Below are 57,671 nucleotides of genomic sequence, written 5' to 3'. Positions count from 1 at the left end.
TTCAACAATCCAGGAGGATTCCGGCGGGTAAATTACCACGATTCTGATATTGACAAATGCGATGACCTGTCAAACTCACCCTGTACGAAGCGTATTGAAAAAGAGTGATATTTCGGGAGGTCCTATGGCTGACTTTACATTGTCGAAACCGATTTTTGGCGGCAAACCAAAAACCTCCACGGCGGGTAATATCGCTTATGCCCTGTTTGTCCTGTTCTGCTTCTGGGCCGGCTCGCAGTTGCTCAATATGCTGGTCCATGCGCCGGGCGTTTATGAACACCTGATGCAGGTCCAGGACAACGGACGCCCGCGGGTTGAGATTGGCTTTGGTGTCAGCACCCTGTTCGGCCTGATTCCCTTCCTCACGGGATGCATGATTCTGGGCGTTGTCGCGTTAGTTCTGCGCTTTCGCCGTCGCCGTTAAAGCCCCATACAGCGAGCCCGGCGATCGTCCACGCGTTTAGCAAACCAGGCTGTGGTCAGGTTACGCGTGATTTTCGGGCTTTCCAGCTGGATCCCCGGCAGGATAGCCCTCGGTAACGTTTTCCCGCTTTTCTGCTCTGCGAGCGCAAACACCTTCCTGTACAGATCCGTTTTCTCGAATGCCAGGCTGTCGCCTTTCTCAAGCTGACGTCGAATGTCGCTGTTGCTCAGGCCAAGCGTTGTCGATAATTTCCGTACTGCCAGCTCGGTGCTTCCCGCCTCGCTGCTGCCGTAAGCGATAAGATCGCCGTCCAGCGCCAGCTTGACGCCGCTTGCGCGGCTGACCGCACTCTGAAATGCCGCGTTACGGCTGGCATACCAGCCCGCGTTAAAGTCGGCAAAGCGGTAGAGCGGCTCACTGTAGTTCGCCGGATAATTCAGCAGATGATACGTGCCGAACCACAGCCCACCGCGCAGGGAGAAGACCTCCTGGCGCACCGTACCGTCGATTTTCCACGGGTAGCCGTCGGTATGTTTCTCCGCGAACGCAATGCTCACCTGCATCGGCCCACCGGTGTGTACCGGGTTAAGCGAGCCAAATAGCTTCTGCCCCATCGGGACCATGCTGATGAAATCATCAAAAATGGCGCTGAGCTGCTTTTCGGTTTTCACCGAATCCAGCCGTTCGCTGTAGCTTTTACCGTTTGGCGAGTTGATTTTAAGCGCGGTGTGCACGAGGAACACCGGAATGTGCATGGATTCCGCCCGGCGGTCGATCTCTTTCCAGGCAATTTTGTTCAGGCCCGGCACGGCCGGATCTGACTGGTACATCGACTCCTGCTGCGCCACCGCCAGCACCGAGCAGATGTTCTCCTCGGTCGGCGCGATCTTTTGGCTTTCAAAGGTTTTTGCCAGCGCATCTGCCCACGCATTGCGATCCTTCACGCTGGCGGGCATTTTCTGCCGCACAACGCTTGCCACATCAACGGGCTTCTCGCCCTTTTTGAGCGGAGCGGCCCCCTTTTCGGCACAGCCCGCCAGCGCAAGAGCGGCCAGTAAGGACAACGGTAACGCGCGCGGTACGGCAAAAGTCATAGCAACTTCCTGTATTAGCTAAATGTATTGGTAACTTCCTGCAGGTCACGATCGTCCAGCTCGCGTTCAAAGCTGCGCAGACGTTTGTAGATGGACATCAGTTCTACCAGCGTAGTCCATGAGCTGATCAGGTACTGGAACGAGCCTCGAACCTGACCGAAAACGTTGGTGATCTGCGTCATCAGACCGAGCGTAATCGTACCCGCAACAATCGACGGAAACAGCAGGAACAAACCGAAAACGTTGTCCACCTGCAGATACAAAATACGCGCGATGTTGAAATACATATAGTGGAAGTAGAGACGGAAATAGTTACGACGCACGGCGCCAAACAGCTCGCGGACGGTCGGCGGCGAGGCGCGGTTGGCATCATCTTCGCCGTAAACCAGCTCTTTACGGTATGCGGCTTCGACGCGTTGATTTTTAAACTCCAGGCCCGGTAGTTTGATCCCCACCACCGCCAGCAGGCCCGTCCCCATCAGCGACCAGACGATTGCGGCAATCACCAGACCATACGGCAGGTGACCCACAATCGGCAGATCCGGCACATGCGCCGAGAGCGTCACCAGCACGGGCAGGAAGGCAATCAGCGTCATGATGGCGTTGATAAAGCTGACGCCCATGTCTTCAAGGGTTGAGGCGAAACGCATGGTGTCTTCCTGCACACGCTGCGCGGCACCTTCGATATGGCGCAGGTGCTGCCAGTGCGCCATGTAATGTTCGTTCATTGCGGTACGCCAGCGAAAAACGTAATGGCTGACGAAGAAGTTATTCATCACGCCGATGATCACCGCAATAAGGGCAATACCGAGGAAGATCCCAACTTCATGGTAGAACTGGTTAATGGTCACCTTGTGCGGCGAACTCAGCGCGGTCTGGATAAGATCGTAAAACGGCGCATACCAGGCGTTAACCGCCACGCCCACCTCCACGAGGAACCAGGTCACAAAGATAATCAGGGATGTGCCGAGAATAGACCAGTACTGCCAGCGGTGCGGAGAATAAACAAACCAGAACAGCGCAAACAGCCCCACGCATACCGTGTAGTAAGCATAAAACAGCAGATAGCTCAGCGACCAGAAGCGCGCGGCGCTAATCGGTACATCGCCCGTTGCCCCCGTGATGCGCGTCAGCCATGCGCCGCCGCCCGCCTGCCAGAAAATGACAGCGATGAGTGCCCAAATAAATGCCGACAGGAAAAAAGGCCCCGGCTTTGGGAAAAAAGACTTAAACATAATGCTTCCTTCTTGTTGTTATGGCTGTTGCTGTGCACAACACATCACCACACGAAAATCTGCCTGAGTCAGCCACCCGACGCAGGCAAAAAGGTCAGACCCGAGGGTTGATTATTAGTTCGCTTTCCAGTTTTCGAGAATTGTTTCGGTGCGTTTCACCGCGAGAGGATTCGCGGGTGCGATGAAGTCGCGCCAGACGTCGTTGTAGTGGTTAATCAGAACCTGAGCATCAGCCGCCGGGCGATTGGCGGTGGTATGGGCATCTTCCGCCACGATGATGTGGTAGCCGCGGCTGACGCCGTTCTTAATCGTCGCGTCGACGCAGTAATCGGTGGCGCAGCCGCAGATGACAAACTCGCAAATGCCCTGCTCGCGCAGCAGCGCTTCAAGCGAGGTGTTATAGAAGGCATCACAGGCGGTTTTGGTCACGTAAAGTGCGCCAGCCGGCTGATTGAGTTCAGGCAGTAGCGCAAACCCTTCACTTCCCTCTTCCAGCCCCCCGGTCTCGGTATGCTGAATAAAAATCACCTTGTCGGCTGCCTGCGTAAGCTGGTTGATCAGAGAGACGCACTTTTCGCGCTGATGACGCGGGGTTTCAAATACCCCGTTCTGCATATCGACAACCATAACCACACGCTTTTCAGACATACCGTTCTCCGTAAGATTGAGTGACACTGGTGCCTATCATAAGCCCGATGTCACAAAATGGGAGATGGCTCGCAAGTAAATTGTTCATATTTACCCATGGTTACGTTTTTCTCGCTATCGTTATGCAATTCCGGGCATTGCACGGTACCGATTAGTAGTATAAATACCCATTACTTTCCTCATTCACTTCATGGATGCTTTTCGTTGAAACGTTGTCTGCTCTCTTTTGCCGCGCTGTGTGCGGTGAGCTTTTCTACCGCCCAGGCAGCCCAACCGCTGACGGCGCCCGTTTTAGCTTCAGACATTGCCGATCGCTACGCGAACCTTATCTATTACGGCAGCGGCGCGACCGGGATGGCGATGGTTGTCATCGACGGCAACCAGCGCGTGTTCCGCAGCTTTGGCGAAACGCGCCCAGGAAGTAACGTTCACCCGCAGCTGGATTCCGTTATCCGTATAGCGTCCTTAACCAAGCTAATGACCAGCGAAATGCTGGTAAAACTGCTCGACCAGGGCGTGGTGAAACTCGACGACCCGCTCAGCAAATACGCGCCGCCAGGTGCCCGGGTTCCGACATATCAGGGCACGCCGATCCGGCTTGTGAACCTTGCCACCCACACCAGCGCTCTGCCGCGTGAACAGCCTGGCGGGGCTGCGCATCGTGACGTATTTGTCTGGCCAACGCGCGACCAGCGCTGGAGCTACCTGAGTACCGCCACGCTGAAGGCGGCCCCGGGTTCGCAGGCCTCTTATTCAAACCTGGCGTTTGACCTGCTGGCGGATGCCCTCTCGACGGCAGCGGGTAAACCCTACACGCAGCTGTTTGAAGAGCAGATAACCCGTCCGCTGGGCATGAAAGACACCACCTTTACCCCGTCCCCGGATCAGTGCCGTCGCCTGATGGTGGCGGAGAAAGGCGCAAGCCCCTGTAATAACACGCTGGCGGCCGTGGGCAGCGGTGGGGTGTATTCCACCCCTGGCGACATGATGCGCTGGATGCAGCAGTTCCTCTCATCGGATTTCTACGCTCGCAGCAGCCAGGCCGATCGTATGCAGACCCTGATTTATCAGCGTACTCAGCTGCACCGCGTTATCGGAATGGACGTGCCGGGTAAAGCCGATGCGCTCGGCATGGGCTGGGTTTATATGGCGCCGAAAAATGGCCGTCCGGGTATTATTCAGAAAACTGGGGGCGGCGGCGGGTTCATTACCTATATGGCAATGATCCCGCAGTCAAACGTGGGCGCGTTTGTGGTGGTTACCCGCTCTCCGCACACGCGCTTCGTTAATATGAGCGACGGTATTAACAATTTAGTGGCTGAACTGAGCGCCAACAAAGCGCAGGTTCTCACAGCGTCTAACTAAATCTAATATTCCGTGGGCAAGCGGTTAATGCTGACCAGCTTGCCCCGGCTCATACTGATGTAATTTCCCTGCCGCAGGGCCGCGAGCACCTCTGCCACCACTGAACGTGAAATACGCGTGCTTTGTTGAATATGATTCATCACACCAATTTTTGAGCGCAGCGCTTCATCCCACTCCGCCATATTCAGCAGCATGGCGCGGATCTGGTGATAGGAATTATTTCCCACCAGCTGCATATCGCGTTTTTCAAGAATGTGATTTATCCAGGATAACCAACAGAATGCCTCTTTCCACAGAGCGTGTTGTTGTATAAGTTGACGGGTGGCTTCATTGGACACATAAAAACCCGTGCAGGGTGTTTTGGCTATCACTCTGTATTCCTGACAGTGGTTAATCATCACCGTGGACAGTCCCAGAATAAAAGGTGCTTTCGCGATGCCCACAAGCAGCTCATCTGTAAGACGATAGATTTCAATGATACCGGTTTGTAATACGATAGTGCGGGGCTCATTACACTCGCCGGATGTTATTATTTGTTGTGGAGCAGATTGAAACGGGGTACTGGCTGCTATCAGACACTGTTCGAGCCGGCTTAATTCAGAAAGTGGTTTCGCATTAACGTTCATGCAGACCTCAAAGCATCCGTATTTGTCGGTTCACTATTATTTTATCGAAAAAAAAACGGGGGATATCCTCCCCCGCTTTTTTACATTACCAGGTGTATTTCACACCCAGATTTGCGCCCCAGTTCTGGTCAACGTCACCGCCGCCCAGATAAGTCGCATCAGTATAAGCACTGAAATTCTTTGTGAAGCTGAACTGGGTGCCCAGGCCCACGCGAACAGCGGAACCTTTCACCCCGTTGTCGATGCTGTCACCGTTAATATCAGCATTGTTATCGGCGTCGTCATAGACGTAGGCCAGTTTGAAGTAAGGCGTCAGAGCCTGATCGCCGCCGTAGTTGAAGGTATAACCCGTATCAACTCCGAGCTCATAGCGCAGGCTATCGTAAGATTGCCCGTCCATGCGCATGTCATTACTCAGACGATAATCATCACCAGACTGGAACAGGCCAGACACGGCTGCGTATGGCGTAACATAGCCAGAGAGGTTTGGTTTCCAGTCATAGCCCAGTTTCAGACCAAAACCAACAGCGTCGCTGGTGGTATCGCCGTCAACATATTGACCGTTGCTCATGTTAGCGGAGAGATCGCTGTTGAAGCGGGTGTAGCTCAGTGAGCTGTCGAGGAATACATCGTTCGCAAACTTCGCCGACGCATAGATCATCGCCGTCTGGCTGTCCTGATCGACCTGACCGGTACGATCGCTGATATCACCCTTCGCAAACCCTGCCGCACCACCGACGATCCACTTCGCGTTATTACCGTCAATCTGGGTATCCAGACCCACCATAATACCGCTTACGTCCTGATCGTAACTGATAACGCCATTGTCTCCGTCGAAATTGCCGCCGAAATAGCTTACCCACGCCCCGCCGTTATCCGCCAGGCCGTGACGGCTGTTGGTTAAACGCGTGCCTACGGTATCCTGCTGCAGGTTCCAGATATTGGTATTGGCAGAAGGAATGCTCAGCGCCATATTTGCGTAGTCGGTCAGCGCTTTCTGCTGGAGAACAACGGTGTCACCCTGCTGCTGCGCCTGGTAGGTATAAGCACCTAAATCGGCTTTGTTTGCGGCAGTAAAGCTGGCTGCAGTATCCGCGTTATTGTCATAGATGCGGACGATCTCTTTATTTTTGTAATCTGCAACGGAACCGGCCCCCGTCGCGTCGTCGATACGGACTTTGTAATTGCCTGCGACGTCACCGTTCACCGCCAGATGGCCGTCAGAGTTAATCGCCACAACGCCGTGGTCGTAATCAGCCTGGTGAATATCGTTGGTGATATAGCGTGCGTTGTTCAGATCGCTGTTCAGCACGTAATCACGGCTGGCAACGTTCAGCACACCACCATCGGTCAGTACCATATTGTGCGTATCAACCTGACCCAGCCCCAGCGCCAGCTCTGCACCGTTATCCACGGTGATGGTGTTGGCATACAGTTCGGCCGTTTCTTCCGTCAGTGCCGCGCGGCTATAGCTGTCCAGGTACAGATGGTCGGTCGCCACGCCGCCGCTGTCACCAATGTTCAGTGATGAGGCATTGGTCAGAGTGATGGTATCCGCCAGCAGACCAGAGTTTTCAACATTGACCTGAGAGCGGTTGTTTACCGCCAGCGTGTCGATATTAGAAACCTTACGGGTATCCCACTCAGAGCCGTTATCCAGCGTGATGTTAAACAGACCGCTCTGGTACACCGCTTCACCTGCAACGTGTCCGTTGCTGTCATAGGTGGAATCCGGCCAAATGCTGTTAGGGGACAGGCTACTCCAGTCAACGTTGCTGTAGCCCAGGCCATACATTTGCGCCGTGCCGATAGCCTCGACGCTGGACTGCGCGGCACCCACCCACTTGCTGCCGTTGGTCAGGGTGACATCCAGCTTATCGGTACCGTCCCAGCCGTTGGTGGTTGGATTATAGATACCGTCTTCAGTCGTATCGGTTGCAGGATCGCCGTTCGGGTAGAAGTTGTTGTCGAAGGTGCTGGAGAAAAGAATGTCGCCAGTCACGGTGGAGTGATCAAACGTCGCGGACGTTTGCATCGCGTTATCAGACGCGCCAGCGGCCACGATCAGCGCCGCATCATCTGCCGCTGTTGCGTTGGTTTCACCCTAATCGCTCGGTTTCGCGGTTTGGCCGTAGAAGCCGCTGGTGCCTAAATCACTGTAGGCGCCAGAGGTCAGTACAGAATCTTTCACCAACAACGTGTCGGTAAAGACGTTGCTGCTGTTGGCTACGCCTTCAACACCGTCGTAGGGGGTATTATCCACTTCCTGATAACCCTGCGTCAGGGTTATACCGGCGACGTGTGAATTATTCTGGATAACAATATCTGATTCCACATCCAGGGTAATCGCATTACCCAGACCATATGTGTCCAGATAGTGTTTTTCCGTGTTTTCCCCCTTCACGACATCATACGCATAATGCTCGTACGTATCGTTAATGGTGGAATTATCGACGGTCAGGCTAAAGCGATCGTACTGAGAATGATTGGTGCCGTCAGTATCCAGGCCGTCAGCACATGTTGTGGTCATGCACTCTGAGGTAATCATGCCATTAATGGTGCTATTGGAAATGCTCAATGCATTCGCCCGACCATTGATACCATCATCCAGATAATACGTTGAAATAACACCATTCACGGTGGATTTATTAATCACCGGATAAATATCACCGTCATGACTGGCACCGGAGTAATTCCAGTCAGCATAACCATAATACCAGGGCGTAGACGCGGCATTATCATATCCAAAAGTATTATATGTCGTACCAGAAATATCTTTCGCATTGGCCTGAGAAGCGATAGCCAGGGTGCAGGCTAATGCAAGTTGAGATACAACCAGTTTCTTTTTCCATGTTTGCATTGGGTCATCCCTCCTCAGGGACGTAAGCAAGTTTGTCCGTCAAATCATTTGGCAATATTTAATTGCGGAGCGAATTATGCATTTTCATTTCGAAAAGGTTCAATGAATGTTTCCATTAAGTCCGTATCCAGACAAATAACACCCTGAAATCACGAAACGATAAACCACTACAAACAAACATCATCAAAACAGAAGCTTAAAATACGAAAGAAGCCATGCGGAATATATTACAATAGATAATGGATCATTTTTAATTATATATTCACCCCAATATAGAAGCAGCGCGAATATCTCATCGCTCTTTCAGAGTGATACTTCCCTGAATTACATATTGATGAGATAAAGCCTGACCTGCCGCATTTTGCAAAAACAAAAAGCCCACTTTCGTAAAACCACAGCCTCCACTTTGAGGTACACTAGCCTTCTTTGTTCCACAAACATCAGGCATACCATGACCGATTTAATTGCACGCCCCCGCCGCCTGCGCAAGTCACCTGCACTGCGCGCCATGTTTGAAGAGACAACCCTGACCTTAAACGATCTGGTGTTGCCGATTTTTGTCGAAGAAGAGATTGATGACTATAAGGCCATCGAAGCCATGCCGGGCGTAATGCGCATTCCGGAGAAGCATCTGGCACGCGAGATCGAACGTATCGCCAACGCGGGGATCCGCTCGGTGATGACCTTCGGCATTTCTCACCATACCGACGCCACCGGCAGCGATGCGTGGAAAGAAAATGGCCTCGTCGCCCGCATGTCGCGTATCTGCAAAGAGACCGTGCCGGAAATGGTGGTGATGTCAGACACCTGCTTCTGTGAATATACCTCACACGGCCACTGCGGCGTGCTGTGCGATCATGGCGTGGATAACGATGCTACCCTGCTTAACCTTGGCAAGCAGGCCGTCGTTGCGGCCGCTGCCGGTGCGGATTTCATTGCGCCTTCTGCCGCGATGGACGGACAGGTTCAGGCGATTCGTCAGGCGCTTGATGCGGCGGGCTTTACCGATACCGCCATCATGTCCTACTCCACCAAATTCGCCTCCTCCTTCTACGGCCCGTTCCGCGAAGCTGCCGGTACGGCACTGAAGGGCGATCGTAAAACCTATCAGATGAACCCGCTGAACCGTCGGGAAGCGATCCGCGAATCCCTGCTTGATGAAGCCCAGGGCGCAGACTGCCTGATGGTGAAACCAGCAGGCGCGTATCTCGATATCCTGCGCGACATCCGCGAGCGCACCGAGCTGCCATTAGGCGCTTATCAGGTCAGCGGCGAGTACGCGATGATCAAATTCGCTGCTCTGGCCGGTGCGATTGACGAAGAGAAAGTGATCCTGGAAAGCCTGGGCGCGATCAAGCGCGCCGGCGCGGATCTGATCTTCAGCTACTTCGCGCTGGATCTGGCCGAGAAGAAAATCCTCCGCTAATCTTCACCAAACTGCAATACAACCGACATCTCCTCCTTCTACTGTCTGGGCAAGACGGCAGGAGGAGTAACCATGTTTAGCCTCGATAGCGTTCTCGACGATCTTTGGCCTCAGGCGAGGCCTGCACCCTGGCAAAAAAGTCTGTTAAAAAGACTGTTTTACGAAGACGAATTTCAGCAATTTGCCGCAGCACACCGACACCTGAAAGGGCTGGATATGGTGGAGCAAGTTCTGGAACACCTTGATATTCTCTGCACCGTTTCCACTCGCGATCTCGAACAAATCCCCGAACATGGCCCGCTGGTCATTATTGCTAACCACCCGACGGGTACGCTGGACGGGCTGGCGCTGATGTACGCCGTCTCCCGCGTGCGGCGCGATGTTAAAGTCGTGACTAACCGGATGCTGACCCACCTTGAGCCCCTCAGCTCGCTGTTTATTCCCGTGGACAATATGGGCGGCAGGACGGCGAAATCGTCCCTGGTCCATATGGAACAGCATCTGCAAAACGCGGGCGTGCTGATCTTCTTCCCGGCAGGCGAAGTTTCCCGCCCCTCGCGCAAGGGTATTCGCGATAAGAAATGGCACTCCGGCTTTATCAAACTCGCCGGCAAGCTGCGCGCGCCGCTGCTGCCGGTGCATATTCAGGCGCATAACAGCCTGCTCTTTTATGCCAGCACGCTGGTATCCCCGACGCTGTCGATGCTGCTATTGATGCAGCAAATGTTCCGACGCCGCCACAGCCAGCTTCCGATTAAAATCGGCCAGCAGATTGCGTGGCATCACTGGCATAGCGCCACCCTTTCGTCGCGTGAGATGGCCGAGCAGTGCCGTCAGCACGTGATGCGTCTTGGCAAGGGAGTGCCTGGCGTCTTTAAAACCCAGTGCGCCATTGCCCGCCCGGAAGACCGCGCCACGCTGAAACGCGCGCTGGCGCAGGCCGAGTGCCTGGGGAAAACCAGCGACGGTAAAACCATCTATCTTTGGCAGCGCAACGGTCAGGAAGATGCCCCGCTGCTGCGCGAGCTGGGCCGCCTGCGCGAGATTGCCTTTCGCGCGGTGGAGGAAGGGAGCGGCAAACGCCGGGACACCGACCGTTACGATGACGATTATCTGCACCTGATCCTCTGGGATGATGAAGATCTGGAGATCGTCGGCGCGTATCGCTTTATGCCCACCGCCAGCCAGGTTGAGCGTCGGGGTCTGGAAGGGTTGTACAGCTATAGCCTGTTCCACTACGACGATAAAATGCAGGACGTGCTGGAACACGGTATTGAACTGGGGCGCAGCTTCATTCAGCCGCGCTACTGGGGACGCCGCGGCCTGGACTATTTATGGTCCGGGATTGGGGCTTATCTGGCGCGCTATCCGCACTACCGCTACCTGTTTGGCCCGGTCTCCATTTCCGGTGGCTTACCGCCTGCCGCGCGGGATCTGCTGGTGGCATTTTACCGCCTGTGGTTCCCGGCAAGCCATCCGCTCGCCGCCTCGCGCCAGCCGTATCCGGCATCGCTGCCGGATGTTCTCGCGCAGTTTGGCGGGGTGGATTACGTGGACGACCTGACGAAGCTGAAATCCCTGCTCGGCAATCTGGGCTGCGGCATTCCGCCGCTCTACAAGCAATATTCGGAGCTTTGTGAACCCGGCGGCGTTCAGTTTATTGATTTTGGCAGCGACCCGGCCTTCAACGACTGCGTCGACGGGCTGGTGCTGGTGGATTTATGTTACCTGAAGGCGAACCGCTATCAGCGGTATATTGAGGCGCACCTTTAAATGTGCGGTTTTTTGTAGGCCGGGTGGCGCTACGCCTTACCCGGCCTACGGGTGCGACGGTTCAAGGACGGTAAAACGGCTTATCCCCCAAAATCGTCGCCCGCTGCATAATCCGGCGCTGCGGAAGATAGTCCGCATTGGCATAGTGCTGCGTTACGCGGTTATCCCAGATCGCCAGGTCGTTCTCCTGCCAGCGCCAGCGCACCTGAAACTCCGGCTTGGTGATATGCGCGAAGAGGAACCCCAGCAGCGCCTCACTCTCTTTCTCGGACACGTCCACAATGCGCGTCGTGAACCCTTCGTTCACGAACAGCGCCTGCTTGCCCGTCACCGGATGGGTGCGCACGACCGGGTGCAGCAGCGGAGGATGTTTAGCAACCGCCTCCTGCCAGCGCTGATGCTCCTCTTCGCTCTTGCGATACTTATATTCCTGGAACGATTTTTTGAAGTCATGTTCTGCGCGCAGCCCGCTCAGCAGCGTCCGGAACGGCGCGGAGAGCGCCTCATACGCCGCAATCCCGCTGGTCCACAGCGTATCGCCGCCGGTTTCCGGCAGCAGCTTCGCCGCGAGAATCGCCCCGGCCGGCGGCGTTTCGATAAAGGTCACGTCGGTGTGCCAGTTGTCGTTATCCGGCGGGTTATCATTGTGGGTGTCCAGAACGATAATCTCCTCCACGCCTTCCGCATGCGGATAGACCGGGTGGATATGCAGGTCGCCAAAGCGCAGGGCCAGCGCGCGCTGCTGCTGCGGGGTGATCGCCTGTTCGCGCAGGAACACCACCTGATGGCGCAGCACCGCGTGGTACAGCTGCTCGAACTGGTTATCGCTCAGCGGACGGGTCACATCCAGGCCCGACACCTGCGCGCCAATGTACGGCCCCAGCGGGGTAATGGTCAGACGTTCACTCATTGTATTTCTCCATGCCAGGGCGTCAGGCGGCGCTGTAACGCGCGCAGCCCCAGTTCTAATCCAAAGGCGATCGCGGCAATGACCGCAATTCCTGCCAGCACCACGTCAGTCGCCAGGAACTCTCCCGCCGACTGCACCATAAACCCAAGGCCGCGCGTGGCTGCAATCAGCTCTGCCGCCACCAGCGTGGACCAGCCCACGCCGAGGCCAATGCGCAGCCCGGTTAAAATTTCCGGCAGTGCGCCCGGTAAAATCACGAACAGCAGCACCTGCGTGCGGCTGGCTCCCAGCGACTGCGCCGCGCGGATCCGCACCTGCTGGGCGCTCTTCACGCCCGCCAGCGCCGACATGGCGACCGGGGCGAAAATCGCCAGATAAATCAGCAGGATTTTTGACGTTTCACCGATGCCGAACCAGATCACCATCAGCGGCAGATAGGCCAGCGGCGGCACCGGACGGTAAAGCTCAATCAGCGGGTCGAGTATGCCGCGCACCGTCGGACTCAGCCCCATCGCAATGCCCACAGGAATGCCGATGATGACGGCTGCCAGCAGCGCCACCAGAATACGCGCCAGACTTGCACCCAGGTGCTGCCAGAGCGTGGCATCCATAAAGCCCTGCGGCCCGGCGATGGTAATGAGTTTGGCCAGCACCTGTCCCGGCGGCGGCAGAAACAGCGGGCTGACCCACTGCTGGGCAGCAACCGCCCACCACACCGCCAGTAAGACCAGCAGCGTACCGACGCTCAAGGTGATTTGGCGCGAGAAAGGCCAGCGCAGCGCCAGACGCGTGCGGCGCGTTTTTTCACTGAAGACGATGCTCATGAGAAAGCCTCCCGTTGTTCAAACACGCGGCTTAAGACGTATTCACGCTGTTCAATAAACAGCGGATCGGATTTGATGCTGCGCACGGGTTCTCCCGCGACGTAGCGGCGGGCGAAATCCAGCGGCAGGCGCTCCAGCACGCGGCCCGGCCCCGGCGAGAGCAGCACCAGCTCGGTTGCCATAAACACCGCCTCTTCGATATCGTGGGTGATCAACAGCACCTGCTTGCCCGTCTCATGCCACAGGCGCAGCAGCAGGGTTTGCATCTGCTCGCGGGTGAAGGCATCCAGCGCCCCGAACGGCTCGTCCAACAGCAACAGCTGCGGATTTGCGGCCAGCGCGCGGGCAATACCTACACGCTGCCGTTGGCCGCCGGAAAGCTGCCAGATAAAGCGTTTTTCCGCCCCTTCCAGCCCCACTTTTTTCAGCATCGCCCGCGCCGTTTCCAGCCGCTGTTCACGATTAACACCCGCCAGCTGCAGCCCAAACGCCACGTTTTCCTGCACGTTGCGCCAGGGAAGTAGCCCTTCGTTCTGGAAGACCACGCCGCGCTCGGCGCCCGGGCCTTCCACCTTTTTGCCTTCCAGTTGAATGGTGCCATGCTGATAAGGGACAAACCCGGCGATCAGATTCAGCAGCGTGGTTTTCCCACACCCGGACGGGCCCAGCACCACCAGCAGCTCACCGCTGTCCAGCGTCAGGTTGATGTCCTCCAGCGCGGGTTTCCCGGCGTAATCGGCGTACAGATTTGTAATATTCAGCATGGCGAACTCCTTATTTCACAAAGCGGTCGGTCACGTACTGGCTGTAATCCGCCGCCACCGCGGGCACTTTGCCCTGCTCTTTCAGGAAGGTGGCGGTATCCACAATCGCTTTGTTCACCGGCCCGGTCAGCTGCTGCACCTGCTGCGCAGGCGTCAGATAGGTATTGCCCTTCACCAGCCCCGGCACGTCCGCTTCCGGCACGCCGCTCAGGCGGGAGAGTTTTTCCAGGTTGGCGGGCTGCTTCAGCCATTCATCCGGATTGCTGATGTACGGCTGCTGGGCGTCAATCGCGCTTTTGGCAAAGGCCTTCACCACCTCAGGATGCTTCTCAGCGAAGTCTTTGCGCACGACCCACACGTCGAGGGTTGGCGCGCCCCACTGGCCCACTTTTTCGGAGTCGGTCAGCACAGTGCCGTCTTTTTCCAGCTCGTTCACGGCAGGTGCCCACACATAGGCCCCGTCAATATCCCCGCGCTGCCAGGCGGCGATAATCGCCGGCGGCTGCAGGTTGAGAATTTGTACCTGACCCGGCTTGATGCCCCAGTGTTTCAGCGCCGCCAGCAGGCTGTAGTGCGTAGTTGAAATGAACGGCACGGCGATGCGTTTGCCGATCAGATCTTCCGGTTTGGTGATGTTTTTCTTCACCACCAGCGCTTCAGAGTTCCCGAGCTGTGAGGCGAGCAGGAACACTTCAATCGGCACCTGCTGGCTGGCCGCCACCGCCAGCGGGCTGGATCCGATATTGCCGATCTGCACGTCGCCGGACGCTAGCGCACGCACCACGGACGCCCCGCTGTCGAATTTACGCCAGTCGACTTTCGCGCCGCTCTCTTTCGCAAAGGTGTTATCCGCCTGCGCGACTTTCGCCGGTTCCGCAGAGGTTTGATACGCGACGGTGACGTCCACCGCCTGCGCCTGAAAAGCCCACAGCGCCAGTGCGCCAAGTAATGTGATTCGCGATGAAATTGCCATAGTGCCTGCTCCCCTTGTTGTTATGAGGGCAGTATTTCCGGCGAGGGAATTTTGATAAAGGAATAAAAAGGTATCGCTCATTCCGAATCGTTTTTAGAAAAAAACCGGCAAAGGATAGTTAAAAAGTGGGCTGTGGCTTTATTGCAATTTTGTTACATCGGTTACATAACCGCAGCCGCAGGATTGCCAGCCTGCCGGCAACGGGCATCATAGGTCAACGAATGAGCAAAAGGTGTCGAGATGATTAAAGTGGTGCTGGTGGACGATCACGTGGTGGTGCGTTCCGGTTTCGCCCAGCTGTTAAACCTGGAAGAGGATGTGATCGTTGAGGGCCAGTTTAGCAGCGCTGCGGAGGCGTGGCCCGCCCTGTCGCGCAACGATATCGACGTGGCGGTGATGGACGTCGCAATGCCGGACGAAAACGGCCTTAGCCTGCTCAAGCGCCTGCGCCAGCAGCGGCCGACGTTTCGCGCCATCATCCTGAGCATCTACGACACACCGGCCTTTGTGCAAAGCGCCCTCGACGCGGGTGCAAGCGGCTATCTGACCAAGCGCTGCGGCCCGGAGGAGCTGGTGCAGGCCGTGCGCGCCGTCGGCATGGGCGGGCATTACCTGTGCGCCGATGCGATAAAAGCGCTGCGCGGCGGCGAGCCGATGCCAAAAGCGCTTGAGGCGCTCACTCCGCGCGAGCGCGAAGTGTTTGAGCTGCTGGTGAAAGGCGAAAGCGTGAAGGAGATTGCCTATACGCTTTCGCTGAGCCATAAAACCGTTCACGTCCATCGTGCCAACGTGCTGGGCAAGCTTCAGTGCAGCAGTACCATCGACCTGGTGCACTTCGCGCTGGATAACCAACTGCTCACGGGCCACTGATGCGGCGCGCTGTCCGGCATCTGATCCTGTCCCTGTTCATTATGCTGGCATGGGGAACCGGCTGGCTGATGCTGTGGACGCTGAGCTTCTACCTTACCCACAACGGCCAGCAGGCGGTGCTGTTTCTGCCGCAGGGCGTGTGGCTGGCGCTGATGATTTTACTTTCACGCCGCTATTGGCCTGCATTAATTCTTCCCCCCCTTGCCGCCATTCTGTGGCTGCACGGTGAGCAGCTCCTCACGCGTTATCTGATGCTGGCCGTGCCGCTTATCGGCATCGTCAGCACCTGGCTGGCGCAGCGGTACTGGCATCGCTTCCCCCTCTACTGGCAGCGGCTGTCGACCCTGATTGCGGCGGTGACGGTGAATGCCCTGCTGCAAACCTTGCTCCTGTCGCCCTTTCTGGACAGCCCGGCCACGCTGCTTTTGCTCGGCTCCTTTACCGGCGGCGTACTGCTTACGCCGTTCGTCTATCTGGTCTTCGAATTTTTACGCCAGCAGCATCGTTACCATCTGCTGGGGCTGGACACCAGCAATCCGCCGCTGCGCACCTCGCTGATTATCTGGTGCAGCCTGTTTTTCATTATCGGCATCGGCACGCAGATGGTGCTTTCCCCGGCGCTGGAGCGGCTGCTGCTGATTGTCGTGTTCCTGCCCAACGTGGTGATGGCGTGGAAATTCGGCTGGCAGGGCGGTGTCCTTTCCGGGCTGCTCGGCAGCATGATGATCACCATTGCCCGCCAGGTGGGCGTCGGGTTTAGCGACCTTCTCGAACTGGAAATTTTTCTCTCTACCCAGTCGCTGCTGGGGATTGGCCTGGGGATCGCCATCAGCCGCCAGCAGCATCTGGCGATGAACCTCGAACGCTATCGCCACCGGCTTGAGAGTGAACTTCAGGCCAGACGGGCGCTGGCGGAAAAGCTGATCCATTCCGAAGAGGACACCCGCAAGCAGCTGGCGCGCGAGCTTCACGACGAAATCGGCCAGAACATCACCGCTATCCAGATCCAGTCTCAGCTGGTGAAGCGGGCGAGCGATACGCCGCTCGCCATTGAGGCCGCCGGACAGATCAACGACCTCGCGCGGCGTATTCACCACTCCACGCGCCAGCTGTTGCGCCAGCTCCGCCCACCCGTGCTCGACGAGCTGTCGCTCCAGGAGGCCCTGCACCATCTGGTCAACGAGTTCGCCTTTGCTGAACGCGGGATCCGCTGCCGTTTTGATTACCGGCTTCCCACGCCGCCGGAAAGCGAAACGCTGGTCTTTACCCTGTATCGCCTGCTCCAGGAGCTGCTCAACAACGTCTGCAAACACGCCAACGCCAGCGAAGTCACGATTCTGCTCTGCCAGCGTCACGCGCGGCTCTACCTTGAGGTGCACGATAACGGCAGCGGCATCAGCCCGCAGCAGCAGCCCGGCTTCGGCATTCAGGGCATGCGCGAACGCGTCTCGGCGCTCGGCGGCGAACTGACGCTGGAATCCCGTCTCGGGACGCGCGTAATTGTTAACCTGCCCACAAATTTGCAACAAACGCCGCGCTGACCAGGAAAAAGTCTTAGTCACTCCAGACTTTGTCTCATCCCATTTATGCCGCACTTCCCTACAGTCATCTCAAACGGAGAACGCCATGCACGCACTGTCTGCTGAAGAGGTTTCACAACGTTACCGGGCGCTGCGCCCCAGGCTGCTCCTTTGTATGGTGATTGGCTACGCCGCGTTTTACCTGACGCGAAAAAGCCTGAACACCGTTTTACCCGCGCTGCAGCTGGATTTGGGGCTCAGCAAGGGCGATATCGGGCTTATCGGCTCGCTGTTTTATCTCAGCTACGGGCTGTCCAAATTCGCCGCCGGGCTCTGGCACGACAGCCACGGACAGCGCGCCTTTATGGGCATCGGGCTGCTGGCAACGGGCGTGCTGAACGTGCTGTTCAGCTTTAGCGATGCGTTCCCGCTGCTGCTGTTTATCTGGACGCTGAACGGCTTCTTTCAGGGCTGGGGCTGGCCGCCCTGCGCCAGGCTGCTGACCCACTGGTATTCGCGCAACGAGCGCGGCTTCTGGTGGGGCTGCTGGAATACCTCCATCAATATCGGTGGCGCGATTATTCCGTTGATTTGCGCCGTTGCCGCCCACCGATGGGGCTGGCAGGCGGCGATGCTGACACCGGGGATCATCAGCATCGTGCTCGGCCTGTGGCTGACCACACAGCTGCGGGGCACACCGCAGGAAGAGGGTCTGCCCACGGTCGGGGAGTGGCGGAGCGATCCGCTGGAGCTGCGCCAGCAGCAGCAAAGCCCGCCGATGGGGCTATGGCAGATGTTGCGCACCACCATGCTGCAAAACCCGATGATCTGGCTGCTCGGGGCGTCGTATGTGCTGGTGTATCTCATCCGCATCGCCCTGAACGACTGGGGCAACATCTGGCTGGCAGAAAGCCACGGCGTGAACCTGCTCAGCGCCAACGCCACGGTGATGCTCTTCGAAGTGGGCGGCTTACTGGGCGCATTGTTTGCAGGATGGGGGTCAGACCTGCTGTTCAGCGGCCAGCGTGCGCCGATGATTTTGCTGTTCACGCTGGGGCTGATGGTGTCTGTCGCCGCGCTGTGGCTGGCACCGGTTCACCACTACGCCCTGCTGGCGATGTGCTTTTTTACGGTCGGATTTTTCGTCTTCGGTCCGCAGATGCTCATTGGCCTTGCCGCCGTTGAGTGTGGACACAAACAGGCGGCAGGCTCGATTACCGGCTTTCTGGGCGTATTTGCCTATCTGGGCGCATCCCTGGCCGGGTGGCCGCTGTCGCAGGTGATTGAACGCTACGGCTGGTCGGGGATGTTCAGTTTGCTCTCGATTGCCGCCGTCCTGATGGGTTTATTACTGATGCCCTTGCTGATGGCGGGCATCACCGCTTCTCGCAGTCACATAACGTCATAAAAAGGGCTGAATAATGAAAACAACGCTTCTCTCTACCCTCATTGCTTCCGGGATCGCGCTGGCTACCTTAACCGGTGCCGCACAGGCCAAAGGCCGTCTGGTGGTGTACTGCAGCGCCACCAACGAAATGTGCGAAGTCGAAACCAAAGCGTTCGGTGAAAAGTACGATGTTAAAACCTCGTTTATCCGCAACGGCTCCGGCAGCACGCTGGCGAAGGTGGATGCCGAGAAGAAAAACCCGCAGGCCGATGTCTGGTACGGCGGCACGCTGGATCCGCAGTCCCAGGCCGGTGAGATGGGGCTACTCCAGCCCTATAAATCGAAAAACCTGGAACAGATCATGGAGAAATTCCGCGATCCGGCCAAGGTGAAGGGCAACCTCTCCTCGGCGGTCTACGTCGGGATCTTAGGTTTTGGCGTCAACACCCAGCGCCTGAAAGAGAAAAACCTGCCGGTCCCCAAATGCTGGAAGGATCTGACCAAACCGGAATACAAGGGTGAGATCCAGATCGCCGATCCGCAAAGCTCCGGCACCGCCTATACCGCGCTGGCAACCTTCGTCCAGCTGTGGGGGGAAGACCAGGCCTTCGACTACCTGAAACAGCTGAACGGCAACGTGTCTCAGTACACCAAATCCGGCATTGCCCCGGCACGTAACGCCGCGCGCGGTGAAACCGCCATCGGCATCGGCTTCCTGCACGACTACTCCCTGGAAAAAGAGCAGGGTGCGCCGCTGGAGCTGATCTCTCCGTGCGAAGGCACCGGGTATGAAATTGGCGGCGTGAGCATTCTGAAGGGCGCGCGCAACGAAGAGAACGCGAAGCTGTTCGTGGACTGGGTGCTCTCGAAAGAAGCGCAGGAGCTGGCGTGGAAGAAGGGCAAGTCCTACCAAATCCTGACCAACACCACAGCGGAAACCTCGCCGAACTCGCTCAAGCTCGATGACCTCAAGCTCATCAGCTATGACATGGACAAGTACGGCTCCACGGACGTGCGTAAAGCGCTGATCAATAAATGGGTCAGCGACGTGAAGATGGGTAAATAAGCCCGCGAACAGTGGTCATCGCCCGGCTGCATTCCTTTGCCGGGCATCCAACACCCGGAAAACTTATGTCACAAACACTTGCTCTTCATCCCGCGAAAAAACGGGATGCGGTATTCCTGTGGGTTTTACTCGGCTGGCTGGCCTTTGCCCTGCTGCCGAGCTGGAGCCTTGATTACGGCCTGCTGGAATCTACCGGGGATGAGATCCTCGACGCCTACGGCTGGTCCCATTTCAACGTCAGCTGGCTGTGGTACCTGCTGCCGAGCCTGCTGCTGGTGCGCCCGTTTAACGAAGCAAAGCGCGAGCAGCGCAGCCGCCACTACCTTGACGCGGGCTGGGCGCTGCTGTGCATGGCGTTCGTGGTCATCAGCGCCACGGTGGAAGGACGCGGCTTAGGCTATGCCACCATCATGTTGTTTGTTGCCCTGGGCGCCATCATGACGCTGGCCCTTACCCGCCTGGAGTGGCTGGGCGGCGATCGCTTTGTCATCGGCTCGCTGATTACCATCGTGGCGCTGATCGGCATTTTTATCGTCTGGCCGAGCATCGCCATTTTCATTCCGATGTTCACCAACGACGCAGGTGAATTCGCCCCGCTGGCCTTTATGAACGTGCTGTCGCAGGCGCATATTATCCAGGTCATCATCAACTCGATTCTGCTGTCGATAGCCGTCGGGGTCGGCTGCACCTTCTTTGGCCTGGTGCTGGCGATTTACACCACGCGCATCGCTAAACGCAGCGCCATCATTGGACGTATCTTCTCGATTCTCCCCATCGTGACCCCGCCGTTTGTGGTGGGGTTGGGCGTTACGCTGATGATGGGGCGCTCTGGCTATATGACGGAGCTGATGGTGGACTGGTTTGGGTTAACCAATACCAACTGGCTGTACGGCTTCACCGGCATCTGGCTGGCGCAGGTGCTGGCCTTCACGCCGATGGCCTTTATGATCCTCGACGGCGCGATCAAAACCATCCACCCGTCGCTGGAAGAGGCCTCGTACACCCTGCGCGCCAGCCGCTGGCAGACCTTTAACGGCGTCTTCGTGCCGCTGCTGAAACCGGCGCTGGCGAATGCGTTCTTAATCGTGATTGTGCAGTCGCTGGCCGACTTCAGTAACCCGCTGGTGCTGGGCGGAAACTTCGACGTGCTGGCCACGCAAATCTACTTTTACATTACCGGCTCGCAGCTGGATTATCAGGCAGCGAGTACCCTCGGGGCTTTCCTGCTGCTGTTCTCGCTGCTGGTGTTCTGCATCCAGTACGTGTGGATCGGCAAGCGCTCCTACGTCACCGTGTCCGGTAAATCGTACCGCGGCGACGTGCAGCCGCTGCCCGTGACGCTGGTGTGGAGCGTGATCGCCCTGCTGACGGTGTGGATCGCCTTTAACGCCCTGCTCTACGGCAGCATTTTCTACGGGAGCTTTACCGTCAACTGGGGGGTGGATTACACCCTGACGCTGGATAACTTTATCAAGCTGTTCGGCCAGGGGATGAGCGACGGCGCGTGGCCTTCGCTGCTCGATACCCTGCTCTACGCCGGGATTGCCGCGCCGATCACCGCCGCCTTCGGCCTGCTGATTGCCTGGGTTGTGGTCCGCCAGCAGTTCCGGGGTAAAAAGACCATCGAGTTCACTACCATGCTGTGCTTTGCCGTGCCGGGTACCGTGGCGGGCGTGTCGTACATTCTGGCCTTTAACAGCGCGCCGGTGTACCTCACGGGCACCGCCGCCATCGTGATTATCTCCATGGTGATGCGTAACGTGCCGGTGGGGATTCGCGCCGGGATCGCGGGCTTAGGGCAGATCGACAAGTCGCTGGACGAGGCCTCGCTGAGCCTGCGTGCCGGAAGCCTGCGCACCATCACCCACATCCTGCTGCCGCTGCTGCGTCCGGCCATTTTATCGGCGCTGATTTACAGTTTTGTGCGCGCCATTACCACCGTCAGCGCCATTGTGTTCCTCGTCACGCCGGACACCCGCGTGGCAACGGCCTACATTCTGAACCGCGTGGAAGACGGCGAATACGGCGTGGCGATTGCCTACGGCTCGATCCTGATTGTGGTCATGCTGGCGATCATTTTCCTCTTTGACTGGCTGATCGGCGAGGCGCGTATCTCCCGTTCAAAAGCCAAAAACCAGGCGTAACACTATGACTGAGAAACATTTTGTTGAACTGCGCAACGTGACCAAACGCTTTGGCGCAAACACGGTAATTGAAAACATCAACCTGGCGATCCCGCAGGGACAAATGGTGACGCTGCTCGGCCCGTCCGGCTGCGGTAAAACCACCGTGCTGCGCCTGGTCGCCGGGCTGGAAAAACCGACCGAGGGACAGATTTATATCGATGGAGAGGATGTGACCCACCGCTCCATTCAGCAGCGCGATATCTGTATGGTGTTCCAGTCCTACGCGCTCTTCCCGCATATGTCGCTGGGCGAGAACGTGGGCTACGGTCTGAAGATGCTGGGCGTTTCGCGCGCAGAGATAAAAACGCGGGTCAAAGAAGCCCTGGCGATGGTTGATCTGGAGGGGTTTGAAGATCGCTATGTGGATCAGATTTCCGGCGGCCAGCAGCAGCGCGTGGCGCTGGCCCGCGCTCTGATCCTCAAACCCAAAGTGTTGCTGTTCGATGAACCGCTGAGCAACCTCGATGCGAACCTCAGGCGCAGCATGCGGGACAAAATCCGCGAGCTGCAAAAGCAGTTCAACATCACCTCGCTGTACGTGACGCACGATCAAAGCGAGGCGTTTGCGGTTTCCGACACCGTGCTGGTGATGAACAAGGGCAACATTATGCAGATTGGCTCGCCTCAGGATTTGTATCGGCAGCCGGCGTCTCGCTTTATGGCGAGTTTTATGGGGGATGCCAACCTCTTCCCGGCCCGCTTCAGCGAGGATGTCGTGGAAATCCACGGCTACCGTCTGCCGCGTCCGCTGCACTTTGCTAAGCAGGGCGAAGGCACCGTCGGCGTGCGGCCGGAGGCGATTACCCTCAGCCAGCACGGCGAGGCGAGCCAGCGCTGTACTATCCGCCACGTCGCCTATATGGGTCCGCAGTATGAGGTGATTGTCGACTGGCACGGACAGGAGATTTTACTGCAGGTTAACGCCACGCGCCTGCAGCCGGACGTGGGCGATGCGTACTATCTTGAGATCCACCCGTACGGGATGTTTGTACTGGCGGAAGCGGCATGATGTTTGCCGGGTGAGGCGCAGCCGCCACCCGGCAAAAGACTCAGCGCTGCGCGTTCAGCTCAGCAATATCTTTCGGCGTGGTGCGACAGCATCCGCCAATCAGCTTCGCTCCGGCCTCCAGCCACTGCGGCAGATATCCCGCCAGCGTCTCGCACGCTTCGCCGTGGTGGTGCCAGGTTTTGGTTACCGCGTCATAGTGCTCGCCCGAATTCGGATAGACCACCAGCGGCAGCGCGGTCAGGCTTTGCAGGTGTTTCAGCGCAGCGGTGGTGTTTTCCAGCGCAATGCAGTTAATGCCCAGCGCCACGATCTGCGGATAGTGTGCCAGCGCGTCGACCACTTCTTTCAGCGGCGTACCGTCGCTAAGGTGCTGACCGTCTCGTAAGGTAAACGAGAACCACGCCCGGGCGCGGGGATATTCAGACAGCAACGCCGCCAGCGCCTTAATCTCCTCAAAGGACGGTAGGGTTTCGCAGGCCAGCAGGTCAGCGCCCGCATCCAGCAGCGCTTCCACTCGAGGACGATGGAAGGTGGTGAATTCTTGCGCACTGCGCACGTAGTCGCCGCGATACTCTGAGCCATCCGCCAGATACGCGCCGTACGGCCCCACGGAGCCGGCAACCAGCAGCGTGCCCGCATGCGGATTTTCGGCCAGATACGCTTCGCGCGCCTTACGCGCCAGCTCCACGCTTTTACCAATCAGCACGCGGGACTGCGCCTCGTCCAGACCGCGCGCGGAAAAGCCCGCAGGCGTCGCCTGATAGCTGGCGGTGATGGCCACCTGCGCGCCAGCCCGGTAGTAGTCCAGATGCACTTCGCGGATAAGATCCGGGTTTTCAACCAGCACTTTGGCAGACCAGAGGCTGTCTGCCAGGTTACAGCCGCGCGCTTCCAGCTCCGTTGCCATCGCGCCATCCAGCACTACGAACGGCTGTTTTTCGAGGATGGCGGTAAGTGGATTATTCTGCGACATGTTCAGGCTCCTGCGATGTCATATTTCGGGTCAGGTAGTAGGCACCATAGCACAGGGCAACAAACGGAAGCCCGCAATAAAGGGCAATGCGCTGGCTCGGGTCAAACCACAGGCCAACACAGGCCACCACGCAGAGGATAAAACCGAGCACGGGCACCAGCGGATACCACGGCGCACGATACTGCAGCGCAGAGAGCGGCTGGCCGGACTGCAGATGACGACGACGGAAAACAAAGTGCGACGCGCAGATGCTGATCCACACCGCCACCACGGCAAAGCCAGAAATTGCCGAGAGCGCAACGAACACGGTGTCCGGAGCCACGACGCTTGAGAACAGCGCCAGCACGCCACCGAGCATGGAAACCGAAAGCGCCGTCAGCGGCACGCCGTTTTTGTTCACCCGGGCAAAGCAGCGCGGCAGCGTTTTCTCATTCGAGAGCGACCACAGCATGCGTCCAGACGCGTACAGACCGGAGTTCGCCGCCGAGAGGATCGCCGTCAGGATCACAAAGTTAAAGATATCTGCCGCGTAAGGAATACCGACCTTTTCGAACACCAGCACGAACGGGCTTTTTTCTACCCCGGCCTGCTGCATCGGGATCAGCGCCGCCAGTACAAACACGGTGCCGATAAAGAAGATAATCAGCCGCGCAATGGTGGTACGGATAGCGACCGGAATCACCTTATGCGGGTTTTCGGTTTCACCCGCCGCGATACCGATGAGCTCGGTCCCGGAGAAGGCAAAGTTCACCGCCACCATGGTCATCAGGATCGGCAGGCCGCCGTGCGGGAACCAGCCTTCGGCGGTGATATTACTTAATCCCGGCGCGGGTGCACCGTCCTGCATCGGGATAAAGCCAAAGATCGCCGCCCCGCCGAGAATAATAAAGGCGATGATGGTGACAACTTTCACCAGCGAGAACCAGAACTCACCTTCAGCAAAGAAGCGCGTGGAGATGACGTTAAGGCCAAAAATCACCGCGCAGAAGACCACGCACCAGGCCCAGACGGGCACCTGCGGGAACCAGTACTGCATGCAGAACCCGGCGGCGGTAAAGCTCGACCCAAGCGCCACCGTCCAGGTGAGCCAGTAGAGCCACGCCACGGTGTAGCCCGTGGCCGGGCCAAGATAGCGGGCGGCGTAGACGTGGAACGCGCCGGTTTCCGGCATCGCCACGGAAAGCTCGCCCAGACACTGCATCACCAGCCAGACCACCAGCGCGCCAATCAGGTACGCCAGCAGCGTGCCCGCAGCCCCGGTCGTCGAAATGATATAACCCGTATTGAAAAATAACCCTGTCCCAATCACGCCGCCCAGCGAGAGCATAATCAGGTGGCGTGTTTTCATGGTGCGCTTAAGCTGTCCATTTTCTTGTTGTGTTTGCATATTACCTTCTATACGTATGGACATCTAAACATCCAAAGAAGGTGTGTTATACCGCGATTGTTAATAAAAAGCTAGATGACCAGACGCAAACGGGCGCGCCGCGCGCTGAGTCTGGGGTGGGTTGTGAGGATCACATACAGAATAGGACGCCAGGCCATAAGCACCTCCGCAAGCAGATACTTACAGCATGGTGCGGCCGACGTCGATCCTGAGTCAGACAAAAGTCGTATCTTTTCCCTACCAGCTAAACCCTCTGCATGCCTCGCGCAGGCGAATTAAAAACTGGCGCGCGTTAGTGGTCATCGCCGATTTCTGCGACCACACCGCGCAATACTGAGCCGACGGCAGCTGGGCGATGGGCAGCGCGACCAGCTTGTCATCAAGCTGCAGCGGCTGACACATTGCCCGAGCGACCACCGTCAGATAGTCCGCGTTGAGCACCATACTCAGGCCGGTGATAACAGAATCCGTACGCAGCGGCGTCACGTCGACCTGTCGGTAAAAATGGCTGAGCTCGTTTTGCAGCTGCTGGTAGTAACCCATTGATGACTCCGGCAGCAGCCATTTAGCCTGACGTAGCGCCATCAGATCGCGTGCGTCAGCCAGCGGATGTCCTTTGCGCGCGACGATACAAAACGGCGAGGTGAACAGAGGTTCGATCATCACCCCTTCTGGCGGCGCCATCGGATCGACAGAACCGATGGCGATGTCAATTTCACCGTTGCGCACGCCGGGTAACAGCGAGGATAGCTGTCCTTCTTTTACCGTCAGCAGCACCTGCGGCAGCGTCTCTTTAAACGCTTCGGCCACATCGGGAAACACCGTCAGCGCAATCAGTGACGAGAACCCCACGGTCAGCCGTCCGTGGGTGTAATGGTTAATCTGTTCCACTTCATCTGCCGCACGGCGCAACTCTTCCAGCACCCACTCCGCGCGTTGGGAAAAGGCCATTCCCGCCTCGGTCAGGGCGATGCCCTCTTTGCTGCGCAATAAAAGTTGCGTGCCTAAAGTTTGCTCAAGCTCACGCAATGTTCGGCTCAACCCGGGCTGAGAAACGCCCAGCTCGCGCGCGGCTGAACGAATACTGCCGCTGCGTGCCACCTGACGAAAGGCCTGAAGATGCCCAAGCTTTGGCAAATATCTCATCACTCACCCTATAACAAAAAAGCATCACCTATAGAAAAATTATATCTTCCCGAGCCTCAGGTAAACCCCTAGATTCGGAGAGCACACCACACTCCTCATCACACTCTGACGTCAGGCGGAAAATAAAATGAAAAGCCAGTCACAGATGATTTTTTTGCTTTTTGTCGGCTATGTCGTGGTCTATATCGATAAAACCGTCATGGGGTTCGCCCTGCTGCCTATCGAAAAAGAGTTCGGCCTCACCAGCGCGGAGCTGGGCTACATCACCGGCATTTTCTTCCTGGCCTACTCTCTCTTTCAGGTGCCTGCGGGCTGGCTGAACGACAGGCTCGGCTATAAAACCATGCTGATCCTCTCCCTGTGCGCGCTCGGGATCTTCGCCCTGTGCTTCGGTGCGCTGGGCATGAGCTTTGGCCTGCTGCTGCTGTTTCGCTTTCTCTCCGGGGTGGGGCATTCCGGCTACCCGTGCTCTTGCGCGAAAGCGGTGGTCAGCAATTTCTCGCTGGAAAAACGCACCTTTGCGCAATCGGTTTTGCTTTCCTCCGCCGGGCTGGCAATGACCGTGGGGCCCATTGTGGCCGTCTCTGCGCTGGAGCACCTGGGCTGGCACGCGTCGTTTGTGGCGCTGGGGATAGTAGCCTGTGCCATCGCCGTGCTGATCGCCGTGCGCGTGCCCTATCAGAAACCTGCGCCGCGCCAGCAGTCAGGTGAGCAAAACGGCGCCCTGTGGCGTAACCCGACGGTGGTGCTACTCTTTGTCTCTGTGTTCTGTATCAATATTCCCAGCTACGGCCTGATGGCCTGGCTGCCAAAATTCTTCGTCCAGAGCAGGGGGATGCCGCTGGAAATTTCCGGCTATATCGTCGCCGTCGGCGGCGCGGGGATTTGGCTCTCGTCCTTGTGCACCGGCTGGATCGTCGGGAAATATTTCCACAACCGCGAGCCGCAGGTGATTTTGATCTGCGCGCTGATCGGTGCTGCCGCCATTTTCGGCATCTTCCATACCGCCACGGCACTGACGGCCAGCATCCTGCTGTTCGTGGGGGAGATCTTCCTGATGGCAACCTTTGTAACCGCCTTTACCCTGCCGATGAAACGCCTTCCGGAGAACATTATGGGTTCGGCTATCGGCCTGATAAACACCGGCGGAACGCTGGGAGGCTTCGTTTCGCCTGTCGTAATTGGCTATCTTGTCGGGAAAAGCCACAGCTACGAAAGCGCGTTTATTTTCCTGTCACTGGCAATGGTCTGCGCGGGTGCGGCGATAGTACCGCTGATAAAAAAACCTGTGGCCACGCTGCCGGTGACTGACTGAAGGAGACCGTCATGAAAAGTACCACTGAAAACCTTATCCGCGACGTTAATGAAGAGGTGATCCGCTGGCGCAGGCATATTCACGCCAACCCGGACCTCTCGTTTCAGGAAAAACCCACCGCTGATTTTATTGCCCGCGAGCTGGGGAATCTGCCGGAGCTGGCGATAAGCCGCCCGCTGGAGAACAGCGTAGTAGCCGTACTGCAGGGCGAAAAGCCCGGCCCAACGTGGGCGCTGCGGGCCGATATCGACGCGCTACCGCTTCAGGAAGAGAGTGGAGAGTCATTTAGCTCTACCCGGCCCGGCGTGATGCACGCCTGCGGTCACGATGCCCACACCGCCATGTTGATGGGGGCAGCGAAAGTGCTCTGCCATCTGCGCAGCCAGCTTTGCGGCAGCATTAAGTTTATCTTCCAGCCTGCCGAAGAGGTGCCGCCGGGCGGCGCACGCGAGCTGGTGGAGAAAGGCGTCGTTGACGACGTCGAAAAGATTTTCGGCCTGCACGTCTTCCCGAACAGCCCTACTGGACAAATCACGCTGAAAGAGGGCGTTTACGTCGCCTCCAGCGATAACTTTGACATCACTATTTTTGGGCAGGGCGGCCACGGCTCAATGCCGCAGTTCTGTATCGATCCGGTGGTAATCGGCGCTGAAGTGGTTACCGCACTGCAAAACGTGGTCGCACGTAATCTTGACCCGATCAACGCCCCGGTGCTGACCATTGCCACCTTCCAGGCCGGTGATAGCTATAACGTCATTCCGGACAGCGCCCGTCTGGCAGGAACGGTGCGAACCCATAATCAGCAGGTTCGTGAACAGGTTCCCCGGCTGATGCAGCGTATTGTTGAAGGCGTAGTGAGCGCCCACGGGGCGCGCTGTGAGATCCGCTGGCAGCAGGGTTATGCCGTCGGAAATAACCATGCCGACACCAACGCCATCGCCAAAAAAGCCATTGCGGAGCACTTTGGTGACGGGACGCTGCAGCTGGCCGATCGCGCGCTATTCGGCAGCGAAGATTTCTCATCCTATCAGGAGAAAATTCCCGGCTCGTTCCTGTTTATCGGCTGCGGCAACGAGGAAAAAGGTGCGGTATGGAACGTCCATAACCCACACTTCCGCATTGATGAAGCCGCGCTGGCCGTGGGCGTTAAGGCACATATTGCGCTGGTAAGCGCGTTATTTGAGGCGATGTAACGCCTCACCAACCATTGCACCTTATCCGGTGCAATGGTTGGTAATTCTCACAATCAGTTCTATAGTCGTCACAGTTTCTTAGTAACCAGGACTGACTGATGCGCTTTAACGGACTGACCAAAGGTTTCTTCATTTTTATTCTCGCCCTTGTGACCTGGGCCTTCTTCGACGTGCTCTCGCCCTACTTCTCCGCGATACTCTGGGCCGCGATTCTGACCGTCATTTTTAACCCGGTAAAAAACAAGCTGCGCACCGCGCTGGGGGAGCGCAACGGGCTTGCCTCTCTGTTGACCATCGGCATTATCTGCCTGATCGTCTTTATCCCGCTGATGGTGATCCTCTCCTCGCTCGCCATTGAGCTGAACGTGGTTTACACCAAACTGCAGGAGAACAATACCCAGTTTCCGGAAGTGGTGGCGAGCATCTTCAACCACCTTCCAGGCTGGGCCAGCGGCTTCCTGGCGGATCACAACCTGACCAACGCCGCGCAGATCCAGAAAAAACTCTCCGATGTCGCCCTGCAGGGCGGGCAATATCTCGCCGGCAGCGCGTTTCTGATTGGCAAGGGTACGTTTGGCTTTGCGATTAGCTTCGGCATCATGCTTTATCTGCTGTTCTTCCTGCTGAAAGACGGCCCGTATCTGGTGCGCCAGATCCTCGACTCCCTGCCGCTGTCTGATTTCGCCAAGCAGCACCTGTTCGCTAAATTCGTCGGCGTGTCGCGCGCCACGGTAAAAGGAACGGCGGCGGTAGCCGTGGTTCAGGGCATACTCGGCGGAATTGCGTTTGCTATTGTGGGCATTGACGGCAGCGTGCTCTGGGGCGCGCTGATGGCGTTCCTCTCCCTGGTGCCCGCCATCGGCTCGGCGATTGTCTGGGTGCCCGCCGCTATCTTCCTGTTCGCCACGCATCAGATCTGGCAAGGGCTGTTTATTGTCGGCTTCTTCGTGATCGTCGTCGGGCTGGTGGACAACATCCTGCGCCCGCTGCTGGTGGGGAAAGACACCAAAATGCCGGACTACCTGATTCTGATCTCCACCCTCGGCGGTATGGAGCTGTACGGCATTAACGGCTTTGTCATTGGGCCGCTGATTGCCGCGCTGTTTATCGCCTGCTGGAACCTCTTCTCCGGGCGCGATCACGAAGGTAACGCCGAAGAACTGGACGCGGATTTCATCGAAGAAGGAAAAAATCCTCCAGATTTGTAGGGATGTGACGATAAAGACCACACCAGGCGGCACTGTGCCGCCTTTTTTTTCACCTTAAATCAAACGTTTTCTATAATTTGAAGAACGCCATCCTACTCATGCCGTAAAAGGATCATCTGGTGCGAATCGCGACGATAACCAACTGGGCCTATGGTGCCACGGTCTGCCTGACCATCGCCTCCGGCATCATCATGCTGATGGCGTCCAATGCCGATACCATAGAGCGTCAGGCCGTTGAACAACGGCAGAAATTTGATCAGCTCACGGAAGATATCGAAACCGATATCTGGGCGCAGTCTGATTTAGCACGGCTGTACGTCATTAAAAAAGATCCGCAGATTCTCAAGGAATATACCCAGGCAGAAAAAAGCCTGAAGAGCATCGAGCTTCGGCTGGAAAAGTTGCAGGATAACGGCGCATCGGATGAAGAACTGTCCCTGCTGCATGAAGGGGTAAAAATCGTCGATGAGCTGCAGGACGAACAGCAAACTGCACTGAACAGCCTTGAGCAAGGCGAAGACGCTCAGGCCGTTGCCCTGCTCTATGGCGCCCCGTATGAGCAGGAGCTGGAGCGCGCGCAGAACCAGATCGATCACTTTCGCCAGTTACTCGACAAACGCGTCATCGCCTCCGTTGAGGAGGCAACAAAAAAATCGAAAGCGCTGCGTACCGCCTCTGAGCTGACGGTCGGCCTGACCGCCCTGCTGTTCCTGTTTGTTCTCGGCTTTATATTAAAACGCCGCGTGCTGCGTCCCGTGGTGCGCCTGAGCGACGTGGTGCACCGCCTGGCGTCACAGGATTACGCGGTTGAAACGCCCAATTTCAACCAGATTGATGAGATCGGTGATATGGCACAGGCCATCAGCATCTTCCGTGAAAACGGCCTTGCGCGACAGCGTCTGGAAAGAGAGCGTGATGCCGACTGGGCCATCCGCGAGCTGCTGGCGCGCATGACCCAGCGGCTTCAGGGGTGTGAAAACTTTAACGATGTGATTAACGTGGCAGAGCTGTTTGCCCCCAACATCGCGCCGGGGATAGCGGGCCGCCTCTACATTCTTGACCGCGATCCGTGGCAGATGCGCTGCGTCGCACACTGGCTTTCACCGGTGGGTGACGAGACGACGTTCCATCCGGACGAGTGCTGGGCCGTACGTCGCGGGCAGAGCCACCCGCCGGTAAACGGTGAGCCGGATATCGCCTGTTACCATCTTCCCGGATCACAGGCGGAAACCGCGCTGTGCGTGCCGCTTATCGCCCAGGGCGAGGCCATTGGCCTGCTCTCCTTCCAGAATATCACGGCTGACAATGCCCCTTCCCGCGCGTACCTTGAACTGATGGCCGAAGCGCTCGGGCTGGCCTTGGCCAACCAGCGTCTGCGCGACGCGTTGCTGGAAAAAGCCTTGTTTGACCCGCTCACCGGCCTGCGTAATCGTCATCATCTGGAAGATACTCTGCAAACCCAAACGGCACAGGCTATGCGCAGCGGCGAGCCGTTAAGCTGCATGATGATCGATATCGATCACTTCAAGAGCATTAATGACCGGTTCGGCCACGAAGCGGGCGACCTTGTTATCAAAACCGTGGCGTCGATTGTTCAGCGGGCCGCACATGATAACGGGCTGGCGTTCCGCTACGGGGGCGAAGAATTTCTGGTTCTGCTTTCCGGTGCCGATGAAGCAGCGGCATACGCCTGCGCGCAGAAGATTTACACCGGCGTGCATGAGCTGTCGATTCGCTACGGCCTGACCGAGATAGGGCCGGTAGATGTGTCGATTGGCATTGCCAGCTACCCGCAACATGCCCAGACTGACAACCTGCTGCGTGCCGCGGATGTGGCTTTATATCGGGCGAAAGAGCTGGGCCGGGCGCGGATTGTAAGTTTTGGAATGCTGGAGGCGGGTTAGCTATTATTTTCGCGCCACTGCTTTACCATCTCATCCGTCACTTCATTTTTATAACAAACCGGCGCATAGCCTCCTGCTTTGCTCCATGCGCTGCGTCTTCCGCAGGCGCTTCCGTTCCTGGCCCGGTTAAAAGGACAGGCGCATACCCCCGGATAAGATGCAATCGACTCTGCAATAACATTCTCTTTAACCTGCTCACTGGAAACTGAACTGTTTTTTGCCATGGCAATGTCCGCGGTAAAAAAACAGCACACAGCGAAAAGCACCATCAAGGATGGTCTTTTTTTCATTTTTTTGACTCGTTTTAAGGAAGGGGCCTGCACACGATAAGCGGCGAAAAATAGAGATATAATGATTCAAGTCAATGGTTATACATTTGAAAAAGACAAATTTAGCTGTGATAAATTTAATAAAGAAAAAACGACCACTGTTTCCTCTCTGCGAATTAAAGAATATCCGGTACAAATCGAGGCACACGTCGCCAGGCATCATTACTAAAAGAATGATAGCACGGCAACCGTGCGGACAACGTATCGCACGCCCACTGGGGCCTTCATCGGCATGTCCTGTCCTGACGTTTAGTCACTAAAAAAAATGATTTTCATCACAGATAAAACTGTGATGCGTAAAACGACAATCCGTAAAAACGATCGTTTTTTAAACGGCTGGGGAGCTAGTTCAAGTAACCTAAGCGGATTTCAAAAAAAGAACCGCAGACAGACAATCAGAACCAGTAGATTCATAATGACGCAACCCATTGATTATAATGAGTTTAAATACAACCACCCTTTAAAAACCATAGCGTTCCAACAAAATATATAAACTAGTAGGATTACTAAATTATAATTCTTATACTTCTGTTAAAAAGTGGAGGCCAAAATGCGATTAACCCTACTGCTGTTATGCTGTCTGGTACCTGGTGTAACCTGGGCCGGCGACTTGCCAAAACCAGTTGGTAAACCCATTTTAACGATTTACGGTAATATAGAAAATACCAATGAAAATGGAAAAGCAGTGTTTGATCTCGCCAGCCTTGAAAAACTGGGTGTAGTGAGTTTCGAGACGACCTCCCCCTGGTATAATGGACGTACTAAGTTTGAGGGTGTTCCCATGAGCAAACTCATTGATTATGTGGGTGCGAAGGGTTCTAACGTGAACGTTATTGCGCTCAATGATTATTCCACAATCATCCCTCTTAGCGATTTCAAAAAATACAACGCCATCCTTGCCTTAAAGGTTAATGGCGAATATATGCGCATCCGCGATAAAGGTCCATCATTCATTGTATACCCCTATGATAGTCTTCCAGAGTTGAATAATCAGATTTATTACTCGCGATCAGCATGGCAGGTTAGCAAAATGAAGATTGAGTAGCAGTTCAGGAGAACATAATGAACAGGATACTGGTTGGTATCATTTTTTCTCTTTTTATCACGACAGGATATATTGCATTTCTTGTTTACGATCGTCAGCAGGAGTTGCAAAAACTGACTCAATACACCGAGTCCTGGTCCGTGGCACAACTGGTATCAGAGTACTACCGATTTGAATCATGGCTTGGTCTATACGCAACCGATACCGACGACGTTACGATAGACCAGGTCCGCATGCGCCTCGAAATTATGCTAAGCCAGAGTGACTTAATGAAAGGGGGAGATTTAGGTCGCTATATTGACAGCGATAAACTGCACCAGGCGCTCGCTTCACGCTTAGAGAAAATACTGGCTTATCTGGATGCTAATCTTGAAAAAATGAGCCATTCAGAGTTACAGGCATACCTGAAAAATATGCACGAACTCGATGCACCGCTAAGCCAACTTTCTGCAACGGCATTAACAAAAGATATTAATACCGTTAATGAATCCAATAATAAAATACAGATTCTTTATTATATTTATTCGGCACTTTCGTTACTTCTGGTAATACTAAGTTTCATCCTTGGTTTCTTAATGATCTACCAGAATAAAAATATTCTCAAAGCGCACATGCAGGTTAAAAGCCTTGCGGACGAACTTCAGATATCAAAAGAAACGCTGCAAATCCAGAATGCGAAGCTGGAATATGATGTTTACCATGATTCCCTCACCGGCATGAAAAACCGCCTTTTCTTCTGGGACGACCTCAACAAAATTAATCTTCAGGCCGATAAAAACCACATCCCCGTCACGGTGATGTTATTTGATCTGGACCGCTTCAAAGAGGTCAACGATACCTATGGCCATGATGCCGGTGATTTGCTGTTGAATCAGGTTTCCCGGCGACTGACCTCGATGAGCAGTGCGTCAGATACGTTTTACCGTTTGGGGGGAGACGAGTTTGCCCTTCTGTCCAGCGGCTTGACCGAAAGCGCGGCAGTTACGCGCGCAAAAGAAATCAGCGATCAAATCAGCCAGCCCTACACGATTAATAACCAGCTGATAAAAATTGCCACCTGCGTGGGTATCGTTTTGTCTGATAATGAACGACGCTCTGATTATCTTTATAAATTTGCCGATCTGGCCCTCTACGAAGCCAAAAAAGAAGGCTCACAGCAGATAAAAGTCTTCCGTCAGTGGATGCTGCAAAAACTGCAGGAAAGCCGAACCCTTGAACATGATATGGCACTGGCGCTGGATAACCATGAGTTCGTTGTTTATTACCAGCCGATTGTCGATTCATTCAGTAGTGAAATTTACGGCTACGAAGCGCTTATTCGCTGGATGCACCCGGTGAAAGGGATGCTGTCGCCGGATTACTTTATTTCTGTTGCTGAAAAAACAGGGATGATCAATGAGATTGGTAAAACGGTGCTTGAGCTCGCCTGCCGGGAAGCGGTGTCCTGGGCCGTTCCGGCAAGGATCTCTGTGAACGTCTCACCTATTCAGTTGGGTAATAAATTGTTTACAACAATGGTGCAGTCCATCCTGAAAGAGACAGGGCTGCCTGCTAGCCGACTTGAGTTAGAGGTGACGGAGTCTTCGCTCTTCAGTGACAGCAACACGCCGCTCACTATTCTTAAAAAGCTCCGATCGCTGGGTGTGAAAATTTCTATCGATGATTTCGGTACGGGATATTCGTCGCTCTCAAGACTGAGCGAGCTTAATTTTGATAAAATTAAGATAGACAAATCCTTCGTGAACCCGATATCCACGCAAGATGATGCGCTTAATATCGTTAAATTGATTACCGGTATGGCAAAGAGCCTCAATATGAGGGTCATTGCAGAAGGCGTTGAAACCGAAGCGCAGCTGGAACGTCTTCAGGTGCTTGGCTGCGATCTCGTACAGGGTTACCTTTTCGGAAAACCGCAGCCTGAGATTGACAGGAAGATCAGATACGGTTGAAAGGGTTTGCGGTTGTTTCAGGCCCAACACCTTTCAGATGATTGCGAATCAAGGTTAAACATGAAAAAAACTCTCCTAGGATATACGCCCGTTGACTTATCTCGTTGGCCAAGGAAGGAGCATTTTGAGGTATTTCAGTCATTTGCTGAATGTATTATTAACCAAACTGTTCTGATCGACATTACCGCGCTGCGAAAACATATCAAAGAGGTTGGCTGGAAGTTTTATCCAACGATTATTTTCCTCCTCTCTAAAATCATGAACCGGCATTCCGAGTTCCGTATGGCCATGAAGGACAATGAGCTTGTCGTATGGAATGAAATTCATCCCAGCTATACGATTTTCCACCCTGAAACGGAGACGTTTTCGTCATTGTGGAGCCATTACGATGGCAATATTCATCATTTCCAGAACACGTATGCAGAAGACGTTGCCCGCTATGGAAGTACCCTTTCTTACTGGCCTAAGGAAGAGTCCCGGGAAAATGTCTTTTTCGTATCGTCTATTCCCTGGGTAACGTTTACGAACTTTACTATGAACATTGCTCACATGAAGAACTTCTTTTCCCCGATGTTCACATTTGGCAAATACTATGAACAGGATGGAAAAGTGCTGTTGCCGCTCGCCGTTCAGGTTCATCACTCCGTGTGCGATGGTTTCCATGTGGCAAGGATGTTCAATGAGCTGCAGGAGATGTGTGATGGTTTGCCGGAGCTGTCGGGGGAACGTAATGGCTGATGCGCCAGATTCCTCTGTTTAAAAAGGCAAATGTTGTTTATTTAATAGCTTTTAAAAGATGGTGCCGATAATAGGAGTCGAACCTACGACCTTCGCATTACGAATGCGCTGCTCTACCAACTGAGCTATATCGGCCCTGAGAGGCCGGTTACGAGTGTAACCACGGGGCAAAAGGTTAGATCTATCCGGGTGATGCGTCAATGCCCTTTTGAATCAAACGGCTACTTTTGCATCACCCGTGATTATTTACGCACGAATCGTATCGTCTCCGAAGCCGATCCACTTGTAAGTGGTGAGTGCTTCGAGGCCCATCGGACCACGCGCGTGCAGTTTCTGTGTGCTGACCGCCACCTCTGCGCCGAGGCCGAACTGGCCGCCGTCGGTGAAGCGCGTTGAGGCATTGACGTATACGGCGGAAGAGTCCACCTCGTTCACGAAGCGATCGGCATTGCGCAGCGTGCGCGTCAGGATAGCGTCGGAATGCTGCGTCCCATGTTCACGGATGTGCGCAATGGCGTCGTCGAGATCGGTAACGATTTTGACGTTCAGGTCCAGCGACAGGAACTCGTCATCGTACTGCTCCGCTTTTACGGGTACGACATTCGCCGGTCCATCCTGCAGCAGCGCGAGCGCGTTGGCGTCAGCATGCAGCGTCACGCCGCTCTCTGCCATCTGTTTGCTCAGGGCCGGCAGGAAGGTGTTCGCAATACCCTGATGCACCAGCAGCGTTTCCACGGTGTTACAGGTGCTTGGGCGCTGGGTTTTCGCGTTCACGATAATCTTCAGCGCCGGTTCAATCTCCGCACTGTCGTCCACCACGATATGACACACGCCGATACCGCCGGTGATCACCGGGATCGTCGACTGCTCGCGGCACAGCTTGTGCAGGCCCGCACCGCCGCGTGGGATCAGCATATCGATGTATTTGTCCATGCGCAGCATTTCGTTGACCAGCGCGCGGTCAGGGCTCTCGATCGCCTGCACGGCGCCCGCGGGTAAGCCACACTCTTCCAGCGCCTGCTGGATGACTTTTACCGTCGCGGCGTTAGTGCGCCAGGTCTCTTTGCCACCGCGCAGAATAGCGGCGTTACCGGTTTTCAGGCACAGGGAGGCCACATCAACCGTTACGTTTGGACGAGCTTCATAAATAACGCCGATGACGCCGAGCGGCACGCGGCGGCGCTCAAGGCGTAAACCGCTGTCGAGCAGCCCGCCGTCGATCACCTGCCCCACCGGGTCGGCCAGATTGCAGACCTGGCGGACATCGTCGGCGATGCCTTTCAGGCGCGCCGGCGTCAGCGCCAGACGGTCGAGCATCGCTTCGCTCAAACCGTTACGGCGGGCTTCCAGCAGATCCTGCTCGTTGGCGAGCAAAATCTCCTGGGACTGGGATTCCAGATAATCAGCGATTTTTTCCAGTACGCGGTTTTTCTCGCGGCTGGAAAGGAGCGCCAGTTTGTAAGAGGCGGCCTTCGCGGCGGCGCCCATTTGTTCCAGCATGTTCTGGCTCCTTAACGAATAATCATGTCATCGCGGTGCACGGCAACCGGGCCATACTCATAGCCCAGAATGGCGTCGATCTGCTGCGAGTGGTGACCCGCAATGCGGCGCAGCGCGTCGCTGTTATAGCGGCTTACGCCGTGGGCGATGTCGCGACCTTCGAGGTTACGGATACGGATCACTTCACCACGGGAGAAGTTGCCTGTCACGCTTTTAATTCCTTTAGGAAGTAATGAACTTCCTCGTTCCAGAATTGCGGCGGTTGCCCCTTCATCAACGACCAGTTCGCCTGCCGGAGGCGCGCCAAATATCCAGCGTTTACGGTTTTCCAGCGGGGATTCCTGGGCGTGGAAACGCGTGCCGACGGAAATGCCTTCCATCACGTCGCCAATCACGCCAGGACGGCTGCCCGCCGCAATGATGGTGTCAATACCGGCGCGGCACGCCACGTCAGCGGCCTGCAGCTTGGTCCCCATGCCGCCCGTTCCCAGGCCAGACACGCTGTCACCGGCGATGGCGCGCAGCGCATCGTCGATGCCGTGAACGTCGGTAATCAGCTCGGCTTCCGGGTTAGAGCGGGGATCGGCGGTGAACAGCCCCTGCTGATCGGTCAGAAGCAGTAATTTATCGGCACCGGCCAGAATCGCGGCCAGCGCAGAGAGGTTATCGTTATCACCCACTTTGATTTCAGCGGTGGCAACGGCATCGTTTTCGTTAATAACGGGAACGATATTGTTGTCCAGCAGCGCGCGCAGGGTATCGCGGGCGTTCAGGAAGCGCTCCCGGTCTTCCATATCGGCACGCGTCAGCAGCATCTGCCCGACGTGGATGCCATAGATAGAGAACAGCTGTTCCCAGAGTTGAATGAGTCGGCTTTGCCCCACGGCGGCCAGCAGCTGTTTGGAGGCGATCGTCGCGGGGAGTTCGGGGTAACCCAGGTGTTCACGCCCGGCAGCAATCGCCCCGGAGGTCACTATCACAATACGATGCCCTGCGGCATGCAACTGAGCGCACTGACGTACAAGCTCAACAATGTGGGCGCGATTTAGGCGGCGCGATCCGCCTGTTAAAACACTGGTACCGAGTTTTACCACCAGCGTCTGGCTGTCACTCATGATTCTCTGCCGTTCAACGATAAGGGAAAGTAATGTCGAACGAACGTTTTAACAGGAGTCAGCCCGGTTGCCAACTGCCTTAGCACATCGCGAAACACTTTGTTGCGCGGGATCAGGAAGCGTAGCGGGAGAATTTGACACATTTATTACCGAAATAATAAATCACAGTTTTTTAAAATTATTCTTAGTTTGTCATAAAAGTTTCACTCCAGAACGATAAAACCCTTCCTGTTTTTTCACGGGACTTAAGCATGAGCTTATCGTCCAGCGAATTTTTTAGCGCGTTTATAAGACAGGATCGAAAATGAAAAAGAGCACTCTGGCATTAGTGGTTATGGGCGTAGTGGCTTCTGCATCCGTTCACGCAGCTGAAGTTTATAATAAAGACGGTAATAAACTGGACGTGTACGGCAAAGTTAAAGCCATGCACTACATCAGCGATGATGACACTAAAGACGGCGACCAGACTTACGTTCGTTTCGGTTTTAAAGGCGAAACACAGATTAACGATCAGCTGACGGGCTATGGCCGTTGGGAATCCGAATTTGCGGGCAACAAAGCCGAGAGCGACTCCTCTCAGAAAACCCGTCTGGCGTTCGCGGGCCTGAAGCTGAAAAACTTTGGTTCTCTGGATTACGGCCGTAACCTGGGTGCCCTGTATGACGTCGAAGCATGGACCGATATGTTCCCTGAGTTCGGCGGCGACTCTTCCGCGCAGACCGATAACTTCATGACCAAGCGTGCGACTGGCCTTGCCACCTACCGTAACACCGACTTCTTCGGCGCGGTTGACGGCCTGGACATGACCCTGCAATACCAGGGTAAAAACGAAAACCGTGACGCCAAGAAACAGAACGGTGACGGTTTTGGTACCTCTCTGTCCTATGACTTCGGCGGCAGCGATTTCGCAGTCAGCGGCGCTTACACCAACTCTGACCGCACCAATGCTCAGAACCTGCTGGCGCGTGGCCAGGGGCAGAAAGCTGAAGCCTGGGCAACCGGTCTGAAATATGACGCCAACGATATTTATCTGGCTGCCATGTATTCAGAAACCCGCAACATGACCCCAATTTCAGGTGGTTTTGCAAATAAAGCGCAGAACGTTGAAGTTGTTGCACAATATCAGTTCGACTTCGGTCTGCGTCCGTCCCTGGGTTATGTCCAGTCTAAAGGCAAAGATATCGAAGGTATCGGTGACGAAGATCTGGTGAAATATATTGACGTTGGCGCGACCTATTACTTCAACAAAAATATGTCCGCGTTTGTTGATTATAAAATCAACCAGATTGACGACAAAAATAAACTGGGCGTGAGCAGCGATGACATTGTTGCTCTGGGCATGACCTACCAGTTCTGATTATGCGAAATAAAAAAACCGGCGTGATGCCGGTTTTTTTGTCGGGAATTAATGCGGTCTGGTGCCCTCACCCACAGGGAGAGGGAGAAGAGCATCAGTTTTTGTAGGCCGGGTAAGGCGAAGCTGCCACCCGGCGTCGTGACACCATCAGGCAGTCAGCTTCACCGCTTCGCTGGAAAAGTCATCCGCTGGCTCGAACTTGAGATCCAGGGTTGCCAGCAGCGCGCTTGCCTTCGCGTGGAACTCTTTCAGCGTATATTCCAGGCGGTCAATCACTTCCTGGTCTTTAATGGTGGTGGCCTGCCAGTTGCCGTCTTTATTAAACAGGCCAAACTGGTAGCTATACGTAAAACGTTTTTCCTCTGCTTCCATTTCCATCCACCAGCCCCAGAATTCACGCTTTTCGGGTGCAGGCTTCACGTTGACGCATACAGCCAGGCAGTCGAAAAAAAAGCGATTCTCTTCACACTGCTCTTCTCGAATATACGGGCCGAGAGCCATAAACTTCTTAATCAGTCTACTTTTCGGGTGTCCACTCGGTAACGTCATTGCGATCTCCTTTTATGAAGCCACTGTTTTACCAAACCAGCAAAATTTAGCAAACTATTAACACAATCTCTGAGCGATCCAGCGCGTAATCTCTTTCAGAGCTTTGTCAAAATTCTGATAGACCGGGCTGAAAGGCACCTCAAGCAATTTACCATCCGCAGATGACGACGTGATTAAGCGCGATTCTTCTTCCGGACTGAACGGATCGTTTTTCCAGAACCCCGACAGCATCGGCGTTGGGCAGCGACGTCCCAGCAAGCCCTGCGTTTTTAACGAGTAGCGATTGAGCTCAACGCGCAGCGCTTCGTCTGATGCATCATGCATGCCAAGACGGCTGGCCAGCACGTCAAGGTACATTTCAGGTACGCTACCCTGACGCGCAGGGTCGCTGAGCAGGGCATGGACCACCGGCCCAAGACAGGCGACGGCTTTCAGACGAGTAGCTTCAAGGTAGGCCAGACGCACCGCGACGTTCGCTCCAAAACGGAAGCCAAATGCCGCCACGCGGGTGTGGTCAACCCACGGAATGTTTTCCAGCGCTTTTAGCGCATGCTGGTGCAGCAGGCTCGAATCCTGGGTCAGTTTCCACTTGGATGAGAAACCAATTGAAGGCATATCCAGCGTCAGCATCGCGATCCCTTTTGGTGCGAAGTAGCGCTCATACAGGCTGTAGTAGTCGATCTGCAACGAATCCAGCCCCCCGCACATCAGTACGGTCGGGAACGGGCCTTCACCTTCAGGCATATGCAGGAATCCGGTAACGGGCGCGCCACCCGGAATGGTAAACTCAAGTTCGCGCATCTGGCCCGGCAAGCGTTGAGCCGCCTCTTCATAGGCGCGATTCGCCAGCGCCTGGGCCTGCTCCGCCAGTTCATCACCTTTCAGATGTGGATACGCGGCAATGGCATAGAGATTGGCCGCATGCAGCCAGTGCTTGCCGCTGAGCGTGGCATCCTCTTCCTGGCTGGCTTTTTGCTGCCAGAGCATCGCCTGTTTAGACCACTCGTAGATCCAGTTACCGCCGCGGTAGCCCACCACCGTATCGTAGAGTTCGCTGTCGGTACGTTCGGCTTCACTCATTACAATACGCGCCTGCACGTCGAGGATTTCACGCGGATCGATACCGCGCCAGATCCACATCAGTCGGTTAATCATGCGATACCAGTGAGGCACGTTTTTACCGTCTAACGCAGACTGGACGGCAGGCTGGGTACCCGGATTAAAGCGACGCACCAGCGTCGACGTTTCAGGGTGTTTGAAACGGGGTTTGAAGAGAGTTTCGGTGAGATTCGCCTGCGTCATTGCGTTGCCTCCATGGATACGTCGTATAGAGACTATTGTAACGCGGTGCAGGCTAAAAAGAACAACGCCCGGCATAGCCGGGCGTGTAAAGTTACGTACTGCTATTAACGGCCTGAAATAGGCGGCACAAAGACCACGCCCATATCCCATGGCTGTTCAATCCAGGTATCCTGCGGGATATCAATCACGTAATCGTCAACCAGTGGGCGACCCGCTGGTTTCGCGAAGATAGTCACGAAATGCGCTTTTGGATACATTTCGCGGATAGCCACCGCAGTACCGCCGGTATCTACCAGGTCATCAATAACGATGAAACCTTCACCGTCGCCTTCCGCGCGTTTCAGTACGGTCAGCTCGCGCTGGTTGTCATGGTCATAGCTGGAGATGCATACGGTATCGACATGACGAATGCCCAGCTCACGTGCCAGCAGCGCTCCCGGTACCAGACCGCCACGGCTGACGGCAATAATGCCTTTCCACTGTTCGGAAGGCATCAGACGCGCAGCCAGTTTGCGTGCGTGAATCTGCAACATGTCCCAGGTGACGACGTATTTTTCGCTCATGTGAAGTGTCCCAGCCTGTTTTTATACGGCTTAAAAAGTGTTCGAGGGGGAAATAGGTTGCGCGAGATTATAGAGACCTGACGCACTAAAAACCAGTGTTTAGCGCCCTCTGCCTGAGTTTTTACATGCTTTATGCTACCAGCCAGCAGAGAAAGTGGTATTCTCAGTTTCATCTCGCAAGCCTGACTTGTGGTAACTATTAACCTGCTAACCCTGTGACCTGCAACCCTGTTTGCAGCGCCTCGACAAGGAGACTTATCGTGTCTGAACTGTCTCAATTATCTCCGCAGCCGCTGTGGGATATTTTTGCCAAAATCTGCTCCATTCCACACCCTTCCTACCATGAAGAACAGCTTGCCGAACATATTATGGGTTGGGCGAAGGAAAAAGGTCTGCATGCTGAACGTGACCAGGTTGGCAACATTCTGATCCGCAAGCCCGCTACCGCAGGCATGGAAAACCGCAAACCGGTTGTGCTGCAGGCGCACCTGGACATGGTGCCACAGAAGAACAACGATACCGTGCACGACTTCACCAAAGACCCGATTCAACCGTACATCGACGGCGACTGGGTGAAAGCACGAGGCACTACGCTTGGCGCGGATAACGGGATCGGCATGGCCTCTGCGCTGGCCGTGCTGGCTGACGACAGCGTTGAGCACGGTCCGCTGGAAGTGCTGCTGACCATGACTGAAGAAGCGGGTATGGACGGCGCATTCGGTCTGCAGGCGAACTGGCTGCAGGCGGATATTCTGATCAACACCGACTCCGAAGAAGAAGGTGAGATCTACATGGGCTGCGCGGGCGGGATTGATTTCATCTCTACCCTGCCGCTGTCGCGCGAAGCGATTCCTGCCGGTTTCCAGACCTTCAAGCTGACGCTGAAAGGGCTGAAAGGCGGCCACTCCGGCGGCGATATTCACCTGGGTCTGGGTAACGCCAACAAGCTGCTGGCACGCTTCCTGGCGGGTCACGCGGCTGAGCTGGACCTGCGTCTGGTCGATTTCAACGGCGGTACGCTGCGCAACGCGATCCCACGTGAAGCCTTCGCCACCGTAGCCGTTCCGGCGGCAAAAGCGGACGAGCTGAAAAAGCTCTCCAGCGTTTACCTGGATATCCTGAAAAACGAACTGTCATCAAAAGAGAAGAACCTGACCGTGGTGCTGGAAGCCGTCTCTACGGATAAAACCGCGCTGACCACAAAGTCTCGTGACACCTTCGTTCAGCTGCTGAACGCGACGCCAAACGGCGTGATCCGCAACTCTGACGTGGCGAAAGGCGTGGTGGAAACCTCACTTAACGTTGGCGTGGTAACCATGAGCGACGACAGCGCGGAAATCATCTGCCTGATCCGCTCGCTTATCGACAGCGGTAAAGAGTATGTGGTGAGCATGCTGGAATCTCTGGGAACGCTGGCGGGTGCAAAAACCTCAGCTAAAGGCAGCTACCCGGGCTGGCAGCCGGATGCGAGCTCTCCGGTGATGGCACTGGTGCGTGAAACTTACCAGCGTCTGTTCAACAGCACCCCGAACATCCAGGTGATCCACGCGGGTCTGGAGTGCGGCCTGTTCAAGAAGCCGTATCCGGACATGGACATGGTTTCTATCGGGCCAACCATTACCGGACCACACTCGCCGGATGAGCAGGTTCATATCGAAAGCGTGGGCCATTACTGGACCCTGCTGACTGAACTGCTGAAAGCGATTCCTGCTAAGTAATACCCTCACCCCAGCCCTCTCCCAAAGGGAGAGGGTGTACAACATCGTGCCACCGGTCTTTTTACAATCCCAATACCAGCTGTCGTTCCAGCTGCGGATCCAGCAGCGTGACGTGCAACCCCACCAGCCTGACGCCGCGCCCTGCCCGCCGCTCTTCCCATGCCTTTTTCGCCGTCGCAATGAGATCGTCTTTATTCAGACGCGGCCAGACGTGTTCCTGCGTGGTCTGCTGGAAGTCGTTAAATTTTAGCTTGATGCCCTGACGGGCGATGAGCAGGTCCGGCTTCACCTTGCTTAAGCGTCGCTCCAGCTCCGGATAAAGCTGTTCCGTGATGATGATTTCGCATTCCGACCAGTCATGAATATCTTCAATGAGGGTGCGCTCAACGCCAACGGATTTCCGTAAGCGTTCGCTGTTCACATCGCGATCGTCAATCCCCTGGCTGCGCTCCCACAGCACGCGACCAAATTTCCCAAAGCGCTTGAGCAGCATGGCGAGATCGCTTCGCTGCACATCTTCGCAGGTGCGTAATCCCATGCTTTCCAGCTTAGCGGCGGAGACTTTCCCCACGCCGGGGATTTTGCCGAGCGGCAGCGTTTTTAAAAATGCAGGTACCTCTTCCGGCGTGATGACGTACTGGCCGTTGGGCTTATTCAAATCGGAGGCAATTTTGGCGAGGAATTTAACGGGTGCCACGCCCGCCGATGCGGTTAGATTCAGCTCGTTGAAAATCGTCTGGCGGATCTCCTGAGCTATTAGCGTGGCGGAGCCGTGACAATGCACGCTGTCGGTGACATCCAGATAGGCTTCGTCAAGCGACAGCGGCTCAATCAGAGAGGTATAGCGGGAGAAGATTTCGCGAATATGAACCGAGGCTTCCTTATAGGCGTCAAACCGGCCTGGCAGGAGCGTGAGATGAGGGCAAAGCTTTAAGGCCATCGCCGTCGGCATGGCGCTTCGCACGCCAAATTTGCGCGCAGGGTAATTTGCGGTGCTGATGACCCCCCGCTGCACGCGGCTGCCGCCAATGGCGATGGGAATATCCCGCAGCGCCGGGTTGTCACGCATCTCCACTGCGGCAAAAAAGCAGTCCATATCAACATGGATAATTTTGCGCATAGTAAGCCCTCACTCATCACTGGATAAGTATACAGTAAATAAATGAGGATTGAGAAGCGGATCTAAGAACGCCGGGTGGCGGCTTTACCTTACCCGGCCTACAAAACTTAAATAATGCGCTGCTGTTCGCGGGCCATCCGTTTTTTCCGCGCATCGCAGGGTTCCGGGCAGTCGCACACCTTCTCCATCCCTATGGAAGAGATGCCGCCGCAGCTGCCCTGAAGGCTTTTCCGCTTAACGATCCAGCCTAACGACATGCCGAAGATGACAAGCACAAAAACCGCAAAGGTTGCCAGAAACGTCAGCATCATCAGCCTCCAAAGTCATCAAGCATGATGTTCTCATCTTCCACGCCAAGATCTTTCAGCATCTTAATCACGGCGGCGTTCATCATCGGTGGCCCACACATATAGAACTCGCAGTCCTCGGGTGCCGGGTGCTGTTTGAGGTAGTGTTCATACAGCACGTTGTGAATGAACCCCGTGTATCCCGTCCAGTTATCTTCCGGCTGCGGATCGGAGAGCGCCACGTGGAAGGTAAAGTTCGGGTTTTCGCGCGCCAGCTGTTCGAATTCATCATCATAGAACATCTCGCGCAGCGAGCGCGCCCCGTACCAGAAGCTGATCTTACGCTGGCTACCGAGCCGCTTCAGCTGGTCAAAGATGTGCGAGCGCATCGGGGCCATACCGGCACCGCCGCCGATAAACACCATTTCAGCCTCGGTATCTTTGGCAAAGAACTCGCCGAACGGACCGGAGATCGTCACTTTGTCACCAGGCTTGAGGGACCAGATGTACGAAGACATCACGCCCGGCGGCGCGTCCGGCACGTTCGGTGGCGGCGTGGCGATACGCACGTTGAGCATGATAATGCCCTTCTCTTCCGGATAGTTGGCCATCGAGTAGGCGCGCAGCGTCGGCTCTTTCACCTGCGACACAAAGCGGAAAAGATTGAATTTGTCCCAGTCGGCGCGGTACTCCTGCGGAACGTCAAAATCCGCATACGCCACGGTATGCTCCGGGCACTCAATCTGAATGTATCCCCCGGCGCGGAACGGGACATCTTCCCCTTCCGGCACCCGCAGCTTCAGCTCCTTAATAAAAGTGGCTTTGTTATCATTAGAGATAACCTCGCACTCCCATTTTTTGACGCCGAAGATCTCTTCCGGCAGCTCAATCTTCATGTTCTGTCGCACCGCGACCTGGCAGGCGAGACGGCAGCCCTCTTTTGCCTCACGTTTTGTGATATGCGCCAGCTCGGTTGGCAGAATATCGCCACCGCCCTCTTTCACCCTCACGCGGCATTGCCCGCAGGAGCCGCCGCCGCCGCAGGCTGAGGAGACAAAAATGCCGTTACCGGAGAGCGTGTTGAGCAGCTTATCCCCCGCCGGCGTGCGGATCTGATGCTGCGGCTCGTCGTTAATATCAATCACCACGTCGCCGGAATTTACCAGCTTCGCGCGCGCCGCCAGAATGAGCCCTGACAGCACCAGAACAATCAGCGTGAACATCACCACGCCAAGAATTATTTCCATCTTTAAGCCCTTATAGCTGCACGCCGGAGAAGGACATAAAGCCCAGCGCCATCAACCCGGTGGTGATAAAGGTGATCCCTAAGCCACGCAGGCCCGCGGGCACGTTGGCATATTTCATTTTTTCGCGGATCCCCGCCATGGTGACAATCGCCAGCATCCAGCCAATACCGGAACCGAAGCCATAAACGACGGATTCACTGAAGTTGTAATCACGCTGAACCATAAACGAGACGCCGCCGAAGATGGCGCAGTTCACCGCGATAAGCGGCAGGAAGATCCCCAGCGCGTTGTAAAGCGACGGGAAATACCGATCCAGGATCATCTCAAGGATTTGGACCAGCGCCGCGATTACCCCGATAAAGGTGATGAAGTTCAGGAAGCTGAGATCAACGCCTTCCACCAGCGCGCCGTCCCGCAGCACAAAGTTGTACACCAGATTGTTAATGGGCACGGAGAGCCCGAGCACGACCGTCACCGCCACGCCCAGTCCAAAGGCCGTCGACACTTTTTTGGAAACCGCAAGGAACGTACACATGCCCAGGAAAAACGCGAGCGCCATGTTTTCAACAAACACCGCGCGCACAAACAAACTCAGGTAATGAGCCATCGTCGGTTACTCCTTTTCCTGCTGTTCTGGTTTCAACGTACGAATCAGCCAGATCAACAAACCGATAATGAAAAATGCGCTAGGGGCCAGCAGGAACAGGCCGTTTGGCAGATACCAGCCGCCGTTCTGCACCGTGTCCAGCACCGTGATGCCAAACAGCTTGCCGCTGCCAATGAGCTCTCGCAGGAACCCAACGGTCAGCAGGATCACGCCGTAGCCGAGGCCGTTGCCGATACCGTCCATAAAGCTCGCCAGCGGCGGCATTTTCATGGCGTAGGCTTCCGCACGCCCCATGACGATACAGTTGGTGATGATAAGCCCGACAAATACCGAAAGCTGTTTCGAGGTTTCATAGGCGAAGGCGCGCAGCAGCTGATCGACCACGATCACCAGCGAGGCGATGATCGCCATCTGCACGATGATCCTCACGCTGTTGGGAATGTGGTGGCGGATCATTGAGATAAACATGCTGGAAAATGCGGTTACCAGCGTTACCGCCAGCGTCATCACGACCGCCGTTTCCAGCTTGGTCGTCACCGCCAGGGCTGAACAGACGCCCAGCACCTGCAGCGTAATCGGGTTATTGGCCAGCAGTGGGCCAATGAGCACCTTTTTGACTTCTTTCAGTTCACCGGTATCAGCCATTGTTCAGCGCTCCTTCACGTACGTTTTTCAGGAAAGGACCAAAGCCCAGCTCGCCCATCCAGAAATCAAAGCTGTGCTGCACGCCTTTTGATGTGAGCGTGGCGCCGGAAAGCCCGTCGACGGCGTAGTCGTCTCCGGGACGTCCCGCCCCTTTCATCACCTTCAGCGCGGGCAGGCCGCTATCGTCGAGCACTTTTTTGCCGACAAACTGTGCCCGCCAGTTAGGGTTCTCAACTTCGCCACCCAGCCCCGGGGTTTCGCCCTGATCGTAATACGTAATACCTTTTACGGTGCGACCATCCGTATCAAGGGCCACAAAGGCGTACATCATCGACCACAGGCCGTTGCCGTAAATCGGCAGCACCATTTCCTGAACGCGTTTTTGCTCGTCGCGCACCAGGTAAATTTCGGCGAGATTGCTGCGGCGCTTAATCCCGGCGGGATCTTGCGATGCCTCCAGCGTCAGACTCATCTGCGGATCTTTCAGCGCCAGCGCCTGGTTGAATTTTGCCGGGTCTTTATCCAGCAGCTGGCCGGTTTTTAAATCTACCAGACGCGCCGAAATACGTTCGGAAAAGACGGCCGAAACGTCGTCTGCGCTCATGCCTTCCTGCATCAGCCCGGCCACGGCCAGAATGTTGCGCTGTTTATCCAGCGCGCGTTGCTTCTGCTGCAGGGGTTTTAACCCCACGGCAGAACCGGCCACGATAATCGAACAGACCAGACAGAGCACCAGCACCACCAGCAGCGTTTTGCTGATGCTGTCGTTATTTTTAACTTCAGCCACGCGCCTTCCTCCGCTTAATGTTGGCCCGCACCACCAGGTAATCGAAGAGTGGCGCAAACAGATTGGCAAACAGAATGGCCAGCATCATCCCCTCCGGATAGGCCGGGTTGACCACGCGGATCATGACGCACATCGCGCCAATGAGCACGCCATAGCTCCATTTACCTTTATCCGTAAACGAGGCGGAGACAGGGTCGGTCGCCATGAACATCATGCCGAACGCGAAGCCACCCAGCACCAGATGCCAGTACCACGGCATGGAGAACATCGGGTTGGTGGTCGAACCGATAACGTTGAACAGGGTGGCGGTCAGCACCATACCGATCATCACGCCTGCAACAATCCGCCAGGAGGCCACGCGACCGAAAAGAATGATTGCGCCGCCCAGCAAAATCATCAGCGTAGAGACTTCCCCGATGGAGCCCGGAATGTTGCCAATAAAGGCATCGAACCAGGTGACAGGCTGTCCTGTCGCGTTGTTCACCAGCGCTTCACCGCCGCGTGCTGCCCACTGCGAAAGCGGCGTGGCGCCGGAAAAACCGTCTGCCGCCGTCCACACCAGGTCGCCTGAGATTTGTGCCGGATAGGCAAAGAACAGAAACGCACGCCCCGCCAGCGCCGGGTTAAGGAAGTTCCGCCCGGTTCCGCCGAAGATCTCTTTGGCAATCACCACGCCGAAACTGATGCCCAGCGCTGCCTGCCAGAGCGGCAGCGTTGGGGGAACAATCAGGGCAAAGAGAATGGAGGTCACGAAGAAGCCTTCGTTGATCTCATGTTTACGGATGATGGCAAACAGCACTTCCCAGAAGCCGCCCACGATAAAGACCGTGATGTAAATCGGCAGGAAGAAAACCGCGCCCAGCGTCATCATGCTCATCCAGCCCGCGTCTGCCGAGAAGCTCACCCCTAACGACTGGGCCAGACGATAGTGCCAGTCAGACTGAAGCACCTGCGCCAGCTGCTGTGCATCGTACATGTGGTGCAGCGCCGGAATGGTCTGCAGGCCAACGTTGTACATCCCCCAGAACATCGCCGGGAAGACCGCAAACCACACCAGGATCATCATCCGCTTGAGGTCGATGGCGTCACGAACGTGCGCCGCTCCTTTCGTCACCAGCCCCGGCGTGTAGAAAATGGTCGCCGTGGCTTCATACAGCGGGTAGTACTTTTTGAGCTTCCCTTCGGTAAAGTGCGGCTCGATCTTTTCAAAGAGGTGTTTTAAGCCCATCGGTTATCCTTCCTGCTCAATGCGGGTTAACACCTCGCGCAATACGGGTCCGTATTCGTATTTACCCGGACACACATAGGTACAGAGCGCCAGGTCTTCTTCATCCAGCTCCAGGCAGCCCAGCGCCTGCGCGCTGTCGGTATCGCCGGCGAGGAGATCGCGCAACAGCATGGTCGGCAGAATATCCAGCGGCATGACGCGCTCGTAGTTGCCAATTGGAACCATGGCGCGCTCTCCACCGTGCGTAGTGGTCGAGAAGTTAAACAGCCGGTTACGCAGGAAGTGACCCAGCGTGGTCCGGGTGACGGAATATTTCTCCGCGCCGGGCAGCACCCAGCCGAACAGCTCTTTCTCGCGGCCTTCCTGCACAATGCTGACCTGCAAATGGAAACGTCCCAGATAGGCGTGCGCATCAACAGCATGGCGGCCGCTGAGCACCGAACCAGAGATGAGGCGGTTTTCGCCCTCTTTTACCTCACCCACCAGCAGTTCATTGATGTCCGCGCCCAGCAGCGTCTTCACCAGACGCGGGCGGCTCGCCTGAGGCCCGGCGATGGCGATGGTCCGCTCAGCGCACAGCTCACCGGTGGTGAAAAGCTTACCGATGGCAATAACGTCCTGATAGTTAAGGTGCCAGACCTGTTTCGTCAGGCTTACCGGCTCAAGGAAGTGGATGTGCGTCCCGACCAGCCCCGCCGGATGCGGGCCCGCAAACTCGTTAAACGTGACCTGCCCCTGCGGATGCCCGCCGAGCTTGCCGCCGCCGGCCTGACAAACGTGAACTTTCCCCGACGTGAGGCGGGTTAAAAGGGTCAGCCCGGCATCAAAGGCTTTGCGCTGCGCCAGGATAACCGGCTGCGGGTCCACGCTAAGCGGGTTGGTGTCCATTGCCGTAACGAAAATCGCGGCCGGTTCCGTACCGGGAACAGTGGATTTACTGAAGGGACGCGTACGAAGCGCGGTCCATAAACCGGACGCCAGAAGTTGAGCCTGAACAGCGTCACGGCTCAGCGACGCGAGGTCTGCCGCGTCGTAATGGGCGAATTCACGCTGTTCATCGCCTTCAATGCGGATAACCACCGACTGCAGAACGCGCCGTTCGCCGCGGTTGATCGCCACAACGATGCCGCTCGCGGGTGCAGTGAACAGGACGCCGGGATTTTTTTTGTCCTCAAAGAGCGCCTGCCCTTTAATAACGCGCTCGCCTTCCTGTACCAGCATTGACGGCCGCATTCCCAGGTAGTCGTCGCCCAGGATGGCGACATGACGGACACTAACGCCTGTCGAAACGTGCTGATCGGGCACGCCTGCAATCGGCAGATCAAGTCCTTTTTTGATTTTAAACATGTGGTTAGCAGGTTTCCATGAACAACAATCCAGTGGGCGCGAAGTGTAACATTTTCCCCTTCCCGCGGGCAGGGAATCCGCCGTCGCGCGCGCCAAATTGCGAGCTAATACGCAAAGTTCCTGGAGCCATGGCGATTTTGATGGTTTATAACGTAAAACTAATTTGTAAACTCACCGCCCGGCTCTTGCGAAAATCTCTGGCGGTGCTAATGTGAGCGCTCCTAACAGAATAATCTGATTTCGGGTCTCTTTTGCCGTCCTGGCAAGTTGGTCATGGTTTTATCAAGGAACTAGTAGTATGCGTAAAATCGCATTGTTCATTGCGATGCTTCTGATTCCGTGCATGTCGTTTGCCGGACTGCTCAGCAGTAATAGCTCAACGACGCCGGTCAGCAAAGAATATAAACAGCAGTTAATGGGATCGCCGGTTTATATTCAGATCTTCAAGGAAGAGCGCACTCTCGATCTGTTTGTAAAAATGGGTGAGACTTATCAGCTGCTTGATAGCTACAAGATTTGTAACTACTCCGGCGGGCTGGGGCCAAAACAGCGTCAGGGCGATTTCAAAAGTCCGGAAGGGTTTTACAACGTTCAGCGTAGCCAGCTCAAGCCCGACAGCCGCTTCTACAAAGCCATTAACATCGGCTTCCCGAATGCCTATGACCGTGCACACGGTTATGAAGGTAAATACCTGATGATCCACGGTGCCTGCGTGTCTGTCGGCTGTTATGCGATGACCGACTCCGGCATTGATGAGATTTTCCAGTTCGTGACCGGCGCACTGGTCTTTGGACAGCCTAACGTTCAGGTCAGCATCTACCCGTTCCGCATGACGGACGCCAACATGACGCGTCACAAGTACTCATACTACGCGGATTTCTGGAAACAGCTTAAGCCGGGTTACGACTACTTTGAGCAGACCCACAAGCCGCCTGTGGTCTCTATCGTAGATGGCCGTTACGTGGTCAGCAAACCGCTGAGCCACGAAGTCGTCCATCCACAGCTGGCGTCAAATTACACGGTCCCCGAGACAAAATAGCACCCACTCGCCTGGCATAATTTTTTGCCAGGTTTCGTTGCCCGTCAGCGGCTGCGTTGCAATGACAGTGACCACATCGTTCGGTGTGGTCTCCTTCTGAAAGTCTATCTCCACATCCTGATCGAGTAGCGTCGCAACGCCAAACGGCGCACGGCGGGTGATCCAGAACAGATTCGTCGAGCAGAACGCCATCACGTAGCGCCCGTCAGAGAGCAGCATGTTGAACACGCCTTTTTCGCGTAGCTCCGACGCAAGCGTGGCGATGTATTTAAACACGGCGGCCATGTTGCCCGGCGTGCGGGGATAGCGCTCCGTCAGCTTGTGCAGAAGCCAGCAGAAGGCTTTTTCACTGTCGGTTTCGCCAACCGGGCGGAAATTGCCCGTCTCCAGCGACTTATAGCCCGTGAGTTGCCCATTGTGCGCGTAGGTCCAGTTACGGCCCCACAGCTCGCGGGTAAACGGATGGGTATTTTCCAGCGCGACTTCGCCACGGTTTGCCTGCCGAATGTGGGCAATCACCGATCGCGACTTGATAGGATAGTCCTGCACCAGTTTAGCAATCGGTGAGTTAAAGCTGGGCTGTGGATCTTTGAACGTGCGACACCCTTTGCCTTCGTAGAAGGTAATGCCCCAGCCGTCTTTATGCGGCCCGGTTCCTCCACCGCGCTGCACCAGCCCGGTGAAACTAAAGCAGATATCGGTTGGCACATTGGCGCTCATCCCGAGCAGTTCGCACATACGTCACCTCCACAACAGCGGGGGCAAAGTGCCCCCAGCGAAGTCTTACTTAACCATCTCTTTTTCGATCAGCTGGATCAGGATGTGGATCACTTTGATGTGAATTTCCTGAATGCGGTCAGCATAACCGAAGTGCGGAACACGGATTTCAACATCCGCGCTACCATCCATCTTACCGCCATCTTTGCCCGTCAGGGTGATGACTTTCATCCCTTTTTCACGCGCGGCAGCGATCGCTTTGATCACGTTTCCGGAGTTGCCGGAGGTAGAGATCCCCAGCAGCACATCACCTTCACGACCAACCGCTTCAACGTAGCGGGAGAAGATGTAGTCGTAACCAAAGTCGTTGCCCACGCAGGAGATGTGGCTCACGTCGGAAATCGCAATCGCCGGGTAGCCCGGACGGTTTTCGCGATAGCGACCGGTCAGCTCTTCTGCAAAGTGCATCGCGTCACAGTGTGAACCGCCGTTGCCGCAGGAAAGCACTTTGCCACCGGCTTTGAAGCTGTCGGCCAGCAGGACCGCTGCGCGCTGAATAGCGTGAATATTGGCATCATCTTTCAGAAAGTTAGCCAGCGTTTCCGCCGCTTCGTTCAGTTCGTTACGAATAAGATCCTGGTACATGAGGATAATCCTTCAGTATTGATGAAATAACACAGTGGAGTGTACCGGATAGCGTCAAAAGCGAGAAGCTAAAGCCATGCGAATCGTCCGGCGTTTTGCTTTTTCGTGCCGGCGAAAACGCGAACAATGTGAACCAGGTTGTAATTATTTTGTAAACACATTGCTAAAGGAAATAACATCAACTACAACCATATCATCACAAGTGGTCAGACCTCCTACAAGCAAGGGAGCTTTTCTTTATGATGATTTTGAGCATTCTCGCAACCGTTGTACTGCTCGGTGTGCTGTTCTATCACCGCGTAAGTTTATTCCTGAGCAGCCTGATTCTTCTGGCCTGGACGGCTGCGCTTGGCGTCGCAGGCCTCTGGAATATCTGGCTTTTAGTCCCTCTTGCCATCATTCTTCTGCCGTTTAACCTGGCCCCGATGCGTAAGTCGATGATCTCCGCGCCGGTGTTTAAAGGCTTCCGCAAGGTGATGCCGCCAATGTCACGCACTGAGAAAGAAGCGATTGATGCGGGCACCACCTGGTGGGAAGGCGATCTGTTCCAGGGCAATCCTGACTGGAAAAAGCTGCACAACTATCCGCAGCCGCGTCTGACCGCTGAAGAGCAGGCCTTTATTGACGGCCCGGTGGAAGAAGCGTGCCGCATGGCAAACGACTTTGCCATCACCCATGAAATGGCCGATCTGCCGCCAGAGCTGTGGGCATATCTGAAAGAACATCGCTTCTTCGCGATGATCATCAAGAAAGAGTACGGCGGTCTGGAGTTCTCCGCCTACGCTCAGGCTCGCGTCCTGCAAAAGCTGGCGGGCGTTTCCGGGATCCTGGCGATTACCGTTGGCGTGCCTAACTCCTTAGGCCCGGGCGAACTGCTGCAGCATTACGGTACCGAAGAGCAGAAAGATCACTACCTGCCGCGTCTGGCACGCGGTCAGGAAATCCCTTGCTTCGCGCTGACCAGCCCGGAAGCAGGCTCCGATGCGGGCGCAATTCCGGATACCGGCGTGGTCTGCATGGGCGAGTGGCAGGGCGAGCAGGTGCTGGGCATGCGCCTGACCTGGAACAAGCGTTATATCACTCTGGCGCCTATCGCCACCGTGCTGGGTCTGGCCTTTAAGCTCTCTGACCCGGAAAAACTGCTGGGCGGCGAAGAAGATCTGGGCATTACCTGTGCGCTGATCCCAACCTCTACCCCTGGCGTTGAAATTGGTCGTCGTCACTTCCCGCTGAACGTGCCGTTCCAGAACGGTCCAACCCGCGGCCAGGATATCTTCGTGCCGATTGATTACATCATCGGCGGCCCGAAAATGGCCGGTCAGGGCTGGCGCATGCTGGTGGAATGCTTGTCGGTGGGCCGCGGCATTACCCTGCCGTCGAACTCAACCGGCGGTCTGAAGTCTGTGGCGATGGGGATTGGTGCTTACGCCCACATTCGCCGTCAGTTCAAAATCTCCATCGGCAAGATGGAAGGTATCGAAGAGCCGCTGGCGCGTATCGCGGGCAACGCCTACGTGATGGACGCCGCTGCTTCCCTGATTACCTACGGCATCATGCTGGGCGAAAAACCGGCCGTGCTGTCCGCCATTGTGAAGTACCACTGTACCCACCGCGCGCAGCAGTCGATCATTGACGCGATGGATATCGCGGGCGGTAAAGGCATTATGCTCGGCGAAGGCAACTTCCTGGCGCGCGGCTATCAGGGCGCTCCGATTGCCATCACCGTGGAAGGGGCAAACATCCTGACCCGCAGCATGATGATCTTCGGTCAGGGCGCAATTCGCTGCCATCCATACGTGCTGGAAGAGATGGCCGCTGCGCAGAATAACGACGTGGATGCCTTCGACAAGCTGCTGTTCAAACACATCGGTCACGTGGGCAGCAACAAGGTGCGCAGCTTCTGGCTGGGCCTGACGCGCGGTCTTACCAGCGCGACGCCAACCGGCGATGCCACCAAACGTTATTACCAGCACCTGAACCGTCTGAGTGCCAACCTGGCGCTGCTGTCCGACATCTCTATGGCGGTGCTGGGCGGTAGCCTGAAGCGTCGCGAACGTATCTCCGCTCGTCTGGGTGATGTGCTGAGCCAGATTTTCCTGGCCTCGGCGGTCCTGAAACGCTACGACGATGAAGGCCGTCAGGAAGCTGATCTGCCGCTGGTGCACTGGGGCGTTCAGGATGCGTTGTATCAGGCAGAGCAGGCCATTGACGATCTGCTGGCAAACTTCCCGAACCGCTTCGTGGCGGGTGCCCTGCGCGCGGTGATCTTCCCGACCGGTCGTCACCATCTGGCGCCGTCCGACAAGCTGGACCACAAGGTGGCGAAGATCCTGCAGGTACCGAGCGCAACCCGCTCCCGTATCGGCCGCGGTCAGTATCTGGCGCCAACGCCGCATAACCCGGTAGGCCTGCTGGAAGAGGCGCTGCTGGACGTGATGGCCGCCGACCCGATTCACCAGAAAATTTGTAAACAGCTGGGCAAAAACCTGCCGTTTACCCGTCTGGACGAACTGGCGAAACAGGCGCTGGCAGGTGGCATTATCAGTAAAGATGAAGCTGCTCTGCTGGTGAAAGCCGAAGAGAGCCGTCTGCGCAGCATTAACGTGGATGATTTCGAACCGGAAGAGCTGGCGACGCAGCCGGTAAAGCTGCCGGAGAAGCACCGTAAACCTGAAGCGGCGTAACGCGTTTCGCCTGCACAAACCCCGCCTCGCGCGGGGTTTTTTATTGCCACATTTTCTCGTTATGTCGTGCTACAGTGTCAAAAAGCGGTCGTTTGAGGAGTCTGAATTGTGCCTGGTCTGAAGATTTCTATTTTGCAGCAACCTTTAGTGTGGATGGATGGCCCCGCCAATCTGCGCCACTTCGATCGTCAACTGGAAGGCATTACCGGACGCGATGTGATTGTCCTGCCGGAGATGTTCACTACCGGCTTCGCCATGGAAGCAGCAAAACAGTCAATGCCGCAGGATGAGGTGATCGCCTGGATGCATGCCAAAGCGCAGCAGACGAACGCACTGATCGCGGGCAGCGCCGCGCTGCAAACCGAACGCGGGCCGGTGAACCGCTTCCTGCTGGTTGAGCCGGAAGGAAAAGTACATTTTTACGATAAACGCCACCTGTTCCGCATGGCGGATGAGCATCATCACTATGAAGCCGGTAACGAGCGCGTAGTGTTTGAATGGCGCGGCTGGCGTATTCTACCGCTGGTTTGCTACGACCTGCGCTTCCCGGTATGGTCACGCAACCGCAACGATTACGACCTGGCGCTGTACGTGGCCAACTGGCCTGCGCCACGTTCCCTGCACTGGCAGTCGCTGCTGGTAGCGCGCGCGATTGAGAACCAGGCGTACGTGGTGGGGTGTAACCGCGTGGGAACCGACGGCAACGGGCATCACTATCGCGGCGACAGCCGGGTGGTGAATCCGCAGGGCGAGGTTATTGCCACCGCCGAGCCGCACCAGGCAACGCGTATTGATGCCGAGCTGTCATTGACGGCGCTGAAGGAGTACCGGGAGAAGTTTCCGGCATGGCAGGATGCGGATCGGTTTAGCATTGGTTGAAATTTTCCCCTCACCCAAAGGGTTGAGGGATCCCCATAAAATAATGCCAGCAAAGACGACTCCCTCTCCCTTGAGGGTGTACGGTCCGGGGACATAGTGAACACTTGTTCGGGGACATGGTAGACACTTACAACTAAGGCATAAGAACCCGTTTATGGAGTCGCTTATGCCCTGGGATGCGAGAGATA

At 55.9% G+C, this 57,671-nt stretch carries 49 protein-coding genes, 1 tRNA gene and 1 pseudogene; 22 read left to right on the top strand and 29 right to left on the bottom strand.

Going from position 1 to position 57,671, the window contains the following annotated elements; all coding sequences use genetic code 11:
* The first annotated feature begins 124 nt into the window (after positions 1-124).
* The gene (locus tag M2433_RS05130; RefSeq protein WP_047347318.1) at positions 125-424 is read left to right on the top strand and encodes a DUF2755 family protein; all 300 of its coding nucleotides are present in this window, start codon (positions 125-127) and stop codon (positions 422-424) included.
* On the opposite strand, the gene M2433_RS05125 is transcribed toward M2433_RS05130, so the two are convergent.
* The 3 genes from M2433_RS05125 to M2433_RS05115 form a co-directional block, all read right to left on the bottom strand.
* The gene (locus M2433_RS05125) at positions 421-1,518 is read right to left on the bottom strand and encodes a DUF1615 domain-containing protein (RefSeq protein WP_429053744.1); all 1,098 of its coding nucleotides are present in this window, start codon (positions 1,516-1,518) and stop codon (positions 421-423) included. The genes M2433_RS05130 and M2433_RS05125 overlap by 4 nt on opposite strands.
* 14 nt (positions 1,519-1,532) lie before the next feature.
* Entirely contained in the window at positions 1,533-2,753 is a 1,221-nt protein-coding gene (gene sbmA, locus M2433_RS05120; protein WP_063429208.1) for a peptide antibiotic transporter SbmA, read from the bottom strand.
* A gap of 114 nt (positions 2,754-2,867) precedes the next feature.
* Positions 2,868-3,401: an isochorismatase family protein gene (locus tag M2433_RS05115; RefSeq protein ID WP_429053745.1), complete on the bottom strand. Its 534-nt coding sequence runs from the start codon at positions 3,399-3,401 to the stop codon at positions 2,868-2,870.
* A 204-nt stretch (positions 3,402-3,605) separates the two neighbouring features.
* Between M2433_RS05115 and ampH the strand changes: the two genes are divergently transcribed.
* A complete protein-coding gene (ampH, locus tag M2433_RS05110) occupies positions 3,606-4,766 on the top strand; it encodes a D-alanyl-D-alanine-carboxypeptidase/endopeptidase AmpH (RefSeq protein WP_429053748.1) in 1,161 nt (386 codons plus the stop codon).
* 2 nt (positions 4,767-4,768) lie between these two features.
* Here the strand turns inward: ampH and M2433_RS05105 are convergent, their stop codons facing one another.
* Both M2433_RS05105 and M2433_RS05100 read right to left on the bottom strand, forming a co-directional pair.
* The gene (locus tag M2433_RS05105; RefSeq protein ID WP_429053750.1) at positions 4,769-5,392 is read right to left on the bottom strand and encodes a helix-turn-helix domain-containing protein; all 624 of its coding nucleotides are present in this window, start codon (positions 5,390-5,392) and stop codon (positions 4,769-4,771) included.
* 85 nt (positions 5,393-5,477) lie between these two features.
* A pseudogene (locus M2433_RS05100) lies at positions 5,478-8,252 on the bottom strand (autotransporter outer membrane beta-barrel domain-containing protein).
* Between the two features lie 451 nt (positions 8,253-8,703).
* Between M2433_RS05100 and hemB the strand changes: the two are divergent.
* Together hemB and M2433_RS05090 are read left to right on the top strand one after the other, a co-directional pair.
* A complete protein-coding gene (gene hemB / locus M2433_RS05095) occupies positions 8,704-9,678 on the top strand; it encodes a porphobilinogen synthase (RefSeq protein ID WP_429053752.1) in 975 nt (324 codons plus the stop codon).
* 72 nt (positions 9,679-9,750) lie between these two features.
* Positions 9,751-11,451: a lysophospholipid acyltransferase family protein gene (locus M2433_RS05090; protein ID WP_429053753.1), complete on the top strand. Its 1,701-nt coding sequence runs from the start codon at positions 9,751-9,753 to the stop codon at positions 11,449-11,451.
* A gap of 61 nt (positions 11,452-11,512) precedes the next feature.
* On the opposite strand, the gene tauD is transcribed toward M2433_RS05090, so the two are convergent.
* From tauD to tauA, 4 genes are read right to left on the bottom strand one after another with little or no spacing between them, the layout of a single operon-like run.
* Complete coding sequence (tauD, locus tag M2433_RS05085) at positions 11,513-12,361, bottom strand: taurine dioxygenase (protein WP_219323616.1); 849 nt, start codon at positions 12,359-12,361, stop codon at positions 11,513-11,515.
* Positions 12,358-13,185 (bottom strand): taurine ABC transporter permease TauC, encoded by an 828-nt coding sequence (gene tauC / locus M2433_RS05080; protein WP_010427972.1) that lies wholly within the window; start codon positions 13,183-13,185, stop codon positions 12,358-12,360. Before tauC ends, tauD begins: the two co-directional genes overlap by 4 nt.
* Entirely contained in the window at positions 13,182-13,949 is a 768-nt protein-coding gene (tauB, locus tag M2433_RS05075) for a taurine ABC transporter ATP-binding subunit (protein ID WP_429053754.1), read from the bottom strand. Before tauB ends, tauC begins: the two co-directional genes overlap by 4 nt.
* 10 nt (positions 13,950-13,959) lie before the next feature.
* A complete protein-coding gene (gene tauA / locus M2433_RS05070; RefSeq protein ID WP_042716721.1) occupies positions 13,960-14,922 on the bottom strand; it encodes a taurine ABC transporter substrate-binding protein in 963 nt (320 codons plus the stop codon).
* Between the two features lie 240 nt (positions 14,923-15,162).
* On the opposite strand from tauA, the gene M2433_RS05065 reads away from it, so the two are divergent.
* The 6 genes from M2433_RS05065 to fbpC all read left to right on the top strand — a co-directional run bounded on the left by M2433_RS05065 (position 15,163) and on the right by fbpC (position 22,960).
* A complete protein-coding gene (locus M2433_RS05065) occupies positions 15,163-15,792 on the top strand; it encodes a response regulator transcription factor (protein ID WP_023616519.1) in 630 nt (209 codons plus the stop codon).
* Complete coding sequence (locus tag M2433_RS05060; RefSeq protein WP_429053757.1) at positions 15,792-17,333, top strand: MASE1 domain-containing sensor histidine kinase; 1,542 nt, start codon at positions 15,792-15,794, stop codon at positions 17,331-17,333. The genes M2433_RS05065 and M2433_RS05060 overlap by 1 nt, the downstream gene beginning before the upstream one ends.
* A gap of 85 nt (positions 17,334-17,418) precedes the next feature.
* Positions 17,419-18,720, top strand: coding sequence for an MFS transporter family glucose-6-phosphate receptor UhpC (gene uhpC / locus M2433_RS05055; protein WP_033487711.1), 1,302 nt, complete (start codon positions 17,419-17,421; stop codon positions 18,718-18,720).
* Positions 18,721-18,733: 13 nt separating this feature from the next.
* Positions 18,734-19,765, top strand: a complete 1,032-nt coding sequence (locus M2433_RS05050; protein ID WP_033487712.1) for an ABC transporter substrate-binding protein — start codon at positions 18,734-18,736, stop codon at positions 19,763-19,765.
* Positions 19,766-19,830: 65 nt separating this feature from the next.
* Positions 19,831-21,909: an ABC transporter permease gene (locus tag M2433_RS05045; protein ID WP_429053758.1), complete on the top strand. Its 2,079-nt coding sequence runs from the start codon at positions 19,831-19,833 to the stop codon at positions 21,907-21,909.
* A gap of 4 nt (positions 21,910-21,913) precedes the next feature.
* Entirely contained in the window at positions 21,914-22,960 is a 1,047-nt protein-coding gene (gene fbpC / locus M2433_RS05040; protein ID WP_429053760.1) for a ferric ABC transporter ATP-binding protein, read from the top strand.
* Between the two features lie 40 nt (positions 22,961-23,000).
* Here fbpC and mmuM read toward each other — a convergent pair whose 3' ends face one another.
* From mmuM to M2433_RS05025, 3 genes are all read right to left on the bottom strand, one after another.
* Positions 23,001-23,933: a homocysteine S-methyltransferase gene (gene mmuM / locus M2433_RS05035; RefSeq protein WP_429053762.1), complete on the bottom strand. Its 933-nt coding sequence runs from the start codon at positions 23,931-23,933 to the stop codon at positions 23,001-23,003.
* Positions 23,920-25,320: an S-methylmethionine permease gene (mmuP, locus tag M2433_RS05030; RefSeq protein WP_429053764.1), complete on the bottom strand. Its 1,401-nt coding sequence runs from the start codon at positions 25,318-25,320 to the stop codon at positions 23,920-23,922. The genes mmuM and mmuP overlap by 14 nt, the downstream gene beginning before the upstream one ends.
* 237 nt (positions 25,321-25,557) lie before the next feature.
* On the bottom strand, positions 25,558-26,466 hold the full coding sequence (locus M2433_RS05025; RefSeq protein WP_023334651.1) for a LysR substrate-binding domain-containing protein: 909 nt from the start codon (positions 26,464-26,466) through the stop codon (positions 25,558-25,560).
* Positions 26,467-26,593: 127 nt separating this feature from the next.
* Here M2433_RS05025 and M2433_RS05020 point away from each other — a divergent pair, with 127 nt between their 5' ends.
* The 4 genes from M2433_RS05020 to M2433_RS05005 all read left to right on the top strand — a co-directional run bounded on the left by M2433_RS05020 (position 26,594) and on the right by M2433_RS05005 (position 32,086).
* Positions 26,594-27,781 carry an MFS transporter gene (locus M2433_RS05020; RefSeq protein WP_429053765.1) on the top strand — a complete coding sequence of 396 codons (1,188 nt, stop codon included), beginning with the start codon at positions 26,594-26,596 and terminating at the stop codon, positions 27,779-27,781.
* An 11-nt stretch (positions 27,782-27,792) separates the two neighbouring features.
* Entirely contained in the window at positions 27,793-28,974 is a 1,182-nt protein-coding gene (locus M2433_RS05015; protein ID WP_429053767.1) for an amidohydrolase, read from the top strand.
* A gap of 98 nt (positions 28,975-29,072) precedes the next feature.
* The gene (locus M2433_RS05010) at positions 29,073-30,182 is read left to right on the top strand and encodes an AI-2E family transporter (protein WP_059310475.1); all 1,110 of its coding nucleotides are present in this window, start codon (positions 29,073-29,075) and stop codon (positions 30,180-30,182) included.
* Positions 30,183-30,301: 119 nt separating this feature from the next.
* Positions 30,302-32,086 carry a diguanylate cyclase gene (locus tag M2433_RS05005; RefSeq protein ID WP_429053769.1) on the top strand — a complete coding sequence of 595 codons (1,785 nt, stop codon included), beginning with the start codon at positions 30,302-30,304 and terminating at the stop codon, positions 32,084-32,086.
* On the opposite strand, the gene M2433_RS05000 is transcribed toward M2433_RS05005, so the two are convergent.
* Positions 32,083-32,376: a hypothetical protein gene (locus tag M2433_RS05000; RefSeq protein WP_429053772.1), complete on the bottom strand. Its 294-nt coding sequence runs from the start codon at positions 32,374-32,376 to the stop codon at positions 32,083-32,085. The two genes, M2433_RS05005 and M2433_RS05000, sit on opposite strands and share 4 nt — an antisense overlap.
* Positions 32,377-32,965: 589 nt before the next feature.
* On the opposite strand from M2433_RS05000, the gene M2433_RS04995 reads away from it, so the two are divergent.
* From M2433_RS04995 to catA, 3 genes are read left to right on the top strand one after another with little or no spacing between them, the layout of a single operon-like run.
* Positions 32,966-33,460, top strand: coding sequence for a molybdopterin-dependent oxidoreductase (locus tag M2433_RS04995; protein ID WP_429053773.1), 495 nt, complete (start codon positions 32,966-32,968; stop codon positions 33,458-33,460).
* Positions 33,461-33,477: 17 nt separating this feature from the next.
* Positions 33,478-35,409: an EAL domain-containing protein gene (locus M2433_RS04990; protein ID WP_429053775.1), complete on the top strand. Its 1,932-nt coding sequence runs from the start codon at positions 33,478-33,480 to the stop codon at positions 35,407-35,409.
* A 60-nt stretch (positions 35,410-35,469) separates the two neighbouring features.
* A complete protein-coding gene (catA, locus tag M2433_RS04985; RefSeq protein WP_429053776.1) occupies positions 35,470-36,147 on the top strand; it encodes a type A chloramphenicol O-acetyltransferase in 678 nt (225 codons plus the stop codon).
* Between the two features lie 59 nt (positions 36,148-36,206).
* Here catA and M2433_RS04980 read toward each other — a convergent pair.
* The 3 genes from M2433_RS04980 to proB form a co-directional block, all read right to left on the bottom strand.
* Positions 36,207-36,282, bottom strand: a tRNA-Thr gene (locus tag M2433_RS04980).
* 111 nt (positions 36,283-36,393) lie between these two features.
* A complete protein-coding gene (proA, locus tag M2433_RS04975) occupies positions 36,394-37,647 on the bottom strand; it encodes a glutamate-5-semialdehyde dehydrogenase (RefSeq protein ID WP_063431426.1) in 1,254 nt (417 codons plus the stop codon).
* Positions 37,648-37,658: 11 nt separating this feature from the next.
* Positions 37,659-38,762, bottom strand: coding sequence for a glutamate 5-kinase (proB, locus tag M2433_RS04970; RefSeq protein ID WP_008501877.1), 1,104 nt, complete (start codon positions 38,760-38,762; stop codon positions 37,659-37,661).
* 304 nt (positions 38,763-39,066) lie between these two features.
* Here proB and phoE point away from each other — a divergent pair, with 304 nt between their 5' ends.
* Positions 39,067-40,119, top strand: a complete 1,053-nt coding sequence (gene phoE, locus M2433_RS04965; RefSeq protein ID WP_063431423.1) for a phosphoporin PhoE — start codon at positions 39,067-39,069, stop codon at positions 40,117-40,119.
* A 147-nt stretch (positions 40,120-40,266) separates the two neighbouring features.
* Here phoE and crl read toward each other — a convergent pair whose 3' ends face one another.
* The 3 genes from crl to gpt all read right to left on the bottom strand — a co-directional run bounded on the left by crl (position 40,267) and on the right by gpt (position 42,533).
* Complete coding sequence (gene crl / locus M2433_RS04960; RefSeq protein ID WP_045330370.1) at positions 40,267-40,668, bottom strand: sigma factor-binding protein Crl; 402 nt, start codon at positions 40,666-40,668, stop codon at positions 40,267-40,269.
* Between the two features lie 57 nt (positions 40,669-40,725).
* Positions 40,726-41,970 carry an esterase FrsA gene (gene frsA, locus M2433_RS04955; RefSeq protein ID WP_429053780.1) on the bottom strand — a complete coding sequence of 415 codons (1,245 nt, stop codon included), beginning with the start codon at positions 41,968-41,970 and terminating at the stop codon, positions 40,726-40,728.
* Positions 41,971-42,074: 104 nt separating this feature from the next.
* Positions 42,075-42,533, bottom strand: coding sequence for a xanthine phosphoribosyltransferase (gpt, locus tag M2433_RS04950; protein WP_010427903.1), 459 nt, complete (start codon positions 42,531-42,533; stop codon positions 42,075-42,077).
* 260 nt (positions 42,534-42,793) lie between these two features.
* Between gpt and pepD the strand changes: the two genes are divergently transcribed.
* On the top strand, positions 42,794-44,251 hold the full coding sequence (gene pepD, locus M2433_RS04945; protein WP_429053782.1) for a cytosol nonspecific dipeptidase: 1,458 nt from the start codon (positions 42,794-42,796) through the stop codon (positions 44,249-44,251).
* A gap of 61 nt (positions 44,252-44,312) precedes the next feature.
* Here the strand turns inward: pepD and dinB are convergent, their stop codons facing one another.
* The 8 genes from dinB to M2433_RS04905 all read right to left on the bottom strand — a co-directional run bounded on the left by dinB (position 44,313) and on the right by M2433_RS04905 (position 51,519).
* Entirely contained in the window at positions 44,313-45,371 is a 1,059-nt protein-coding gene (gene dinB / locus M2433_RS04940; protein WP_429053784.1) for a DNA polymerase IV, read from the bottom strand.
* Positions 45,372-45,478: 107 nt separating this feature from the next.
* Positions 45,479-45,682 carry a (Na+)-NQR maturation NqrM gene (gene nqrM / locus M2433_RS04935; RefSeq protein ID WP_059310466.1) on the bottom strand — a complete coding sequence of 68 codons (204 nt, stop codon included), beginning with the start codon at positions 45,680-45,682 and terminating at the stop codon, positions 45,479-45,481.
* The gene (nqrF, locus tag M2433_RS04930; protein ID WP_429053786.1) at positions 45,682-46,905 is read right to left on the bottom strand and encodes an NADH:ubiquinone reductase (Na(+)-transporting) subunit F; all 1,224 of its coding nucleotides are present in this window, start codon (positions 46,903-46,905) and stop codon (positions 45,682-45,684) included. Before nqrF ends, nqrM begins: the two co-directional genes overlap by 1 nt.
* Positions 46,906-46,915: 10 nt before the next feature.
* Entirely contained in the window at positions 46,916-47,512 is a 597-nt protein-coding gene (nqrE, locus tag M2433_RS04925) for an NADH:ubiquinone reductase (Na(+)-transporting) subunit E (RefSeq protein ID WP_044867920.1), read from the bottom strand.
* Between the two features lie 6 nt (positions 47,513-47,518).
* Entirely contained in the window at positions 47,519-48,157 is a 639-nt protein-coding gene (locus M2433_RS04920) for an NADH:ubiquinone reductase (Na(+)-transporting) subunit D (RefSeq protein ID WP_014882676.1), read from the bottom strand.
* Positions 48,150-48,944, bottom strand: a complete 795-nt coding sequence (locus tag M2433_RS04915) for a Na(+)-translocating NADH-quinone reductase subunit C (protein WP_429053789.1) — start codon at positions 48,942-48,944, stop codon at positions 48,150-48,152. Before M2433_RS04915 ends, M2433_RS04920 begins: the two co-directional genes overlap by 8 nt.
* The gene (locus M2433_RS04910; RefSeq protein ID WP_429053791.1) at positions 48,937-50,172 is read right to left on the bottom strand and encodes an NADH:ubiquinone reductase (Na(+)-transporting) subunit B; all 1,236 of its coding nucleotides are present in this window, start codon (positions 50,170-50,172) and stop codon (positions 48,937-48,939) included. Before M2433_RS04910 ends, M2433_RS04915 begins: the two co-directional genes overlap by 8 nt.
* 3 nt (positions 50,173-50,175) lie before the next feature.
* Positions 50,176-51,519, bottom strand: a complete 1,344-nt coding sequence (locus tag M2433_RS04905; RefSeq protein WP_429053792.1) for a Na(+)-translocating NADH-quinone reductase subunit A — start codon at positions 51,517-51,519, stop codon at positions 50,176-50,178.
* A 298-nt stretch (positions 51,520-51,817) separates the two neighbouring features.
* Between M2433_RS04905 and dpaA the strand changes: the two genes are divergently transcribed.
* Positions 51,818-52,558, top strand: a complete 741-nt coding sequence (gene dpaA / locus M2433_RS04900; protein ID WP_059310460.1) for a peptidoglycan meso-diaminopimelic acid protein amidase — start codon at positions 51,818-51,820, stop codon at positions 52,556-52,558.
* On the opposite strand, the gene M2433_RS04895 is transcribed toward dpaA, so the two are convergent.
* Positions 52,529-53,296: a class II glutamine amidotransferase gene (locus tag M2433_RS04895; RefSeq protein WP_010427885.1), complete on the bottom strand. Its 768-nt coding sequence runs from the start codon at positions 53,294-53,296 to the stop codon at positions 52,529-52,531. The two genes, dpaA and M2433_RS04895, sit on opposite strands and share 30 nt — an antisense overlap.
* A 45-nt stretch (positions 53,297-53,341) precedes the next feature.
* Positions 53,342-53,920, bottom strand: a complete 579-nt coding sequence (lpcA, locus tag M2433_RS04890; protein ID WP_047347358.1) for a D-sedoheptulose 7-phosphate isomerase — start codon at positions 53,918-53,920, stop codon at positions 53,342-53,344.
* A gap of 239 nt (positions 53,921-54,159) precedes the next feature.
* Between lpcA and fadE the strand changes: the two genes are divergently transcribed.
* Positions 54,160-56,604, top strand: coding sequence for an acyl-CoA dehydrogenase FadE (fadE, locus tag M2433_RS04885; protein ID WP_429053795.1), 2,445 nt, complete (start codon positions 54,160-54,162; stop codon positions 56,602-56,604).
* A 108-nt stretch (positions 56,605-56,712) separates the two neighbouring features.
* Positions 56,713-57,483, top strand: a complete 771-nt coding sequence (locus M2433_RS04880) for an amidohydrolase (RefSeq protein ID WP_429053797.1) — start codon at positions 56,713-56,715, stop codon at positions 57,481-57,483.
* The last annotated feature ends 188 nt before the right edge of the window (positions 57,484-57,671 follow it).

Origin of the sequence: Enterobacter sp. AC1 (genome assembly GCF_050434705.1) — a bacterium.
Taxonomy (GTDB): Bacteria; Pseudomonadota; Gammaproteobacteria; order Enterobacterales; family Enterobacteriaceae; genus Enterobacter; species Enterobacter cloacae_L.
This window is presented reverse-complemented; position numbering and strand designations above follow the sequence as displayed.

Excerpts from the sequence above, each read along its gene's own strand:
- M2433_RS05130 (WP_047347318.1), top strand. The coding sequence starts at position 125 with ATGGCTGACTTTACATTGTCGAAACCGATTTTTGGCGGCAAACCAAAA.
- M2433_RS05125 (WP_429053744.1), bottom strand. The coding sequence starts at position 1,518 with ATGACTTTTGCCGTACCGCGCGCGTTACCGTTGTCCTTACTGGCCGCT.
- sbmA (WP_063429208.1), bottom strand. The coding sequence starts at position 2,753 with ATGTTTAAGTCTTTTTTCCCAAAGCCGGGGCCTTTTTTCCTGTCGGCA.
- M2433_RS05115 (WP_429053745.1), bottom strand. The coding sequence starts at position 3,401 with ATGTCTGAAAAGCGTGTGGTTATGGTTGTCGATATGCAGAACGGGGTA.
- M2433_RS05105 (WP_429053750.1), bottom strand. The coding sequence starts at position 5,392 with ATGAACGTTAATGCGAAACCACTTTCTGAATTAAGCCGGCTCGAACAG.
- hemB (WP_429053752.1), top strand. The coding sequence starts at position 8,704 with ATGACCGATTTAATTGCACGCCCCCGCCGCCTGCGCAAGTCACCTGCA.
- M2433_RS05090 (WP_429053753.1), top strand. The coding sequence starts at position 9,751 with ATGTTTAGCCTCGATAGCGTTCTCGACGATCTTTGGCCTCAGGCGAGG.
- tauD (WP_219323616.1), bottom strand. The coding sequence starts at position 12,361 with ATGAGTGAACGTCTGACCATTACCCCGCTGGGGCCGTACATTGGCGCG.
- tauC (WP_010427972.1), bottom strand. The coding sequence starts at position 13,185 with ATGAGCATCGTCTTCAGTGAAAAAACGCGCCGCACGCGTCTGGCGCTG.
- tauB (WP_429053754.1), bottom strand. The coding sequence starts at position 13,949 with ATGCTGAATATTACAAATCTGTACGCCGATTACGCCGGGAAACCCGCG.
- tauA (WP_042716721.1), bottom strand. The coding sequence starts at position 14,922 with ATGGCAATTTCATCGCGAATCACATTACTTGGCGCACTGGCGCTGTGG.
- M2433_RS05065 (WP_023616519.1), top strand. The coding sequence starts at position 15,163 with ATGATTAAAGTGGTGCTGGTGGACGATCACGTGGTGGTGCGTTCCGGT.
- M2433_RS05060 (WP_429053757.1), top strand. The coding sequence starts at position 15,792 with ATGCGGCGCGCTGTCCGGCATCTGATCCTGTCCCTGTTCATTATGCTG.
- uhpC (WP_033487711.1), top strand. The coding sequence starts at position 17,419 with ATGCACGCACTGTCTGCTGAAGAGGTTTCACAACGTTACCGGGCGCTG.
- M2433_RS05050 (WP_033487712.1), top strand. The coding sequence starts at position 18,734 with ATGAAAACAACGCTTCTCTCTACCCTCATTGCTTCCGGGATCGCGCTG.
- M2433_RS05045 (WP_429053758.1), top strand. The coding sequence starts at position 19,831 with ATGTCACAAACACTTGCTCTTCATCCCGCGAAAAAACGGGATGCGGTA.
- fbpC (WP_429053760.1), top strand. The coding sequence starts at position 21,914 with ATGACTGAGAAACATTTTGTTGAACTGCGCAACGTGACCAAACGCTTT.
- mmuM (WP_429053762.1), bottom strand. The coding sequence starts at position 23,933 with ATGTCGCAGAATAATCCACTTACCGCCATCCTCGAAAAACAGCCGTTC.
- mmuP (WP_429053764.1), bottom strand. The coding sequence starts at position 25,320 with ATGCAAACACAACAAGAAAATGGACAGCTTAAGCGCACCATGAAAACA.
- M2433_RS05025 (WP_023334651.1), bottom strand. The coding sequence starts at position 26,466 with ATGAGATATTTGCCAAAGCTTGGGCATCTTCAGGCCTTTCGTCAGGTG.
- M2433_RS05020 (WP_429053765.1), top strand. The coding sequence starts at position 26,594 with ATGAAAAGCCAGTCACAGATGATTTTTTTGCTTTTTGTCGGCTATGTC.
- M2433_RS05015 (WP_429053767.1), top strand. The coding sequence starts at position 27,793 with ATGAAAAGTACCACTGAAAACCTTATCCGCGACGTTAATGAAGAGGTG.
- M2433_RS05010 (WP_059310475.1), top strand. The coding sequence starts at position 29,073 with ATGCGCTTTAACGGACTGACCAAAGGTTTCTTCATTTTTATTCTCGCC.
- M2433_RS05000 (WP_429053772.1), bottom strand. The coding sequence starts at position 32,376 with ATGAAAAAAAGACCATCCTTGATGGTGCTTTTCGCTGTGTGCTGTTTT.
- M2433_RS04995 (WP_429053773.1), top strand. The coding sequence starts at position 32,966 with ATGCGATTAACCCTACTGCTGTTATGCTGTCTGGTACCTGGTGTAACC.
- M2433_RS04990 (WP_429053775.1), top strand. The coding sequence starts at position 33,478 with ATGAACAGGATACTGGTTGGTATCATTTTTTCTCTTTTTATCACGACA.
- catA (WP_429053776.1), top strand. The coding sequence starts at position 35,470 with ATGAAAAAAACTCTCCTAGGATATACGCCCGTTGACTTATCTCGTTGG.
- proA (WP_063431426.1), bottom strand. The coding sequence starts at position 37,647 with ATGCTGGAACAAATGGGCGCCGCCGCGAAGGCCGCCTCTTACAAACTG.
- proB (WP_008501877.1), bottom strand. The coding sequence starts at position 38,762 with ATGAGTGACAGCCAGACGCTGGTGGTAAAACTCGGTACCAGTGTTTTA.
- phoE (WP_063431423.1), top strand. The coding sequence starts at position 39,067 with ATGAAAAAGAGCACTCTGGCATTAGTGGTTATGGGCGTAGTGGCTTCT.
- crl (WP_045330370.1), bottom strand. The coding sequence starts at position 40,668 with ATGACGTTACCGAGTGGACACCCGAAAAGTAGACTGATTAAGAAGTTT.
- frsA (WP_429053780.1), bottom strand. The coding sequence starts at position 41,970 with ATGACGCAGGCGAATCTCACCGAAACTCTCTTCAAACCCCGTTTCAAA.
- gpt (WP_010427903.1), bottom strand. The coding sequence starts at position 42,533 with ATGAGCGAAAAATACGTCGTCACCTGGGACATGTTGCAGATTCACGCA.
- dinB (WP_429053784.1), bottom strand. The coding sequence starts at position 45,371 with ATGCGCAAAATTATCCATGTTGATATGGACTGCTTTTTTGCCGCAGTG.
- nqrM (WP_059310466.1), bottom strand. The coding sequence starts at position 45,682 with ATGATGCTGACGTTTCTGGCAACCTTTGCGGTTTTTGTGCTTGTCATC.
- nqrF (WP_429053786.1), bottom strand. The coding sequence starts at position 46,905 with ATGGAAATAATTCTTGGCGTGGTGATGTTCACGCTGATTGTTCTGGTG.
- nqrE (WP_044867920.1), bottom strand. The coding sequence starts at position 47,512 with ATGGCTCATTACCTGAGTTTGTTTGTGCGCGCGGTGTTTGTTGAAAAC.
- M2433_RS04920 (WP_014882676.1), bottom strand. The coding sequence starts at position 48,157 with ATGGCTGATACCGGTGAACTGAAAGAAGTCAAAAAGGTGCTCATTGGC.
- M2433_RS04910 (WP_429053791.1), bottom strand. The coding sequence starts at position 50,172 with ATGGGCTTAAAACACCTCTTTGAAAAGATCGAGCCGCACTTTACCGAA.
- M2433_RS04905 (WP_429053792.1), bottom strand. The coding sequence starts at position 51,519 with ATGTTTAAAATCAAAAAAGGACTTGATCTGCCGATTGCAGGCGTGCCC.
- dpaA (WP_059310460.1), top strand. The coding sequence starts at position 51,818 with ATGCGTAAAATCGCATTGTTCATTGCGATGCTTCTGATTCCGTGCATG.
- M2433_RS04895 (WP_010427885.1), bottom strand. The coding sequence starts at position 53,296 with ATGTGCGAACTGCTCGGGATGAGCGCCAATGTGCCAACCGATATCTGC.
- lpcA (WP_047347358.1), bottom strand. The coding sequence starts at position 53,920 with ATGTACCAGGATCTTATTCGTAACGAACTGAACGAAGCGGCGGAAACG.
- fadE (WP_429053795.1), top strand. The coding sequence starts at position 54,160 with ATGATGATTTTGAGCATTCTCGCAACCGTTGTACTGCTCGGTGTGCTG.